This window comes from Flavobacterium sp., from assembly GCF_052437795.1.
GTDB lineage: Bacteria > Bacteroidota > Bacteroidia > Flavobacteriales > Flavobacteriaceae > Flavobacterium.
Map to the genome: position 1 here is coordinate 678,187 of NZ_JBQVPA010000001.1, position 54,338 is coordinate 732,524.

Genomic DNA, 54,338 nt, shown 5'->3' on the forward strand with positions numbered 1-54,338 from the left:
GTAAGTATAGAAAGGATTGCACTTTTCATGTTATGGAATATTTAGCTACTAAAGTATCACATTTGCCTGACGGTAGCAAAACAAAAAAACGCCCCCGTTATCCGGAGGCGTTTTTCAATTCAAACCCGATCATGAAAAATTATTCTTTATCTATGGCACCCAGTACGCGCATCATGAATGCGTTCAGCGCTTCCTTTTTTGTCATGCCTTCCTTTATCATTTTGTTTACCTCCAGCGCGCCATACATATTGGAGATGAGCTCCCCGACCACATCCAGCTCTTCATCCTTCAGCGAAGGCACTTCGGTAAGCGCTTCAAGAACTTCGAGCGTCTCGATGATGTAATCCTGGTCGTTGTCCTCTATGAACTGCGTTAAGTGCTTAATTACTGGTAACTTCATTGACTAAGTCGGTTAAGATTTCTACTTTATTCGTTTGTACCTGGTTTACCAGCTGCCCTTTCCTGAAAACGGCAAAGGTAGGCAGGTTGTCAACTTTGGCAAGCTTCCTCGATTCAGGGAAATTTTCGGCATCGGCGATCACAAACGTGACATTTTCATTCTCCGAAGCCATTTTTTTGAATTTAGGCTTCATGATCCTGCAGTTGCCGCACCAGCCTGCCGAATATTGCACCACTACCACCGGTTCACCGGCAACGATCTCCGCTAAATTATCTCTTTCCAGTTCCTGTAACATCATGGGTAAGGTGTTTAGTTAATAATTAGTTTGAGGCAAGGTATGACGCAACGCCTTTCCTGTCGGCAGTCATGGCGTCTTTTCCTTCTTCCCAGTTAGCCGGGCAAACCTCGCCTTTTGTCTGTACGTGCGTGTAAGCATCGATAAGCCTAAGGTATTCGGCAACATTACGGCCAAGTGGCATATCGTTCACACTTTCGTGGAAGATCTTGCCGGTCTCGTCTACAAGGTAAGTAGCACGGTAAGTAACGTTAGAGCCTGTAAGGATAACCGAGTCAGTCTCTTCGCTGTATTCTGTAGATTCGATATCCAGGATACCAAGTATGTTGGCAAGGTTCCTGTTGGTATCGGCAAGGATAGGGTAGGTAACGCCTTCGATCCCGCCATTGTCTTTTGCAGTGTTAAGCCATGCGAAGTGAACTTCGTTCGTATCACATGAAGCACCTATTACTATAGTATTCCTTTTTTCAAACTCACCAAGGGCGGCCTGGAAAGCGTGAAGCTCCGTTGGGCAAACAAATGTAAAATCTTTAGGATACCAAAACAAAAGTACTTTCTTGTTGTTATTAACTGCTTCTTCGAAAATATTGATGCTCAGGTTATCGCCCATTTCAGACATTGCGTCTACCGAAATATTTGGGAATTTTTTTCCTACTAATGACATATTGCTGTATTATTTAATGATTAATTAATTCTCTATTGCAAATATACTTTAGATAGCTTTTGTTTATAGATAACGCTCATTGTTATTACTTATGGCAGTATAGAAAGATCCTATCTATATTGTAATTAACAAATTTTTAAGAAATAACCAAATTATCAGCAAATTTTTTTTCAATTAAATCCTATATTTGTTTTTATCAATAAAACAGAATGAACTCCAAATGGGATTGAACAGCTTATTTCGCAAGAAGAACGTACAGGATATACTTAACCAGGTAGAAAATAACGAACACGGAAATTCCCTTGGCAGGCACCTTACCGTACGAGACCTTGCTGCATTTGGTATCGCGGCGATCATAGGTGCGGGTATCTTTAGTACAATAGGCAAAGCCAGCGCCGATGGAGGTCCTGCGGTGATATTTCTGTTCCTGTTTACGGCACTTGCCTGCGGTTTTGCCGCTTTTGCATACGCTGAGTTCGCCTCTATGGTGCCGGTATCGGGCAGTGCGTACACTTATTCCTATGTAGCTTTTGGAGAGATAGTAGCCTGGATCATTGGGTGGGCGCTCATAATGGAATATGCCATTGGCAATATTACAGTAGCCATATCCTGGAGCGATTACTTTACAGGGCTCCTCAGTAGCGGGGGCATCAACCTGCCCCAGTGGGTGCAAATGGATTACCTTACGGCATCTAACGGATTTGAACACGCCACAGCCTTAATGCAGGGCGGCAAAACTTTCGAGAACCTTGACAAAGGCCTGCAGGCAGCCTATACCGCATGGACTACCGCACCTACACTGGGTTCGTTCCACTTTGTGGCCGACCTTCCCGCGCTGCTTATCATTATTATCATAACCGCACTTGTTTACAGGGGAATGAAGGAGTCACGCAACGCCAGCAACCTTATGGTGGTGGTTAAATTGTGCATTATATTATTGGTAATTGCGGTCGGTGTATTTTATGTAGATACGGCCAACTGGGACCCGTTCGCGCCAAATGGTGCTGCCGGGGTGCTAAAGGGAGTATCTGCGGTTTTCTTTGCCTATATTGGTTTTGATGCGATATCGACAACTGCCGAGGAGTGTAAAAACCCACAGCGCGACCTGCCGAAAGGGATGATGTATGCCATAGTGATATGTACCATTTTATATGTGATCATCGCACTTGTTCTTACCGGGATGGTACGTTATAACGAGCTGAATGTGGGCGACCCGCTGGCATTCGTGTTCGAAAAGCTTGACCTTAGGTGGATGAGCGGCATCATTGCCGTGAGTGCCGTGGTTGCCATGGCCAGCGTGCTTTTGGTATTCCAGATGGGCCAGCCAAGGATATGGATGAGCATGAGCCGCGACGGACTGTTGCCAAAGCGCTATTCACGCGTACACCCTAAGTTCAAAACACCATCGTATGCTACCGTAGTTACAGGATTTGTAGTGGCCGTTCCTGCCTTGTTCCTGAACCTGACCATGGTAACCGACCTTTGTTCGATAGGTACGCTTTTCGCCTTTGTGCTGGTTTGCGCGGGGGTATTGGTACTGCAAAACCGTAAAGATGTGCCAAGGGGCAAGTTCCGTACACCTTACGTAAATGCTAAATTCATCATGCCGGTAGCGCTTATCGCAGGGATAGTCTTTTCCTTCACGTATAATAAAGAGGCTACTATGTCTTTCCTTAATAACGATAAGCAGATCAATACACCGGCTACGATAGTGACATCGCTGACAAAAGAGCAGGCCGATGCCGTATACAACTCGCTGCTTGCCCGCGATGTAGCCAACGGAACGCAGGACCTTGAGCAGATACTTGGCATGTATGAAAAGAACGAAGTCGATTATAAAAGGCTGGTAGACGAATTGCCTATCGCTGAGGACCTGAAATATGAGAGCGGCTTCCAACTGTTCAAGCACAAGATACCGATGTACATTTTCCTTATCACACTGGTATTACTAACCATTTGGGCTTTCCGCAAAAACCTGTCGCTGATACCGCTGCTGGGCCTTATCTGCTGCCTGTACATGATGGCAGAGCTGAGCGTCTGGAACTGGATCTATTTCTCGGCATGGCTGCTGATAGGGCTTACCATTTATTTTGGCTTTAGCCGAAGGAACAGTAAGCTGAATGGGGTGGAGGTTTAGACGTACGTAATATTGTCAGGCTGTCATTGCGAGGAGGAACGACGAAGCAATCTTTCTACTTCAACCTAACAATTACTAAATACATTTATGAAACCTGGTTTTGTATACATTATGACGAATCAAAATAACACAGTATTGTATGTTGGTGTTACATCTGATTTGCATGAACGTGTTGCCAACCATCGATCCAAAAGATATCCGGATTCTTTTTCGGCAAAATATAACATCAGTAAATTAGTTTATTTTGAAACCTTCATGATGATTGGAGATGCGATTGGAAGGGAAAAACAAATAAAAGCAGGCTCTAGAAAGAAGAAACTGGATTTGATCAAGTCGATGAATCCCGAATGGAATGACCTTACTTATTCGATCAATAGCTGTCTATGATAAGGAAAGATTGCTTCGTCGTTCCTCCTCGCAATGACGGAGACGGGTATTTTTCGTAATTGTTTGATTATTATGTTTTTAATGTTTTTAAAGTCTTTGGAATCACAATGACCCCCAGAATAAGATCTCTCAAGCCTAAAAAACTCATTGGTAAACATCTGACCATGTCGCATGCCCATAACCGTACGTTCGAATTATGGAGCAGCTTCATGCCCCACAGAAAGGAGATCGTGAACGCCATAGGTACCGATCTGTTCTCATTGCAGATCTGTCCCGAAGGCTTTTATGTGAATTTCGATCCTGCAAATGAGTTTGAAAAATGGGCTGCTGTTGAGGTGGCCGGCGTTGATGTAATTCCGGATGGAATGAAATTTCTGGAACTGCCCGAAGGGCTGTATGCTGTTTTTGTTTACAAAGGCTCACCGGAGAATGCAGACTCTTTTTTCAACTATATTTTTTGCCAATGGCTGCCTGCATCGGGGTATGTTTTGGATAACCGTCCGCATTTTGAGCTGTTAGGGGAGAAGTACAGGCATGGCGATCCGGCATCTGAGGAAGAGGTTTGGATACCGATAAAATAGGGTTAAGATAAGTAAGATTAGAAGCTTATATGTACGTCCCGTTTCACTCAACTTTGGACAGGATCGGGTAAGGAAGTACGGGCATAGATCACACAAAAAAATCCCGCCATCTAAACGTGAGATGACGGGACTTAACAAACCAACCAACCAATTATTATAAACCTCATGAAAAGAGATTCATGATGTTATGTTTAATGCAACTTGCGTGCCAAACCGCAAATATATTGTAATTATTTTTATTACAATTTGTTTTTCTGTGAAATTACTTACCTTTTTTGTGATTTGGATGCGTCGAACTTTTTCAGATCTGTCATAGAACGTGTTGTGGCTTGCCAAAAATAATTCACTTTTTATGTAACCTCACTCTTTCCATGATAAGTACAATTACTATGCCCAAAGTATACATAACGAGGTCCATCCAAACGAATGAGGTTCCTATCACGGTTCGGAAAAATGCAGAATCCTGCAAACCAAGCACCTCCACTATTTTAAAGTATTGCAACGTTTCTACCACATAGGAAAAAATGAGCACACCGATCGCGGTGGGAACCACCGTCCATTTAAAAAACGTTCTTACAAAGCAATAAATGAGTATTACCACCAGCATATCGCCAATATAGGGCCTTACGATCTTGTCATGGACATATAATGCTATAAGTACTTCTGTAATGAAAAGCAGGATGGTAAGGATGAAATAATTTCGTTTAAAGGTTAGCATGTTTAACGGTGTTTACAGGGTAACGGCAGGTTACTACAAAAAGTATAGGCGTGTAAAAATAAGAAAAGCCGCTCCTAAAAGCGGCCCTTCGGCAATTGATTTGCAGATCTATCCTTTTGTACCTTCGGCAGGCTTGCGGTAATACCTGTCGTCGTTATCATCATCATAGTGTGTAGTTCCGCCGCCACTGCTATTCCCGTTGCCGTAGCCTCCGCTATAATACGGTTCATAAGTGTAGGCACGGTTGTAGGCGTTAACGTATCCTGTAGCATCTACCAGTTGGCCTGACCTGTTGTATATCAGCCTCAGGTTGCCTATTTGTGCCAGTGCAAAGCTGTTGTAGCTCATATACACGGTACCTATGCGTTTTACACGGCCCCTTGCGTCATAGTTGATAAACACGTTGCCTACCCTGCGTACACGACCGTTGTAGTCGTGCTCTACTTTTACGCCCCTGTTGTTGCCGGGAGCACCGTAGGTACTGTTTTGTCCTCGCCTGTTGCTGCGGTAGTAAGAGTTATCATCACTTGTGGCCGGCTCTGTATTAAAATCGAACTCACCGTCAGGGAAAACCAGGAACTCAATGCCGCGCTCCATGAATATTACGGGTTCGGCTTCGCGATAGTCTATTCCGTAATTTGTGGGCCTGCCAGAAAAAATAGTTATTTCTGACGCCAGGGCCAGGCTACCGCTCATCAGTAATCCGGCAACTAAAAAGGTAATTTTTTTCATGACATTTAAAATTTAATGTGGCGCCTACTCTGTGCTTTTCGGCTTCCGCAGGAACTTTTAATTTGTGTTCCTGTTTAGGATAATCCAAATGCCGTGCCAAAATACGAAAACGATTTAGCTTAAAATTTATCTTACATTTTTGTGCCTGATTTTCAGCGAGATATTGTTTTTATTTTCTACCACGATGGAGCACAAAAATCTTTTCAGTTTCTGAGTTTTAATTGCACTGCTTTGTGGGCTTCGTGTAATTCTTAAGAACCCTGTGGTAAAAAAAACCAGCAGCAAATCAACGCTTATCCTACAAAACCCAACGAATGTTCATTTGTTGATGTAATATTTAACTTCATAATCTATTCTTAAAACCAAATTCATTAAATTCGGCCCAATAACCGATAATACCATAGAATGAACCCATCTGCAGAACATTTGGAACTAATGCAGCGCATCACCGCGCACCTTGAGCCACACCTTAGGGAAGGCCGGACTTACCACCAGGAATTTTATAAGTCGGAATACGGAAGCAGCGGCGGCAGCGTATTCCTCTTGCATGAAGGAAAAAGCTACACCGCGTGGTATGCCGAACAAAATCCCGATGATGCCGTTACCCAGGGATTAAAAGAGATCGATGAGGTGATCGATAATATGAGGGGCGACCTCGATATTAGTGATCTTTACTATGGATTGCCTGCCGATACCAAAATACGTTTTACTTATGTAAAAGGGCAGCCCATGGAGAGGCTTGTGATGGATGTGCCACATCTTTTGGCCGACCTGAAAAGGGAGATCAGGGAAGATGCCGTGCGCTATACTACCGACAACCCGGAGTTCATAAAGGCCGAAGCCATCATCAGATTTGTGCAGCAGGCCGATGAGCTCGGTGTTTATACCGATGAGACCACCGTGCTTTCTACACGTACGAATTCGGGTTCTTCACCTGCCGATACCAATCTTATCAAGTGCCTTTACAAAGCATTGGGCGGCAATGTCGAAAAGCTGTATTATAAGCTGGAAGGAGATGACTTTGTGATCCAGTCTAAACCCGGCTTCCCACAATTTGGCATTGCTGAGTTGGAGCCTGCCAATGAGACCATCGAGCTTACCCCCGAATATAAAAAGCGCCGTGATGCCCAGGATGAGGCCATCCGTATCAGGACTGCCTTTTACAAAACATTAGGTACGGTGCTTCCGGTGCCGATCTACCTTAGCGTAGGCGGTTTCCGCAGCAACAGCTGGCCCGAAGGCAGCCATTACCATACATCCGAAGTGCTGCGTGTTATTTATACCAAAGATTCTACAATTGTTATTACAGACGGTTTGAGCGATGTGTATACGTCCGAGCGTTCTGATGCCAATCTGGAATATAACGGCATAGGCGCGGAAATGTACATCGAATTCGACGGCCACGTGACCTACGATGATATATACGACCATTTTTGCGTGGCGCTGCTCAACAGTGTAACGCAGATCGCCATTGAGCACAGCGACATTAAAGCCCACATCAAAAAGAACGAGCACCTGACCATTGAGTTCAGGCAGGATAATGTAGAGCTATGGTGCGTGAAAGGCATGATGGGTGCGAGCAATGACATCAGCACGTTCTTCAGGCATGGGCAATACGCGCCTGATGATTTTGGAGCGTTCATTAATATGCCGTCCAAAAACGTCCCTGCAAAATTGCAAATGAACCTTGAAGAGATACTGTTGGTAAATGTGAAGCCGTTCTCAAATGAGTGGCTTACTTCGTACAAACTCCGTACAGAAGAAGGGGAAGATGCAATAAAAGAGGTGCGGATCGAAATGATGGCGAAATTTGAAGCATCGGGCGAGGGCAACAGGATACCGCTTACCTATGTTGAGGAAGGTGCTGATAACAAGCTTGCACAACTTTTCCCGATGTCGGATGTAGCGCCAAGGGAGGATGAAATTGACAAGGAATTGATAGAGAGCCTCGCAAAGAATGAAGAACTTAGCAATGAAGCTATTACAGAGATGATCAATGGACATAGTAAATTCCTGGAAGCAGGTGGTGCAAACGGACATTTTGAGCAATTGTACACTGCCAGCCTGCCGCTCAATATTTACTCAACGCGTGCTAAAGCAGGGAAACAGTTCAAACCGGGGATGGTAACATTACCTAAAGGTTTCAGCTTTGGGGCTGACGACCTTCGTGCGTCTGAATTTACGGCCTGCATTGCCGACGGTGTCGATCTTAGCGGTACTGATCTTAAAGGTTCATTATTTACAAATGGATTTTTTCGGGGTGCTAATTTTGAAGGTGCGAACCTTACAAATGTCGATTTTACCGGGGCTGATGTAAGTGGTGCTAATTTCAGGGATGCCAACCTCACCGGTGCCGATTTTGAGATCGTAAACTGTACCGGCGCCGACTTTACCGGTGCTAATACAACGGATGCTACCTTTAAAGGTGCCAATATTACAGATGTAAAATATTAAAGTAACTTTCTGATTTTTTTAACCACATAGGAACATAGTATTTCAGCCGTCTATTTTCAGTTGAAGAAGCATAGTGAAGCGAAGCTTAAGATTGTGTTCCTCTATTACATTCTATAGTAAACGTACAAAAGCTATGCATCTATGTGGTTAAAATTAATCACCATAAGATTTAGATAGACTAGCTATTCTATAAAAAATAAAAATTATAACTTGCCTGTTTAATGGCATAAAACCTAAATACAATGAATTATCTGTACATCGGAGGGGGCGTAGTCGTACTCTTCATTATTTATTCGCTTTTTGCTGCAAAGAACAACCTGAAAAAGGCACCTGAAAAACTTATCGACGCACAGAAGAAATTCGACGCGGGCGAGACTAATGCAGCCCTCAGGGCTTTGGGAGAGGCGTTTGTCATTCCGCTTAACGACCATGTGAACGCTGAGCAAAAAGTACACCTCCTTGCTGTGCTCGACCTGTTGCGTAAAGTACTTGCCGAGATGAACATATCGGGCAGTAAGCTGATCGACCCATTGTATGACAAGCTGAAAAACTCGGTTAACGCTTCAGTGGTGCTGAACGAAGGCAACTACAAGCCGCTTCAGGACTTCTTCGAGGAAACGGATAGCGATGCCAAGTTGGTAAAATACCTTAAGAACTCTGTTTTTGGCGGGGAGATAAGCGTGGAAAATTCGGCATCGTCAGACAGGCCGGCATTCCCCGAAACAAGCAGCAGGACAACAGAATACATCAATAGGGCAGGGAAGCTCATTATGGGGCGCAAGTACCAGGAAGCAATTGATGTGTACAATGATGCACTTAACCAGCAGTGGGACGATACCGACAAAGCCTTCCTGCACGACCAGCTGGGTTCCTGCTACCTGATGAATAAAGACCTTGCTAATGCCGAAGCCAACTATAAAGAGAGCATCGCCATCAAATCCTACTTCCTGAATAACTGGAACTATGCCGACTTCCTTATCTACCACAAACGTAAGGACGATGCCGCTGTTCAGCTGCCTAAGGTAGAGGCGCTTGTAGCATCACCATCGGACAGAAAGGAATTCAACAAGCTGCAGAAAGGTTTTGACGCGCTGAAGTAAAAATATTTCACAGAAAGTGAAAGCCAGTCAGGTATAATGCCTGGCGGGCTTTTAATTTTGAGACAAGCATTGATCTTTTTTTGAAGACCTGAATAACGTCAGCATAAAAATGATTCAGCGAAAGCGTGAACATATTGACAATGTTGGCAAACGGTGGTGCGCCTTCGGACCATGCGAGTCCCAACAGTACCATCAAATTTAGAAGCAGCAAATGGACGAGTAATAATTTGTTTGGTTCCATGCATTTAAAGCCCACTAGCTGCCAAAGGGGAAAATCAGTGATCAATATTTAATGTGTATGAGTGGAATTCCCCCTTTGGGGGTTAGGGGGCTATTTCTATCCAAACCGGAGCATGGTCGCTTGTCTTTTCCCAGCCGCGCACGTGTTTGTCCACGCCTCCCGCTTTCAGCTTACCCTTCAGTTCGTTGCTCAGCAGGAAATGGTCGATCCTAAGGCCGGCATTGCGTCCATACGCATTTCTGAAATAGTCAAAAAAGGTATAGATGACTTCGCCGGGATAAAGGGTGCGTATCGCATCGGTCCATCCCTGAGCCACAAGCTTGTGGAAAGCTGCGCGTGTTTCGGGGCGGAAAAGAGCGTCGTCTGTCCAGCGCTCGGGTTTGTAAACGTCGAGTTCGGTAGGCATTACGTTGAAGTCGCCCATGAGTACTACGGGTATCTTAAATTCCAATAGCTGCTTAGCCCTTGCGGTGAGGCGCTCGAACCATTTGAGCTTATAATCGTATTTAGGCCCCGGCGCGGGATTGCCGTTGGGAAGGTACAGGCAGCAAATGAGGACACCGTTCACCAGTGTTTCAATGTAGCGGCTTTGAACGTCTTCAGGATCTCCCGGCAGGCCGCGGCCCACTTCCTTCATCTCAAGTCCGTTCCGGGCAAGGACCGCTACGCCGTTCCATTGCTTTTGCCCGTGCCATATCGCCTGGTAGCCCGCGGCTTCAATAGCCTCAATAGGGAATTTCTCCTGCGGGGCCTTAAGCTCCTGCAGGCAGGCTACGTCGGGTTTTGCCTCATCCAGCCATTGCAGCAGTACGGGAAGCCTGCCGTTTATGCCATTTACATTATAGGTTGCAAGTTTCATAATGTTAAGGTACGAAGAGTTCTTGATAGCGGTACAGAGGTTAACAGATCTTTTATTCAGGGCTCACACACAACTTAGTTCCCGAGATCAGAACGCCTGAACTTAAGAACGCACCAGCTTTTTAACCAAAACTACCTGCCCTAAATGGTAGTGCGTATGCTCGATAACCCCAAAAAGATTACGGAAATAGATGCCGTATTTCGGATCGGCAAAGTCCTGCCACAGTTTTTCTTCGGGCAATTGCACGATCAATGCCGCAAGGGCTTCTACTTCGCCCCAAAGCCTTTGCTGCAATTCCTGCCAGTCCTCTTCCGATCCCACCGCCGGATGGTCGAAGCTGAACTTATCGTGCGCGTCCAGTGGCCCTCCCTTCATGACTTTCAGTATGGCGGTAATGTAATAGCCCATGTGGTAGGTAAGCGCAAGCATGCTGTTGAAATTGTGTGCTTTGGTTTCCGCCTCGGTATGGGTAACGTCTTTTAGAACGTCCTTTAGGCTAACGGTGCACCAGTTGCCTCCGAAAAATACTTCGCGCAGGTGTTTTGCCAGTTGGTTAGATGGTGTCATGGGATGGATATCGTTTGCCCTTCGAAGATACTAAAAATAGAAGTTATCCCGCCAGCAGCCCCAAAATTATCAGCACGATGACAAGGGCTATGAAAAAATACGCATATTTTCCAGATGGTGGCTCTTCTTCGGTTTGTCGCGGTTGGCGGTCGGAGCTGTGGGTCAGTACCGAGATCTTCTCCCGCATCTGCGCGTCGCCGTGGGCAAGGCGTACCAGCTTGCGGTAAAGTATTGTTTTAGAGGTATCGCTGAGGAAAATGGCAGAGATCAGTATCTCGTCGATGATCATGCTATTGGTACGTACATCAGCCGAAAGCACCAGGAAGTTGAGGTTCTCTGTAGAAAGTACATTATTGATGACATTGAAGAGCGCTTCTTCCTTTACATACCCGCCCGCGTTGAACACCTTATCACGGATGGTCCTGAACGTGATGAGGAACGTGACCGGCGTAACCTGTTTCGATGCATAGTCAAACTCAGGGTTTTCCTTTCGGAAGCGCCTGTCGTCATACGCCTGCCGTTTGGAGGTATCGCCCACAACAAGATAAGCTTCCGATATTTCCTTGAACAATGCTTCCGATGCCTTGTCGCCGCCATTACGGTCGGGGTGGTGGCGCAGGGCCAGCATGCGGTAGGCTTTTTTTATCGCGTCCTGTGTGGATCCGGGCTCCACACCCAGTATTTTGTAATGGTCCTTCATTCAGGGAAATTGTTCGGAACCCTCAAAATAACGGAATATAATTCAGAAGGCAAAATACCAACATTGTGAAATACTCCGGATCATGCTATCGGCAATATATAACTCATAGCCGATCAATTCCTTTTCCCGATCTCGATCACCGAGCTGCCATAGACCCTGATGGTCGATCTGATGAAATCCTCCTCATTAGCCTTGTAAATGTTGTCCACATACTTTTGCGGGTTGCGGTCGATGTACGGGAACCATGTGCTGTGTACCTGTATCATGATGCGGTGGCCTTTTTTAAAGGTGTGGAGGATGTCCTGGAGGGGCACGTTGACCCTGGTTACCTGGTTGGGCACGAACGGTTCGGGCTTTTCAAAACTATTCCTGAAACGCCCGCGGAACACCTCCGAGCGCACCAGCTGCTGGTAGTTGCCCATCACGATATTTTTAGGGTTGCCTTCGTAATTCGGCTCATTGTCAGGGTACACATCGATGAGCTTCACTATGAAGTCGGCATCGGTACCGGTCATCGATACGTCCAGCTTCGCCAGTATCTCACCGGCAAGGGTCATGTCGTCCGTCAGTAGTTCCGACTCAAATGTCAGCACATCCGGACGGCGGGAAGCGTTGCGCTGGTCATCCGACATGAAGTTGCGAGGGGTAAAGGTAAGCCCTTCGATCTGCGAGGTATAGGGCACGGGCTTCGCAGGGTCGCTTAGATATTCGAAAACCGCCTTGCCATTTTGTGGCTTGTTGATGGCGAGCTTACCTTTTTCGCCAAAATAGAGTTGGGTATTCGCCGTGGCTTTCGGTGGCCATACATCAAAGGTTTTCCATTCTTTTTTGCCGGTATCATACAAGTAGGCTTCGGGCAGGTTGGGGTTGGCGCCATCCTTCAGGTAATGCGCGAAGAATTTCCGCTCGATCTCCTTTTGGTAAAAGGTCGAAATGCTGTCGCCAAAATAAATGTGGTTGTGGGTAAGCTTACCTTCTTCGTGTGCCCATCCCCCATGCGACCAGGGGCCCATAACGATAGTGTTCCTGGCTTTCGGGGTCGATCTTTCAATGGCTTTGTAAATGTTCAGCGGACCGTACAGGTCTTCGGCATCAAACCATCCGCCTACGGTCATCACGGCAGGGGTAATGTTCTTCAGGTGGGGGAGGATGCTCCTTTTTTGCCAGAATTCGTCATAGTTGGGATGCTCAACAAATTGCTGCCAAAAGAAGTTATCATAGTGGTACTTTTCTGTAATGTTCTTCAACGGCCCGAGGCGCAGGTAAAAGTCGTAGGCATCGTGCGGTGCGTTGGCAAACATACGCATGAGCGCTCCCTCGAACCAGTCGTCTTTGGTCAACCCAGGCTTTTGGATGCCAAATACAGGGAATGCCGGGGTGTAGCTCTCAAGGTAGGCACCCATGTGGTGGAAATCGTCAAAAAAGAAATCGGATACCGGGGCCTGTGGCGAAACGGCTTTCAGGGCGGGATGCGCATCGGGCAATGCCGCGGCGGAGTAGAAGCCGGGATAGGATATGCCGTAAATGCCCGCCTTGCCGTTGTTGCCTTTTACATTCTTAAGCAGCCAGTCGATGGTGTCGTAGGTATCCGAACTTTCGTCGATGGCCTTCTTGTTCTTTTTATCATTGCCGGGAATGTTAGGCGTCATGTTGTCGAAAACCCCTTCGGACATGTAGCGGCCCCGCACGTCCTGGAATACTAAGATGTACTTGTCCTGGACCAAATAGTTGGACGGATGCCCGTAGGTATTATAATTACCATACCCCGAAGCGTTGTAGCAAGTGCGGTTCATCAGGAACGGGTAGGTCTTCGACTTGTCCTTTGGCACGTATGCAATGGTAAACAGCTTTACGCCATCGCGCATCGGAATGTTGTACTCAAACTTCTCATAGTTTTGGCGCATATAGAGCGAGTCGGCATTTTGGCCTTGCGCGAATGCGGTAAGGGAGAGGAGGAATAGGAGGAGGTGTAGTTTTTTCATGTATATTCCTGTGATTTTGTTGTGTATTATCTTCGGTATTTTTCCATCAAATCTATGCTTGCTTTTTCCATAGAGTCGATGCGTGCCCTGCCATATTTCTTTTCAAATTCTTCTTTAGCAGTTGTTACATAACAATGTCTTCCGAATTCCCCTTCGGCCGGAGCCCCACCAATACAGCTCGTGATGTAGAAATCTATTGTAATGCCCTTCTTTGAAAATGCTTTTTTCAGGTATGCCATTTTACTTTCATTAAAACCCAGCCCGGCACCGTAATGAAATGTATAGATTCCTCTGGCAGCTTCTTCCTTTGCACGCTTTTTTCCGTTAATGCACGCGGTATCGATGAGCTTGTATTTTATCTTATTTTCAGGGTTTTGTGCACACAGCATCTGATATTTTTTGTGATCATAAACCACCAAAGTATCGCTTTCCTTTTCAGCCAATACTTCGTTTTGCTTTTGCTTACAGGAAAGCAGTAGTAATGTTATGATTATGATGGAAATTAATTTCATATTTTTATTTATCTGCCATAGTATTTTTTAGTCAACTCTTCAAATGCTATGCGCATGGAGTCGATTCGAGTCTTGCCATATTTTTTTTCAAATTCAATTTTTGCGGTCTTCATATAGCTGTGATTTCCAAAGTCATCTCCTAAAGGGCCGCCGCCACGACAACTTACATAATAAAAATCGACCCTGATGCCTTTTGCCCCAAAAGCGCTCTTGATATATTTTATGTATCGTTCTGTAGTTCCATGTCCTGCTCCGAAATAGTATGAATACATACCTTTACGGGCATCCATTATCGCGCGCTTTTCTCCATTAATACGTGCAGTGTCTATCAGTTTGACCTTTCCGCCATTAAAATTATCATGACGCATGGTATTATACCTAAGAGTATCATAAACAATGATAGTATCGTTCTGGACATCCCAGATTGTCGCTTCTCTTTTGCACGAAAAGAAAGCTATTAGTGGCAGGAGAAGAATGAAATATTTCAAGCGCTGCATTGCAATAGAAAATAATCAATAATAAATCATCAATTAAAAAACTCCCCAAAATGCCATAATACCCCTGATGGGTCGTGTACAAAGCATTCCTTGCCCCAGTCCATCGTACGGATGGGAACAATGCGTACGGCATCATATTTATCTTCCAGTTTTAGTGCCATCAGTTCATTGTAAAAACGCTGTGTGTCATCCACTTCCATGAAAACCATGGTGTTGTCTACCCATTCCTTTACATAATAGGCCTGCAGGTAAAATGAGAAAGCCCCACTGTGGAATACCGAAAAGTCCTGTGCTATGGCGTTTTCCTCAAATCCGAGGTCACGGTAGAACCGGCGTGAGGTTTCAAAATTCTTCGCCCCTATGAACGGGCGTATAGATCTGGCATTGTGCTTCATTGTATTAACTGATTGTTTTAGGTAAATGTAGGGATAAATAAAGCAGTTTGCTTACGGCCATTTAATTTATACCGGAAATAACCGCAAACAGCAACAACGCTATCAGCATCGCGATGAAAAAATAAACATAATCGGAAATATCCTCATTCTCTTCTTTTTCCTTCACCTTTTCAGAGCGTGGCACAAATTCAAACCCGCTTAATTCCGATGCTTTCCTCCGGAGGCCTTCATCGCCATGGGCCAGTCGTATAAGCTTCCGGTAAATGACCATTCTGGAGGGATCGGGCAGGTAGGCCGAAGTCGCAACGATCTCATCGATGATAAGCCCGTTGGTAAAAATGTCTGCTTCGCCCACCAGGAAGTTGAGGTTATCGGTGGTAAGCACATTGTTGATGGTGTCGAACAGCCATGACTCGCTGATGTAGATGTCGGCATTCACTACTTTTTCCTTTATCGTCCTGAAAATACGCAGGAACTTTGCGGGAGTGACCGTATCAGAGGCAATGTCTTCCTCCATTGGGGTTTCCCTGGGGGTACGCCAATAATCGTACGACCTGCGTGCCGATAAGTCGCTAAGCACTTTATATGATCCCACGATCTCCTTAAATACTTCCTCGCTGTGCACAGTGCCGCCATTCCTGTCCGGATGGTAGCGCAGGGCGAGCAGGCGGTAGGCCTTTTTGATCTCGTCCTGTGTCGATGCGGGGCTGATTCCAAGTATCTGGTAGTGGTCCTTCATGCGGGTGAAATGCCCAAAATGCCCGGGCGGATTATAAAGTAACGTAAAAAATGTAAGAATAATATGTTCTTTGGTAATAACCTGGATACAAATATCAGGCAGGCAACGCTTTACTGGCTTGCCACGATCTTATCCAGCCTTATTTTGATGACCAGCGTAGAGTCGGGCGATACGTTGGGCGGATACCCTTTTCGCTTTACCAGATGCGGCGGCGCGGTAAGCTCGCGTACCTCGCCCACACGCATTCCCCTGAGGCCTTCGTCTACTGCCGCTGTAGCCTGGTTGCCGCCAATGAGCACTTTTACAGGCGATGCAGCATTGTAATTCGAATACAGGACCGTGCCGTTGCGGTAGCTCGTGGTCTCAAAAATGAGGACTTCGTCTCCGGCCTTTGCAGGGGTCCCCGAACCTTTTTCCAGTATTTGGTACTGCAGTCCCGATGCGGTTACGGCCTTATTTGGCGCACAGGAGGCACACAGTGCTATAGCTAAGATGATCAAGGTGTTTTTCATTTGCCTAAATTACAGATCAATTCATTACAATTCCATAGTTTCAAAAAAATGCTTCGTGTTCGCTTCTCCGCTCTTTATCAGTGCCTGCTTTTGCTTTTCAGACATTTTTTTGACCTTCGGTCCTATACCGGCATCTGAGACCGAGATCGTCCTGTCCCAGTCTTCCGGTATCAGTTGGTTGCGGTTGAGGTTTTCCAACGTAAGGATGTAAAACGCCTGCATGTAATCGCTTAGGTCGTCAATGTCAATTTCGGCCAGCTCTTTATCGCAGTTGTCGTTTGCTATCTGTGAGTCAGAGTCGATGCGCACGCCCAGTGTCTTCGGGTTTGGGAGCCTTATTTCTTTTCCTGATGCATCTGTGGCTATGCTGTCGAACAGGAAGATAGGGAAGTTGCCGGTAATGCCGCCATCTACAACAATGTCCAGTCCTTTTTGTTGTTTCAGGTTTTTGTATACCTTGCCATCGCCGTCAATGAAAATCGCCTCAAAATACAGCGGAACCGACATCGATATCCGTACAGCGTCCTTTATTTTCATATTGGGATACGTTTCCGCCGAGAATACTACCAGCTTTTGCCTGTTAAGGCAGGTGCCGGTAACATACAACTGTTTAGAGCCTCTTAGCACAAGCTCTTTGAAAGTGATATCAGAATTGCCTGTTTTGGCTGCGATCAGCTTTTCAAGCCAACGGTTAAAGGCATCGCCACGATACCAGCCAAACCTATGGCAAAGCCTGTATATCCCGCCCGCGAACATCATTTCGCCATCATTTAACTTTTGGAATTTGGTTTCTGAAATGATGCTGTATATCTCATCCGAATTGTACCCAAGCGAAACCATCATTGCAGTTATCGCCCCTGCAGAGGTACCGCCCACTTTTTGGATGCCGCCCATAATGCCACGGCCTTCCAATTCCTTTATCACACCCGAATAGGCAATGCCCCGTATGCCCGCCCCTTCAAACACAAGGTTTTCTATGGATTGGCTTTCGGTTTTTTGGGCGAAAGCGCTGAGGGATAGCAATAGGATGAGCACTATTTTTTTCATGGCTTGATCAATATTAGTTATTTTATAGGTGATTGTCACTTCGAGCGCAGTCGTGAAGCAAAACTAAGGAAATGTCGCATTTCGACTCCGCTCAATATGACATTTGCGTTGTTTTTACAGAACGACCATTATTTACTTACCCATTCCCCCAACAGTTTTTTATTCCCCGTTAAACTCCCGATCATAAAGAATTTGTTCTTTGCCAATGCCGCTGATTCGCCTATCTTCTCTTTGATCACACCTTTTCTCTTAATGTAATTGGAGTGGAAGAACCAGCTACCTTCAGCATCTTTCACAATATAGCCGGTGTGGAAGTCCAGTCCCACGATATACACCGAATTAACCGGCTGCCTGTCCATATACGCTTCAAAACTTTTTATGCCGTTACAGGTTTTTATGTCGGTACACAGCACCTTTATCATGTCGCCTGAAGCCACCTGTGCCAGCTTTACCCGTTGTATATTAAATCCGAGGTCGGCCAGCGTATTGGTCACGAAATACCCGCATGCGATGTCGCCTTTTTGTGGTGTACGTGTCATGCCGTAAAAATCCCAGGGGGTGCCGTTCCAGTAAGCAGGGAGGCTGTCATTGACCAAATGGAAAAAGTACCAGGAAACCTCCTTGTGCGGCTTTCCGGTAAGTTCAGCTTTATGCTTAGTGACCGAGGTTTTAAAGGCTTCGTACGAGTCGGGGTCTTTTATAGCGGCTTGGGCAGGCCGGGCTTTATCCCATTGGCATGCCATGAGGGCAATAGCCACAAGCAGGGCGGGTAGCAGTCGTTTCATAGTCAGGTGGTTTGGTACTACCTATAACTTGTAACAGGTAATTATATTGCATAAAAAAGCCCGTCATTCCTGACAGGCTTTCTAAAGATATTTTTCTTAGTTACGTATGAATTTCTGCGTTACCGCACGGCCATCCTTAGTGAAGCTTAATAAGTATATCCCGCTTCGCAGGCTGCTTACACCAATGCTGTTGCCTTTAGCGGTATTCTGTTCAACTATCCTTCCGTTGAGGTCGGTGATCGTGTAGTCGCCAATGGCTTCGATATTGCTTACGGACAGGTTGTCGGTGGCAGGATTGGGGTACACAGCAATAGATGCGATATCGAACTGCTCATTACCCATGGTACCTGAGGTAAAACGTATAATGCGGTTTTTGGCATTGCCGTCAAAAGTGGTAAAGTTACCGCCCAAAAGCAACTTGCCATCCGTTTGCCTTTCTATCGAATTCACCCAGTTGTCAAAGCCGGTGCCTATGGTAAAGCTGGTGTCAAGTGTAGCATCGGCATTGATCCTCGCGAAATTGCTGCGTCCTACATTACCATACGCATTGAATGAACCGCCAATTATAATTTGCCCGTTATTCTCCACAAAGATGGTCATTACAGTGCTGTTCGCCGCGTTGGCTGTGTTGAAGGCCGCATTCTCAAGCAAGCCGTTAGTGTTAAGGCGTGCGATCCTTTTGGCCGCCGTGCCATTGTAGGCCTGGAACTCTCCCCCGATCAGGATCTTGTTATCCGGCTGCAGCTTAACCGTCCATATTTTAGACAGTGCACCCGAGCCGCCGCTGTTAAAGGTGGTGTCCACGCTTCCATTGGCGTTAAGGCGAACGATGCGGCCTACGGTCACACCACTATATTCCGTAAAATCGCCTACTACGATGATCTTGCCATCGGGCTGCAATGCTACCTCGCGTATGCGTTCGTTAGCGCCCACACCTACTGTAAACGTATTATCAAGCGTGCCGTTCGCGTTGATCCTGCAGATCCTGTTGACCGCCGTACCGTTGTAGCTGGTAAAACGCCCGCCCAATATCATTTTACCGTCGGGCTGTACTACTGCGGTTTCCACATAATCGCTTGGGCCTGTGCCGATGGCGAACGAAGTATCTTTCGTCCCGTTGGCATTAAGGCGAACGATCCTGTTGGAAGCCACGCCGTTGTAAGCGGTAAATCCGCCATGTATCAGGATCTTTCCGTCAGATAGCACTTTGCAGCCCCAAATGCCGGCGTTCGTCCCTGTGCCGGGCGTAAAAGTGTTGTCGAGCGTTCCGTTGCTGTTAAGCCTTACGATGCAGTTTACGGCATTGCCGTTGTAGTTGATGTACTGGCCTGCAACGAGTATTTTCCCATCAGGCTGTAATGTGGCCTTGTTAACGGTAACGCTGCCGAAGCCACTCCAGTTGGTAAATCCGGTGCCCATGTTGAACGTAGTGTCCTCAACGAGTGCCTGCCCGAAAGAGAGGGAAGTGAATAGCAGCAACGCCGCTATCGTAATTTTTTTCATGGTGATTGTGAATAGTTGGTTATAATGGCGAATGTAAGAAAATGTGTGATAGGTAGTATGGAGAATTTAAAAAATTGCGGGAGTAATTTTTTTATGCTGTAGATATTATAAATTTGATTGGTAATCAGATTGTAATTTACGAAAAAAACGAATGTTTTATTGATATCGTGCTTTTAAGCCAAAACAACTTGGAGATCGCGCCAGACTGAAATCTTTTGACTTATGTTTCAACATCCCGGCTTTCCACCTCGTCATCGCTTCCTCAAAAAACGCTTTTACATCTGCCTTTTCACCATCTGCACAGACCTTGAATGTTGTGCCATCCTTTTTGGTGACTTTCAGGTAAGGGCAGTACGTCAGGCCGGGATTGTAAAAGGTATCGATGGCTTTGATGTCGGCGTAATAAGCAAAGGAAGCTTTGCTCCTTGCGGGGTCATGCTTATCGAGCCAATAGCTTGCCAGCCGCTTTTCCGTAAAAAAATTTCCCGCTTCGTCATCTGACTCCGAATAGAACCGGATAATGGTTTCGCCTTTATCCAGCAGGCCAATTTCTTCGATTCGTTTTATTTCTTTATCGGGTATGGTGGAGCCAGGGGTGATATGGTTGCAGGAGAGGAATATTAGGGAGAGGAGGATGAGTTTTTTCATATTGATTGACGACGCGAGCTTCCAGCTCGTGCTGTACGGATTGGTTTATAGTTGCCTATGAGCTTGACATAGCGCTAGCGGGACGCTGGCACTAGTAGAGGAAATACTTATATCACAATTTTGATTGTTTGAAAGGTTGACTTCTTATTCATAGCCAATTCTTTTACGTATTATTGCATAATTAAATTCTTTACGGATGACGACAAAGGAAGTGTGGACACATGCTAGAAATTCAGTTTGCCAAATAATACATCGTGACATTAATAATAAGGTCATTTCAGTTGGAACGGGGTTTAAAATTAAAAATTATATTATTACTAATAATCATGTTTACAATCCTTTACAATCGCATGCGATTTTGATTCAATTTAAAGATGATGATGGAAAAACAATTAAAATTGAAAAGCAATATTCTAAAGAGGAATTCATTTCAACTTTAGAATATGGCATGCCACAAGATTCTTGGGATTTCGCACTTCTAAAAGACAATTATTTTGAGGAAATTGATTGTCTAGAATTATCAACAGATAGTGATTTTGAAATTGGCGGTGATTGTTGCTTTCTTGGATACCCTTTAAGTTCAAACTTTTTATCAATCCATAATGCAATTATATCTGCATGTTACACTAATGTAAGAAATAACGTAAGGTATATTCAACTTGATGCAAGTGTAAATAGAGGTAATTCTGGTGGTCCGTTATTGGAAAAAGAAACGGGAAAGGTAATAGGAATCATAACTCTAAAAAATACTGGTTTTTCAGAAAAATACAAAGAACTTAAACAGAGCTATTCTAATAATATCAAACAAATTGAGCAAGCTCAAAAAACAGTTAGTATGAACTTGGGAGGTATTGATACATTAGAAACTTTTAAAATAATTCAAAGACAAATGGACGCTTTTGGTAATGAACTCGAACGCTCTTCAAATGTAGGGATTGCTTATGCTTTTCAATTAGATGAAATTCTCAAGCACATTTAGAGTTATATAAGAACCCCCGCTAACTATCGGGAGCAAAGCCGCAGTTTACAACTTCCCCCTCAAATACTCCCCCGTAACACTTTTACTATTCTTCGCAACCTCCTCCGGTGTGCCGAACGCCACTAAATGCCCGCCGTTCTCACCGCCTTCGGGGCCAATGTCGATGATATAGTCGGCGCACTTGATGAGGTCGAGATTGTGCTCGATCACGATGATGGAATGCCCTTTGTCGAGCAACGCTTCAAAGGAGGCCAGCAGCTTGCGGATATCGTGGAAATGCAGCCCTGTGGTAGGTTCGTCGAAAACGAAAAGCACCTTATCCTTTGTCGCGCCTTTTACGAGGAACGATGCCAGCTTGATACGCTGTGCCTCACCGCCCGAAAGGGTAGAGGAGGACTGCCCCAGCTGCACATACCCCAGTCCGACATCCTGCAGCGGCTGGAGCTTGGTCATGATCTTCGACTGCTTGTGCTCACTGAAGAATGCCACGGCATCGTCTACGGTCATGGTCAGCACATCGTCGATGTTCTTGCCTTCGTAGGTAATTTCGAGGACTTCTTTTTTAAAGCGCTTGCCGTTGCAGGCTTCGCATTCCAGGTGCACATCGGCCATGAACTGCATTTCGATAGTCACTTCGCCTTCACCCTTGCAGGTATCGCAGCGCCCACCGTCGACGTTAAACGAGAAGTGCTTGCTCTGGTAGCCACGGTTTTGCGATAATTTTTGCTTCGAGAACAGGTCACGGATATCGTCATACGCCTTGATGTACGTCACCGGATTGGAACGCGAACTGCGCCCTATCGGATTCTGGTCCACGTACTCAATATGTTTTATATGGCTATAGCTGCCGCGCAATTCGGTGAACTGCCCGGCCTTTTCGCCCACGCCTTCCAGTTTCTTCTGAAGGGCCGGGAATAATATTTTTTTCACGAGCGTACTCTTGCCGCTCCCAGAAACCCCCGTGATCACGGTAAGGCAGTCCAACGGAAATGTCACGTCGATGTTTTGCAGGTTATTCTCCCGCGCGCCAACTACGTCAATATGGTTCTTGAACTTGCGGCGTTTTTTTGGCACCGAAATTTCCATGTCACCGTTAAGGTATTTTGCGGTAAGCGAATCGGATCTCAGGATTTCCTCATACGTCCCCTGTGCAACAAGCTCACCACCCAGCGAACCCGCTTCGGGGCCGATGTCAATGATCATGTCAGCGGCCTTCATGATGTCCTCGTCGTGCTCCACCACGATAACGGTATTGCCCAAATTGCGCAGGCCTTCGAGTACGGTAATAAGCCGTTCGGTATCTTTAGGATGGAGGCCGATGCTCGGTTCGTCAAGGATGTACATCGACCCTACCAGGCTGCTGCCCAGCGATGTCGCCAGGTTAATGCGTTGCGACTCCCCACCCGATAGCGTATTCGAACGGCGGTTCAGCGTAAGGTAGCTGAGGCCGACCTCCTGCAAAAAGCTCAGGCGGCTGTTGATCTCGACCAAAAGGCGTTTGGCCACTGTGGTATCGTATTCGTTGAGTTCCAGCCCGCTGAAAAACTCAGCGAGGTTCTTTATTGGCAGGTCTACGAGGTCACTAATAGTACGACCGCCTATCTTGATATAATTGGCTTCCGGCCTCAGGCGCTTGCCTTTACAGTCGGGGCATTTGGTCTTGCCACGGTAGCGCGACAGCATCACGCGGTTCTGTATCTTGTAGTTCTTTTCTTCCAGTTCAGTAAAGAAATCATTGAGCCCGGTAAAGTACTTATTGCCGTTCCAAACCAACTGCCTGTCGCTTTCCGATAACTGGAAATACGGCTTGTGTACAGGAAAATCGAACTTGTGGCCGTTATTCACCAACTGGTCGCGGTACCAGCCCATGCTCTCGCCGCGCCACGGGAAAATGGCATTCTCGTAAATGGACAGCGCGGTATTGGGCACTACCAATTCCTCATCGATGCCAATGATGCTGCCGTAACCTTCGCAGGCAGGGCAGGCACCGTAGGGATTGTTGAAGCTGAACAGGTGTACGTTCGGTTCCGGGAATGTGAGTCCGTCAAGCTCAAAATTATTACTGAAAACAAGGCGGTTGCCTGTAGTGACATCCTGCAGGTATGCTTCACCCTTACCTTCGTAAAAAGCGGTCTGTACGGCGTCGGCAAGTCGGTTGTAAAATTCCTCCTCGTCCTTTACCACGATACGGTCGACCACTAAAAGGACTTCCTTATTGGCGAGGTCGGCGCCGGCAAGTTCGTCCAGGCGCAGGGTCTCGTTATCAACCAAAACACGGGCAAAACCCTGTTGCAGGAGTACGCCCAATTTTTCCTCGATGGTGCGGCCTTTTTCGGTATGTACCGGGGCAAGCAGCAGCCAGCGGCTATCGGGCTCAAAAGTCTTAACTTCGTTGGTTATGTCGGTAACGGTATGCTTTCGCACCTCGCGCCCTGAAACGGGAGAATAGGTGCGCCCCACGCGGGCAAAAAGCAGCTTAAGGTAGTCGTATATTTCGGTACTGGTACCCACGGTCGAACGGGCATTTGTGGTGTTGACCTTCTGCTCAATGGCGATGGCGGGGGCAATGCCCTTTATGTACTCCACCTTGGGCTTGTCGAGGCGGCCGAGGAACTGGCGCGCATAGGAAGAAAGGCTCTCCACGTAGCGGCGCTGGCCTTCGGCGTAAAGCGTATCAAAGGCGAGGCTCGACTTCCCGGAGCCAGAAAGCCCGGTAACCACCACCAGCTTGTTGCGCGGAATGGCTACATCCAGGTTCTTGAGGTTGTGCAGTTGCGCGCCTTTTATGAGTATGTTCTTCTTTGGCTCTAATGTCGAAAGATCGGTCTTTATCATGGCAAAAATTGAATGGGTAAAGATACGGGTTTTGGGGGAGATTTTTGTTAAGGGAATGAGAAGGAGAATTGTTATATTTGGATAAATGAAAAACTTATGACGGTAGAGAAATTTGAGGAAATATTAGATCGCTCAGAATCTGAAATATTAGATTTTAAGAAAGCAAATTATGACTTTTCGAATGATAATGATAGAAGTAAGACAATAGATTTTGTTAAAGATATTGTCTGTTTTGCTAATACAGTTAGAACTGAAACGGCATATATAATACTTGGCGTCAAAGAACAGAATGGAATTAAAACATTATTTGGAATTGAAAATGTTGTCGATGAGGCTATCTTGCAAGAAAAAGTTAAAGATAAAGTTTTTCCAATACCTAAATTTTCGTTTTCAACAATAAAATATCAGGGCAAGATTTTTGGAATTATAAGCATACCAATATCTAAATATGAAACTCCTATAACCCCTACCAAAAAATTGAAAGGTTTAGAGCCAGGTAAATATTACACAAGACGAGGCACGAGTAATTCGGAAGCCAATGGTCACGAATGTGTTAGTATCTATAATTGGTTTAGTTCTATACCTTCCATAGCAAAAAATACGTATTTAATTGAAGAAGTAAATAATCTGATGAAAAAAATTTCAGAACCTCAATTAAAATTATCATTATGTCTTTCAGAATCATTAACTCTTGCAAAGAAATATGATTTAGAAAATCTTAAGACATTTTGTTTTAATGAACTTTCAGGTTATGGTTTTATGTCTGGAATAATTGATAATAGTTCTGAAGTTAAATTTAGAATAAGTACAGTTGCAGTTACGTATCTTGATTTTCAATTTCGACAATATTCAACTTGGGATTCAAGAATGGTTTTTAATGAATTAAAAAACCATAAAGATGTTTTCGAAGTTAAAATGTTTTTCCCAGATTCAATATATAAAATTGAGGAGATAATTCAAGAATTGTCAATAAAGCCTACCTTATGTTCTTTTAAATCTACAGCACGAAAATTTTTAGGGGATTCTAAAGAAAATGATTACGAGGTAACTGTTTATGCAGACAAGGACGTTTATGATGGAATATATAGCAGTATAAAACAAAGATTGATTGATAACCTTATTAATATTGTATGATTACCCCCGCCTGCAGCACCTCACCACCACCATCCCCGGAAAGTTCCTCGCTATTCTTCGTGAATCTTATTAATTTGTAAAAAATGCACAAAGAATCCCGATCCATAACCACCGCCCCGCTCACCTCACACGACATCCAGCTGCTCAAAGACAGCTACAGCTTCATGATGCGAAGGTTTGTCAAGGTGGCGCTGTATATGCTTGGGGCGATGGCAATAGTATATTTGTTGCCTATCCTTTTTGGCGATGATAAGTTTAATCCCTATACCCTGAAAGTTTTTTTGCTATTCTTTGTGTTGCTGCCATTTATCATTTACGCGGGCGTATTCGTTTATTTCGCGCCGTATAAATTGTGGCTCGACATCAGGCGTAACGAGAAGAAGGTAGGCATAGTGCAGGTCAAAAAAGTAGAAGGACTGGATGCGCAGGCACGAAGGGACCTTTTCGGGATGTTCGACTTTGAGGTGACTTTTGAAAAGGAACCATTTGGCATTAAGCCGGTAATATTCGGAAGCACAATCCAGCCCGATTTGCTTAATTACAAAAAGTTTAGGGTAGAAATTGCGCCGCTTTCCAAAAAAGAACTGAAGTTTGAACCGGTAAAATAATTGTATGTACAACCTTACTCTTGAAATAGGATCCAACAAACAATTACTTGACATCATCGGGAATAGCCCCGATTATTTTTTGTTACACAAACATATGCCCCAGCCCGCACTTCGGTGGGAAAAGGCCGATATACATATCAACGGACTGGTTTTAGACAACGTAGATATCAGATGCCTTCAATTTGACGTGAAGACCAATTTTCAAGAGTTGAACCGGATTATCAGGCATAGCATCTACAACATTTCCATATACCAGTTTGAAAAGCCCATTGCCGATACGCTTGTGATAGAATACCTTCCGGAAAATGCTAAAGAGCATATACTAAGAAAAAACGGGCTGAAGCACATATTCAGCTTGGAATATGAGTTTCTGACTGTTAGCAGTTTTGACGAAAGCTTTATAGATAATATTCGAATGCATCATGTGTATTCCAAAAGCATAATAGAAAAGAAATGACCACACCACCCTTTCTAAAAACCAACGATAAAGTCGGGATCATCAGCACTGCCAAGCGCACCGAGCCCCACGAAATAGAACAGGGTATAGCCACCCTGAAAAGATGGGGAGTTGAGCCTGTAATTGGCCGGAATGCATTCAACGAATACGGGTTCCTTGCGGGCACCGATGCCGAAAGGTTATCCGACCTTCAACAGATGCTGGACGATGAAACCATCAAAGCGATCTTTTTTATCAAGGGCGGCTACGGTACACTGCGCATCATCGACGGCATCGACTGGACGAAATTCAGGGAGGACCCTAAGTGGCTGGTGGGGTACAGCGACATAACGCTGCTGCATTGCCATGTGCATAATTTCGGGATCGAAAGCCTGCATGCGGTGATGCTTCAGGCGTATCCGAAAAGCACTCCCGAATCGACACTAACCATCCGCACGGCACTTTTCGGCGAAAGCCTGCATTATGAAATACCGGCACATCCGCAAAACCGATATACCGGAGAAGTTATTGAAGGCACACTTGTTGGTGGCAATTTATCCATGCTGTATGCGATAGTAGGTTCGGAGTCCGATATCGAAATGGACGGCAAGATCCTTTTCATTGAGGATATTGATGAATACTTATACCACTACGACCGGATGCTGGTGTCGCTGAAACGCGCCGGTAAGTTCAAAGGGCTTAAGGCGGTCATAGTAGGGCAAATGGTGGATATAAAGGAATCGACACTGCCGTGGGGTAAAAATGACTTTGAGATCACGCTGGAGCACTTCGACTGCCCTGTGATCTTTGATATTCCTGCCGGGCACGTTCCCGACAACAGGGCATTGATCATGGGAAGGGACATCCGTATATCAGGAAGAGGAACCATCAAAACATACTTTTTATAATGGATGAGCTGCTGACCGATAAGCAATACGTCCTCGAGCGCTTTGCCGGAAAAGGCGGGTGGACCTATGTTCTATTGCCCGAAATACAGGCTGACAAAGATGCCCCATTTGGCATCGTAAAAGTAAAAGGCACAATAGATGGCTACCAGATAAACAACTACAGCCTGATGCCCTACGGCAAAGGCGCGCTCATAATGGCCGTAAAAGCAGAGATACGAAAGAAAATAGGCAAGGAGGAAGGTGATCGCGTTCACGTAGTTTTGTACCGCGACAACTCAGTTTTTGAGATACCTGAAAATTTCAGATCAAGGCTTGAAGAATATCCCGGACTGTTCTCTGCATTCAGCAAACACCGCAGTTGGGAGCAGAAAATGTGCATTAACTGGATATATTCGGCAAAAAGGCCTGAAACTGTGAACGAAAGGATACTTAAAACGATCGGCAGGCTGCAAAGACGTGAAAAAATAGTTTAAGTATTAATAATCATATATTTACAAAAATTTAATGTATTTCAAAATGTTCAGTAATATGGGAGGGTTTACTATATGATTAGTGATCTTATTGTATTTTATATGTTAAAATTTCAATGTTCTGTTGTTTTTTATAATTTTATTATATTATATTTGGCTTATAATTAATTCAAAATTAACAAGCCTATACACGAAAAATACTTTTTAGGAACGTAAGTTCAAGATTACCAAAATCAATCAAAAACGCTAAAAAGTAAGTGCTATGGCTAATGTTGCAATCCCAGACGCTGTTCTTGTTAGTAATTATGTTGGTGGAGACGAAAACGCTCTTGCCATACTAATCAACAGGCACCAATCGAAAATTTACGGTTTTATCTACTCAAAAGTATCCGACAGGGACATCTCTGATGATATCTTCCAGGACACTTTCATCAAAGTGATAAAAACGCTAAGGTCCAACTCCTACAACGAAGAAGGTAAGTTCCTGCCATGGGTAATGCGCATTTCGCACAACCTTATCGTAGACCATTTCCGCAGGAACAAGAAAATGCCGATGTATCGTGAAACTGAAGAATTTTCCATTTTCTCTATAATGACGGATAACAGCCCGAACATTGAGAACAGGATCATTACCGAACAAGTGGAGAGCGACCTGCAGAGGCTTATTGAGGAACTTCCCGATGACCAAAAGGAAGTACTGCAAATGCGCATCTACCAGGACCTTTCTTTTAAGGAAATAGCCGACCTTACGGGGGTTAGCATCAACACCGCACTTGGCAGGATGCGATACGCCCTGATGAACTTAAGGAAGGTCATCGATAAAAATAAAATTATTTTGACCAATTAGGCAATATAATGAAGCTGCTTTGCGTTGTATAGAAAAATAAACGATCTATATGGCAAAAATCTACTCTGAAGAAAAATTAGCAGCTCCAACAATGTTACCTAAAAAAGAGACAGTCGACTTTATACTTAACTACTCCAAAGCACTTAAAATAGTTAAGACAGTTAACGGAACGTACGAGAATATTGCTAATTAATTCGAAAAACCTCCCGCAGTAATTTACGGGAGGTTTTTTTATGCTTTGTTTTTTGGGCGTGCCGCTCCACTGCGTTGCGCGTCAGGCTCTCGGCTCTATCTGCTCCGTTGCACTGCGCAGGATGCCGCCTCTATCCTTCACGCGATCTACGATCGGGGCCACTTTATGACGCGGTATTGTTCGTCATTGCTAGCGCAGTTTACGGAGCGCGGCAATCTTTCCTTAGGTACTGTTGTCGAAGTGGAAAGATTGCTTCGTCATTCTTCCTCGCAATGACGGAATCAACAGGATTCTCGTTTATCTCACCTTCTTTTTTCCATACTCCTCCAGCACTTCTTTCCGTCCGATAGTTGCTGTAATGATATCCTTTTTTAGGTCCCAGCCGCGTGCGGGGGAGTACTGCCTTCCGTACCAAATGATCTGTAGGTGCAGGTCATTCCACTTGTCTTCGGGAAAAAGTTTTTTAGCATCCTTTTCGGTCTGCACTACGTTCTTTCCATCACTCAGTCCCCAACGGTACATCAGCCTGTGAATGTGGGTATCTACCGGAAAAGCCGGTACGCCAAATGCCTGGCTCATTACCACGCTGGCCGTTTTATGGCCTACAGCAGGCAGTTCTTCAAGGGCCTCAAAACTTTGCGGTACCTTGCCCCCGTGCTTATCAATGAGTATCTGCGACAGTCCGTGAATGCCTTTAGCTTTAGCAGGGGAGAGGCCTACAGGTTTAATGATTTCGCGTATCTCATCTATCGATAGCTTTACCATATCATAAGGATTGTCGGCCTTTGCGAAAAGCAGCGGTGTGATCAGGTTCACGCGAACATCGGTACTTTGCGCGCTCATGAGTACGGCGATCAGTAGTGTATACGGATCTTTATGGTCAAGCGGGATGGGGATCTCCGGATATATTTCTGCTAATGTATCGATCACGAACCTGGCTTTTTGTGATTTGGTCATTTTAAAGTAGCTTTGTAGTACAAATATACACTTATGACACCACTAAAAAAAGGAGACAAGGCGCCCGTATTTTCGGGTATTGACCAGGACGGGAATACCCATAAACTATCCGACTACCAAGGCAAAAAGCTGGTAGTTTTCTTTTACCCCGGCGCCAGCACGCCTACCTGCACCGTGGAAGCCTGCAATCTCCGTGATAACTTTGAACGTTTTAAAGCCCTTAACTATGAGCTCCTTGGCGTAAGTGCCGATAGCCAAAAGAAGCAGGGCAATTTCCGTACTAAGTACAGCCTGCCATTCCCACTGATCGCCGATACCGACAAGTCGGTCATCAATGCCTTTGGAGTGTGGGGTCCCAAAAAGTTCATGGGGAGGCTGTTCGACGGCATCAACCGCACCACGTTTGTGATAGATGAAAATGGTATCATCGATGAAGTAATTACCGATGTAAAGAGCAAAATGCACGCGGAGCAACTATTGAAGTAAGCTATTTATTGATCACTTGATCATCACTTGGCGCAGCTTTAGGCAATGAATACATATCCATAAAATATACCCATTTATAGGTATGTTCCGCCTTTTTCCCCTTAGCTATTTTTGCAATGAAGTTAATGCCGAATTCCTCTATTTTGTAAATGCCAACTAAAAAAGTGAACCATGCTTACAGACGTGTATTCTGAGCTTAGGAAAATATGGGCCAGGATAAATACTGATGAAAATGTAACCGACCTTAATTTTGATATAAGGCTACATAAAAAACTCCTTGATATTTTCCAGGTGGGCAATTACTATTATATGGTGAATAATGTCCGGCAGTCGCGCCTGGAACTTGTGAGCCCCGAAATAGAACAGGTGCTGGGCTACCCTACGGGCAGTTTTGACCTGGCCTTGTTCAGTGATCTCGTGCATCCGGCCGATATGCCTTATTTCCTGAATTTTGAAGCTGCGGTCGAACGTTTTTTTGCCTCCGTATCAGGCGAGCAGCTTTTCAGGTATAAGGTGCAGTATGACCACCGCATACGCCATGCCAACGGGCATTATATAAGGATACTCAACCAATACATTATCATTCAGCACGATGCCAAAAATGTGCGCACCTTTGTCGTGCAGACCGACATTTCGCATATAAAGCAAGACCTTAAGCCGGTACTGTCGTTCATTGGTATCGATGGGGAACCGTCTTATATGGATGTAGATGTACAGGATATATTCAGGATAAACGGCCCTGTGCTTACCGGAAGGGAAAGGGATGTGCTCAGGGAACTCGCCAATGGGCACAACAGCCTCGAAGTAAGCAGGATATTAAGTATAAGTAAGCATACCGTCGATTCGCACCGCAAGAACATGCTCAGGAAAACCAACGCAGGTTCTACAGGAGAAATGATCCGTATGGCTTATGACAAGGGTTGGATATGACCTCTGTACAGATGCTGGACGATAAGAAGAGAGTATTGGCTGGATACCTTTGAAATGAAGCGCGGAAAATCTACATGGGACTTCTCATCGGCGGTGTCGGATATGGTCCGGATAACCGTAAAAGGGATGCTGTGCTCGTAGCATACCTGTGCCACTGCCGCGCCTTCCATTTCTACGCAAAGTACGGTTGGCAGCGCCGCGTTCAGTTGTTTTTTTTGGGCTTCAGCGGCGAAGAACTGGTCGCCGCTGGCAATGTCGCCAATATGGAGGTTGGGTGTATTGATGCCGAATTCCGCCAAAACATTTTCCCCGATGCTTTCCTGCAATATTCCATTAGTGAACAGAGGAGCTATGGTCTCTTTCAGTATACCGATCGTTTCTTCAGGGACTTCAAGATAGGTCATTCCCAATAGCGGTATCTCAAACCGCCCCATCAATGGCCTGGCATCAAGGTCGTGCTGTATAAGTCTTTTAGCCAATACCACATCACCTATCTTCAGGGTAGAGTCTATGGCGCCTGCAACACCGGTAAAGATTAGTTCGGTGATATTGAAAATGTGGATAAGCGTTGCTGCTGTAGCCGATGCCGCAACCTTTCCCCAACGGGAAAAAACAACTACAGTATTAATACCGTTTATCGTACCCGATGTGTAGGCCCGCATACCGATGACGGTACGCTTTGGTTTATCCATTAATGATATGACACCATCGATCTCCTCGGGCATGGCGCCCATAATGCCTATTGTAGGGTTGGTCATTAGTTATTCAATGTACGCAACAGCCTCACCAACTTTATATTTAAGCTTTTTTAAGCCTTCACCGGAAGAAGTCAATTCTACACTTCCGTCAATGGTAAAATCGAATGGGCCGGTAGCGATGAGTTCTTTAGTGGCCTGGTCAAAAATTATTTCGCTTGCACCTGAAATTTCGATGATAGCATCTTTATACGATGCATCTTCGGTCAGGGTAAGTACCCTGCATTCGTTGTCGATCGTCATCACATCTTTACAACTAAATACAGGATCGCCCGCTGGCTTTTGATCCTGGGCATAAGCGCCAAACGATACGATCGCAACAATAGCTAATAACATCTTTTTCATCTTAATTGGTTTTAGTTCACTAAGATAACGTAAATATCTGACAGAAATTGCTTACTCCTGTTGGGCGACCAGTTTTTTGGGGTCGTACCCAAAAAGATGGTTTTCCTTGATAACATCGGCAATACCTGCAGGCAGCATGGCTTCCCATCCTGTTTTTCCTTTGCTTATCATTTTAAGCACTTCGCGCGAGAAGATGTCCAGGTGCTCTTGGTTCACGTCACTTATGTCGACCACCTTGCCGTTGAATTTAAAGAACTTGTAGAGTTCTTTCATACGTGGGTGCACTTTCAGGTTTTCGGAGTCGATCACATTGCCTTCTTCATCCTTCATAGGGTAGAGGAACACTTTCAGGTCACGGTAAAACAATTTACCAAAGGCTTCTAATATACCCCCGCTGAGGTGGCGGTAGTACTTCTCGTCGAATATGTCTACAAGATTGCTCACGCCCATGGCAAGTCCCATACGGGCTTTGGTATAGGCAGAGAAGTATTCTACCACTTTGTAATATTCCTGGAAATTGGATATCATAACCGTTTGCCCCAGGGAGCAAAGCAGTTCGGCACGGTCCATGAAGTCACGTTCGTCAATTTCGCCTTCCGATCTGAGGTTGGAGAGCGTTATCTCAAAAACCACAAGGGCTTTGTCTTTATCTACTTTATTCTCTTCAAGGAACATTTTGTATGACTTCTCATACATGTCCATGTTTACCTTGGTCACAGGGCGGAAACTTCCGCGCAATGCCAAAATATTCTTTTTATACAATACGGCAGCTGGCAGTACATTGTGGCCGCTCGGGTCGAACATCACCGCGTCGGTCATGCCGTTCTTTACCAATTGCAGGCTCATGAGCCTGTTGTCTACATCGGCAAAGCGGGGCCCCGAGAAGTTGATGGTATCTATCTCAAGCTGGTCCTTGTCGAGGTGGTCGTACAGGTAACGCAGCAGTTTTTTTGGTTCGTTATATTTGTAAAAAGCACCGTATATAAGGTTTACACCCAGTATGCCCAGGGTTTCCTGCTGCAGGCGCGCGTCGGTCTCCTTAAAGCGGATGTGCAGGATGATCTCGTTATAATCTTCATCAGGTTCTACCTGGTATTTTAAGCCTACCCATCCGTGCCCCTTGAATTGCTTGGCAAAATCGATGGTGGCAACTGTATTGGCATAGCTGAAAAATAATTTATTGGGATGTTTGTCACGGCTAAGGCGCTGCTCGATGATGCGAACCTCGTGGCCAAGCATTTTTTTGAGGCGGCTTTCGGTAACATAACGCCCGTCATCCTCAACACCATATATCGCATCGCTGAAATCCTTATCGTAGGCCGACATCGCCTTTGCTATGGTCCCGGATGACCCGCCCGACCTGAAGAAGTGGCGAACGGTTTCCTGGCCGGCGCCGATCTCAGAGAATGTACCGTAAATGTTTTCATTAAGGTTGATCCGTAATGCCTTATCTTTTACAGAGGGCACGTGCTCAATGATCCTGTCGCCTTTTAGGGTAATATCCGATTCTGTTAATTTCATAGCGGGGTTCGATATGTTGCAAAGTTAGCAAAACAAAGAGGCTTTTTAAAACAAATAGTATTATTTTTGTAAAAAATTACCTCTTTTGAAAGTACGGTTTTTAGGTACGGGAACCTCCCAGGGCATCCCGGTAATAGGGTGTAGCGAGCCTGTTTGCCACAGCTCCGATCCGCGGGACAAACGCCTGCGTGTATCGGTATGGGTGCATTGGGGCGGACATTCGTATGTGATCGACTGCGGCCCCGATTTCCGGCAGCAGATGCTTACTTCGCAATGCCAAAAGGTGGACGGTATCCTGTATACCCATGAGCATGCCGACCATACTGCCGGGCTTGACGATATACGGCCTTTTTTTTTCAGGCAAGGCGATATCCCCATCTATGCTCACGAAAGGGTACTAAAAAACCTGCGGAAGCGTTTTGATTATGTATTTGCCGAAGAGGACAGATACCCCGGCGCGCCATCGGTCACGGTGAACGAGGTGGTTAGCGGGCAGCCGTTCCCATTGGGCGACATGATGGCTGAGCCAATAAGCATAAAGCACGGTGAGCTTGATGTGTTCGGCTACAGGATCGGCGACTTTGCCTATATTACCGATATAAAATACATCGCACCCGAAGAAGCCGAAAAGCTGAAAGGCCTTAAAGTTTTGGTGGTAAGCGCACTAAGGCACGAGCCGCACGACACACACTATACCCTTGAAGAGGCGTTACGGCTTATCGCTGTTTTGAAGCCGGAAAGGGCCTATCTTACACACATCAGCCACCACATGGGCTTTCATGCCGAAGTGCAGGAAACCCTGCCGCCCAACGTATTTTTAGCTTACGATAACTTAGAGATAACCTTGTAACATACCATGAAAAAGAACCTTTTTTTATACCTGTTCATTTTTGCATTGCTCATCAATGTCTTTACCTACATGTACTTTTCGAACAAGCAAAAGTTCGGGGATGACAGGATCGCTAAACTTGAAGCTTCGCGCAAGTCGCTAAAAGACAGTATTGAAGCGGAAAAGGAAAAGGTTGTTGATGCCAATTATTTTACCCTGGCGACAAATGATTATGCCCTCGACTATTTTGCCGAAAGCATGGACGTTACCTCGCTTGAGAAAAAGATACAGGACGGCATACTGGACCAGAACTCTAACCCTAAAGGCAACCCGCTTGTTGGGTATGACGCGCTTAACGGCAGCAACTTCCTGATAAACAAAGTGCAGGTGCTCAACCACAGGTGGATCGTTGCCGACTTTAGCAATGGTACGGCCTGGGGCGAAGTGCTTATAAAGTATTTTGTGAACCCCGACGGTACTTTTGAGTATAAGACCATGGAAACGCTGTTGCATACCGGTACGGTTAAGTAGTTTTCAGTCGCAGTTAACAATAACTACTTAGAGATGGGGATTAAAAATCGTATTTCTTTTCCATGGAGTAGCGCAGCAATTCGCTCTTGCCATGCAGGCTCAGCTTTTTCAGGATGTTCTTGCGGTGTGTATCTACCGTGGTCTTGCCAATAAAGAGCAAGTCGGCGATCTCCTGAGATGTTCTGCCTTCGCCAATGAGTTTTACGATCTCATGCTCCCTTTTACTCAGCGGCACATCGCTGTTATCTTTTTTTGCTGTGTGGCTGTTTTTGAGCGAACTGTCAAAAAAAGTATCCCCGGCAGCTACGGTGCGTATCGCGGCAAGTACAGTTTTTAGCGAAGAGTTTTTCAGGATGTAGCCCGATGCACCTGCTTCTTCCATCTGCGATATGGCCTCATCCTGTTCGAACATGCTAAAGGCGATCACCTTTATGGCGGGAAATTCCTTTTTTATAAGCCGCGTGGCGGTTATCCCGTCCATCTTGGGCATCCTTATGTCGGTAAGTACAACATCCGGCCTTTTAAGGCGCACTATCTCCAGCAGCCTTTCACCGTCGTTCGCCTCACCGGTCACGCGAATGCCGTCTTCATATTCAAGGAATAATTTAATGCCGTCTATGAGCGACTGGTGGTCTTCTGCGATCGCTATCGTTATCATAATGGTAAGTCTATTATTATGGTTGCTCCGTTGCCGGGTGTAGAATCAATAGTGAACTGCCCGCCCATCTGGCGTATCTTTTTACGTATGGAATCCAGTCCCATACCGTCGGCACTGCTGCTTTCTTCGGTAGTAAAACCTATCCCGTTATCCTCGATCATCAGGTTGATGTTGTCATCATGGTCGGTAAGGTGAATAGTGGCCTCTGTAGCCTGCGAATGTTTTACGATGTTGGTGGCAAGTTCCTGCACCATCCTGAAAACGGCTATTTCCAGTGAGTTTTCCATGCGGTCTTCAAAACCAAAGGCCGCCACATGGATAGTAAGCTTGCCGGGCACCGATATTTTTTCGGCCAGTTTTTTTATAGCCGGTATCAGCCCCTCGTTGGCAAAGACCCCTGCATTCTTGGCATGGGCCATACCGCGTACTTTTTGATAGGCTTCTTCGATCAGCTCATCGGTTTTGTCGTAAAGGCGGTTCTCTTCATCCCTGAGCTCATTTTTCCGTATCCTCAGGTTCTCAAAATTTATCTTTAACGTGGCCAGCATGCTCCCCAGGTTATCGTGCAGGTCGTTGGCAATGCGCTGCCTTTCTTTGTCCTGTCCTTCCAACATCATGTCAATGCTTTGCAGTTCATAGTTCTTCAGGGCTTTTTCAAGCTTTTGCTGTTCAATAAGCTTTTCCTGGCGTGATATCTTTTCGCGGCGGCGTGCATTTTTAACAATGAGCCATCCTATGGTAATGCCTGCGAGCAACAGCCCTGTAAACGTATACAGCAAAATAGTCTTTGTTTTGTTCTTATCCTTTAACTTTATGTTCTCCAGTTCTTTTTCCTTGGTACGGTATTTTACCTGGATGTCATTTATGGCAACGTTCTGTGCTTCGGTCTTTGCACTATCCGAAAATCGCTTGTTGAGCAGCAGGTAATTGTAGGCATTGGCATGATCGCCGGCGGCTTCATAGTTCTTGTAAAGGAACTCGTAAATGAACTGCTTCGTTTTTAAAACATTGTCCTTTATGGGTACGGCATCGGCTTTTTTCAAAAAGGTGATCGCGTTATTATAATCTTCCAGGTAATAAAATGCCGCGGCCTGGTTCACGTAGTTGTAGCATATCTGTGTGGTATTCTTCCTGTTCGCTTTTTGGCTTGTAAGATAGTCGAGGTTCTTTCTCAGGTGATACAAAGCCGAATCCGGTTTGTTAAGGTCATTGATGTACAACGTCGCGAGGTTCATGTCCATCATTGCCCTCAATTCGGGGTTAGGGGCGATCTTCAGGTAGTGCTTTGCGGCTTTAAAATATCCCAACGACTTTTCGGGATCTCCTGATGCTGTTTCAAAAGCTCCCATGCGCGAATAGAATTCCGCAAGTTCCTTCGGGTCGCTGCTCTTTTTATAATAGGCGGCATATTCGTCAATATATCTTTTGTAGTCGTTAATGTTCTTTTCCTGTGCCTTTAGCAGGTAGGCCAGGTCATAGTTGATCTCCATTGCTCTTTTGATGCTGTCTGCGCTGAGGTACAGTTTTTTAGAGGCAAGGTATTCTGCATAGGCAAGCTCTTCCTGGTTATTGCCCTCGTAGCATTGTGCGAGCAGCAAATGATAGTATGCCTTGTCGGGTGTTGAAAAGTTCCCGGTCCTGATCTTGCTCAGTGATGATCCTGCCTTTTGGTACTCACCTTCGGCAATATTCTCTGCTATGGCCCGCAAACTGGCCGAATGCTGAGGGTAGGCGCTGCCGGTGAACAATAAAGCTACCGCCAGCGCTACTAATAAATTTATGATCAGGTTCCTTGTTCTCACAGTTTTGATATGATCGTCATACCTGCTTTTCTTGGTTTCACTATCGGGTTATCCCAGTCTTCTGTATCCATCACATTTTTGTTTGACCAGGTCGCAGAGAACGGCCCGATAAGCTTGACTTCGTTATACTTGGTCCTTACTTTCTTTTGCATGTCATCTACAATGGCCTGATCAAAAGGTTCGTGAAAAATGAATATTAGTGCGTCGGCAGCGTTCCAGTTAAATCCGGGCGAATCAGCATGGACGGTTTTTGGTGTTGAAGGCGTAATTATGGGTACAGCCACATCTGCGTCGGTGCCGTTCCAGGATAATGGATCGTCATCTCCGCTGTCACGTTTCATGTGTATGAGCAGGGCGTTCGTCACTGTGCCATTGCCGTCTTTGTGCGTAATGTCGTGGACCTCATGGAATGTGTATGTGTCATTTTTAAGGGCCGGCAGGTGCGCTCCGAGCTCTATCATCGAAGTTGTGAATTTTCCGGTCACGGTGTAGGTAAGGTCATTAGTTGGCATAAGTATTTGGATTAAGTGGTTACATAAGCAAATTTCAGGAATTTAAGGTAAAAAAAAATCCCCATTACTGGGGATTTATGAGGTATAATTATTAAGAAAATTTTAAGAATTGTCTTTGACATAGTATTTTATGAAGAACAGCACCCCGATGAACGCAATAAAAGCTACGAGCACCCAATAGCTGCCCTTATAATACTTTTTATGCAATGCAAGGTCCTTTCGGTATACATAGATCATAGTGATCACGAATGCGACTAAAAAACATGCGGCAAAAATCCACTGGCCTGTTGTAAACATGTTGAGATCTTTTTGCAAAGCTAAGGCTTTACCACATCATTTCTGATTAATTTGGCAATATAAATTTAGTAGTACAATGAAAAAACAACTCGACTCCGTAAAGCTGTTCCATAGTTCATTTGGCCTTGGCATCAGCGAAATGCCCAAAGCCAGCCTGGGAGAGGCCGTGAACATGCTGCGCTATAACCTTATGAAGGAAGAGAATGAAGAATATCTTGAAGCAGTACAGAACAATGACATTGTAGAGATCGCTGACGCGCTGGGCGATATGCTTTATATTTTGTGCGGTACCATTATCGAGCATGGCCTGCAGTATAAGATAGAGGAGGTTTTCGATGAGATACAGCGCAGTAATATGAGTAAGCTGGGCGCGAACGGACTGCCAATATACCGTGAGGATGGCAAAGTGATGAAAGGGCCTGATTACTTTAAGCCCGATCTCACGAAGGTACTGGAATATTAGTGTTGGTCTAACGGTTTACAGTTCATGTATCCTTCAACTGTAAACCGTTAACTGTAAACTAGATCTTCACCGTCCAGCCAAAAGTATCTTCACCCAGCTTGTACTGGATGTTGGTGAGCTTTTCTTTAAGTTCTGATGCGAATGAATTTTCCATCTTTGGCAGTTCATGGTACTTATCCTGATAGCAGAAACCTACTATCGGATTGATCACTGCCGCTGTACCTGCACCGAATATTTCTTTCAGGGACCCGTTACCCGCGGCTTCCATAAGTTCGGAAACAAGGACAGACCGCACTTCGACCTTAATGTTCTCTCTTGCTGCAAGGTCAATTATGCTCTTACGGGTAACACCATCCAGTATCCTTTCGCTGGTTGGCGCTGTATATAACGTGTCGTTTATCCGGAAGAAAACGTTCATGGTACCTGCTTCCTCAAGTTTAGTATGCGTGGCATCATCCGTCCAGATGATCTGCTGGTAGCCCATGTCGTTAGCCAGCCTGGTGGGGTAGAACTGTGCCGAATAATTACCGGCCGCCTTTGCCGCACCAATGCCTCCATTGGCCGCACGGCTGTAATGCTCGGCGATGATCACTTTCACTTCGCCCGAATAGTAAGAGCGGGCAGGGGAGAGAATGATCATGAAACGGTATTGTGTAGACGGCGCCGCTATAACGCCAGGTCCGATCGCGATCATGAACGGCCTTATATATAAGGAGTTGCCTCTGCCTTTTTTAACCCATTCCTTTTCAAGGCCGATGAGCGTTTTCATACCCCCGATGAAGATCTCCTCAGGAACGGATGGCATGGCAAGCCTTTCGGCTGACTTATTAAAACGGTCATGGTTCTGGTCAGGGCGGAAAAGCCATATATCATCGTGCTCATCCTTATAAGCTTTCATACCTTCAAAAATGGCCTGACCGTAGTGGAAAACCTTCGCAGAAGGGTCTATCAGGAATGGTTCGTACGGCTTGATCACAGGTGTCTCCCATTTTCCGTTCCTGAAATCGCACATGAGCATATGGTCGGTAAAAGTATTGCCAAAAGAAAGGTTGTCAAAATCAACAGCGCCAATATGGCTGGAAGGGGCCCTGTTTATGATAATATCAGTAGAGTTTTCGCCCATTATATGTCGGATTGTTTAGGTTAGTCGTGTTTAACAAATTTAGTAAAAAAACATAGCACGGGCAGTTTTCGTAAAAATAATAGCATTTAAAAAAATTAATATGCTGAATAAAAGAAGAATAAGCAAAATTGTGACCTGTATGGGTTGCAGGGTTGAACTTTTACCATAAATTTGCCATTGCATAAATTCCAATCGATAATGAAAAAAACCATCGTTATGGCTGCCGCGCTGATAGCATTCGCAGCCTGCCAAAAAAATAAGGAGACCGAAATAAAGACCGGATCAACTGTAATTGAAACGGGTAAGGATACCGTTCATGTTGATACCGATACCATCTCTGAAGTTAAAACGGAAGATGCTCCGGAAACTCCCGCTGCACCCACAGCAGATAAGGCCGATCCTGTAAAGAAGATCGAGGTTGTTGAACCGGCAAAACCCGTAAAGGTTGATTATGCTGCTTTTGGCGCTAAAATATCTGCCGATAAGGCTTTGACCAAAGAACAGATGATCGCGAAATATAAAAACCTGAAGCCGGGCGATACGGTTGCGGTTAAATTCAAGTCGAAAATTAAGGATGTATGCCAAAAGAAAGGCTGCTGGATGGCAATGGAGCTGCCGAACGGCAAGGAATCTTTTGTGAAATTCAAGGATTATGCCTTTTTCGTGCCACTTAATGCTGCCGACTCTGACGCCATTATAAGCGGAAAGGCTTTTGTAAGTGAAACTTCTGTGACCCAATTAAGGCATTATGCCAAGGATGGCGGGCAGTCTGAAGCCGAGATCGCAAAGATCACTGAGCCTAAGGTAGAGTACAAATTCATGGCCGACGGCGTGCTTATCAGTAAATAATGGGGAAGGCATCGTTACTTTTGGCCGCGTGCCTGCTGATACTCGCTTCATGCAAAAAAGAAACCGAGGCACAACCCGTAAAAACGACGGAAGTACCGGCTGAAAAAGCTCCTGCGAAAAAGGAAAAGGAGTTTGAAATGTACGAGATGTCCGAAATGGCCAGCCTCATGGAGCAGATGTATGCCGAGAACATGCAGCTGAAGGATCGCATTGTGAAAGGAGATACCCTTGGCAATTTTCCAAAGAAATTCCTTAAGATACATGCTTCGGCAATGACCGATGAAAGTGAGAACGACGCTTTTTTCAAAGCCCAGGCCGCGATCTTCATCAAAGCCCAGGGACTTATTTATAAAGACCAGCTGAATGCCAAAAAGCATTTTAATGATGCGGTATCTGCCTGTGTAAAATGCCATGAGCAAAAATGTGAAGGCCCTATACCGAGGATAAAAAAGCTTTACATTAAATAACTGTTTAAATTCGTTTTAACCACATAGATACATAGGTTTTATAGCCGAATGAATTTTAAGGGGACATATTCACACATAGTGAAGCAAAGCTTCAGCCTTTGTGGGACTATTTAAACTTATGGCCCGGATATGTAGCTATTTTCCTATGTGGTTAAATTAATAAGATAATAATTGGAACGCCAGATCATAACTACGGACGACGGGTCGGTAACCATATACCTTCCCGAAATGAAGGAAACCTACCATTCAAAATTCGGGGCGATACAGGAGGCGAACCATGTATTCATACAAAACGGACTGGCGCTCACTGAAGGCCGGCCTGTTGCTATTTTGGAGATAGGCTTTGGCACAGGCCTGAATGCCTTCATCACTTTCCTTGAAGCGGCCAAAAGTGGCCAGCAGGTCGATTATACCGGTGTCGAAGCCTATCCGGTAGGCCCTGCCGAGGCCGCACTGCTGAATTATGTAGGCGAACTGAAGGCTGATAGATATTCGGGGGTATTTACGCAGTTGCATGCCTCAGAATGGGAGGAAAAAGTGGTGCTCACTGCTAATTTTTCGTTAACAAAACGGCAGCAGTTCTTTAATGACATCACAGATACGGAGTGTTTCGATCTCATTTATTTCGATGCTTTCGGCTACCCTTCGCAACCGGAGCTATGGAGTGTGGAGATCTTTCAAAAAATGTACAACGCACTTAGAAAAGACGGGATATTAGTGACTTATGCATGCAGGACAGTGATTAAAAAAGCCATGCAGGAGGCGGGATTTGTGACCGAAAAGCTACCCGGCCCACCCGGGAAGCGCGAAATACTTCGTGCAATAAAGCTTTAAATAATTGTTAAATCCTTAACAAATTTTCAAGCTATAACGTTTCAATAAAATGGTATTTTTACTTGCGTGTCGTTTTTTTTGATATATTTGCATATTCGTTCTTATCACCTTATAACTATAAACTTTAAAACGATCATGCCCAGACCTATGTTTAGCTATACAAAGAAAGTCTTGGAGAGCGTAAGTTTTGACCCCAAGCTATTTTGTAAAGAAGTTGAAAAGGCAATAAAGATCTTGCTGCCTTATGAGATTGAACAACTGGTAGACTGGCTACATAATTTTACGACTGAAAAGCCTGAGTTGAAAGCTTGTCTGATCTACGTTCAACAATAAAAACTAAAGGAGCCCGACACGGCTCTTTTTTTATTTACCGGATAGGTATTTTCGCATCATTATGTCAGTTTGTTCGTCGCTGCCCATTTTAAAAATATGTTTGTCAAAAGCAGAAAATCCGTTCTTTTCGTAAAAGCGTATTGCCCGTGGATTTTTCTCCCAAACCCCAAGCCATATAAAAGTTTTCTTTTGGTCGTATGCGATCTCCAGTGCTTTTTCATAAAGCTGCTGCCCGGCTTTTTTACCGAAATACGCGCTTCGCACATAAATACGCTCGATCTCAAGTGAATCATCACGCTTTACTTCAGTTTGGGCATTCCCTGAATTTACTTTCAGGTATCCCGCGGGATAACCGCCATCCCATAGGATGTAAAACCCGGAACCGGGATCACCTAATTCTTCTTTTATCTTTTCCGGGCTAAAGTTTTTATCAAGGTATTCCTGCATGTCATGTGGGGAATTGCTGTCAGCAAACGTTTCAAAAAAAGTTTCCCTGCCAATTTTTTCCAGCACATCAAGGTCCTTGTCGGAAGCTTGGGAAATTATAAGTTCGTTCATTGTTATTTCTTATGCAACGGGCTGGTAATGTCTACATTCTGGAAGGTAATAGCACCTTTTATCACTCCTGCTATCGTGCTGCGCAACGCTTCGATAATGTGCAGTTTCAGCTCCTTTTTAGAATAGATAAGGCTCACTTCGCGCGATGGCCTAGGGTCTTTAAAATGGCGCAATTTTTTGATCGATCTGTCATTCATGTCCAGCGTGTTGAGGTAGGGAAGGAGTGTCATGCCCAATCCTTCATCGGCCAGCTTTATCATGGTCTCAAAGCTTCCGCTCTCGATCTGGAACTTGCTGTCGTGTGGCATCACCGATGTTTTACAGATGTTGAGCACGTTATTGGTAAAGCAGTGCCCATCCTGCAGTAGCAGTATGTTATCAAGGTTCTCTTCCAGGTCCTCAACACCAAAATCCTTCTTTTGGTAGGCAGCATAGTTTTCCGGCACATAAGCTACAAAGGGTTCGTAGTACAACACGATCTCCTTTATGCTTTCCTCCTCCAGCGGTGTCGCGGCAATGGCGGCATCAAGCTGGCCGTTCTTGAGCATGCGGATGATCTCTTCCGTAGTGCGTTCCTCTACAATAAGGTTGACCTTCGGGTATTTATTGATGAAATTGCTCATGAACATTGGCAGCAGCGTAGGCATTACCGTTGGTATGATACCGATCTTGAATTCACCGCCAATATAGCCTTTTTGCTGGTCTACTATATCTTTTATCCTGCCCGATTCGCTCACGATGTTCTTGGCCTGGGATACGATCTTCTGACCCACTTCGGTTAGCTGGATCGGCTTTTTACCCCTGTCGAAGATCTGTACATCAAGCTCTTCCTCAAGCTTTTGTATCTGCATGCTCAGCGTAGGCTGGGTGACAAAGCATTTTTCGGCGGCCAGGGTAAAATTCTTATGTTCGGCAACTGCCAGGACATAGTATAGCTGTGTGATCGTCATAAATAGATATTTATGATAAAATTATAAAAATGATTGATATTAACTATCAATTTTATGGTTAAATTTACTCTACTTTTATAGATGTAAAAACTTACAAATAGCTAATTATCATGAAAACCAAACAGAAACAGGAAGATACGAATATTCTGGGACTGCCCGTAAAAGAAGCTGAAGTTATCGCTGCAGAACTGAATATCCTATTGTCGAACTTCCAGGTGTATTACCAAAACCTCAGGGGCATTCACTGGAATATCCGCGGCAAGCGCTTTTTTGACCTCCATGTAAAATTTGAGGAGCTGTATAACGATGCGCAGCTGAAAATAGACATGGTCGCAGAAAGAGTGCTCACGCTTGGCTTTACCCCGCTGCATACCTTTGAAGACTACATAGCCAACAACAGGCTTGAGGTGGGCAAGAACATTTCAAAAGATACCGAAGCCGTACACCTGATCATGGCATCATTGGCCGACCTGCTTAAGATAGAGAGGGTTATCCTTGGCGAAACTGAAAAGATCAGTGATGAAGGTACCAACTCAATGATGAGCGATTTTATCAAGGAGCAGGAAAAGACCATGTGGATGATGAAGGCGTGGAGCGAGGAGGAAATATAATATTATTTGTAACAGTTATAAATTATAAATAAAAATCCCTATCTTCGCCGCAATGAAAGTGTTCGTGAACATAGTACTTTTCTTATTTGTTTCATTTCTCGCCACGCCAACCATTGTGAGCATGGTCGAGGATGATGCTGATGTATCTATGGTTTACAGCCTTACTGAAGAAGAGATACAAAAAGAGATCAAGGAAGTAAAAGCAGCGCCGCATACAGAGTTCGGTGTTGCTTTTATTCCCCAGATCAGGACATCCTCACTTATAAAGTCGGCAAATCTCGAAAGGCATGATAACATAGCCGGTGAGATATGCTCGCCCCCTCCCGAATTGATATAATACAGATCGTAAAGCCAGTGTGGCAGCTATCAGGCAGTGGATCGCCCGATGGTATCATTGTATTATATATTTAAATTCGGTATGACAAAAAAAACAAATGTTTTTGGCAGCCTCAAGGCCGATGTCCCTTCGGGCCTCGTGGTTTTCCTGGTGGCTTTGCCATTGTGCCTGGGTATAGCCCTGGCTTCGGGCGCGCCGCCGCTTTCAGGCATTATTGCCGGTGTGATAGGAGGTATCATCATCGGCTCGCTCAGCAATTCGCACATTAGTGTATCCGGCCCTGCTGCCGGGCTTATTTCCATAGTACTCACCGCAGTAGCCACGCTCGGCTCATTCGAGGCATTCCTGCTGGCAGTATGCCTTGCAGGTGCCATACAGCTTATCCTTGGCTTTATAAAGGCAGGGAGCATTTCCAATTATTTTCCCAGTAATGTTATCGAGGGTATGCTTGCTGGTATAGGGTTGATCATCATTATCAACCAGCTTGAGCATGCCGTAGGGTATGATAAAGGCAACGAAGGCGACGAATCGCTGCTCAGGCACGACGGCGGGAACTTTTTTTCGGACATCCCAGAGCTTATCAGCCGCTTTGAAGGCGGTGCCGTGATCATCTCGCTCGTTTCGCTGGCAATACTCATTATGTGGGATAAGGTCCCTGCTCTAAAAAGGCTTAAGGTATTACCGGGAGCATTGGTGGCCGTTGCAGCAGGCATAGTTATTAACCAGGTATTCATTTCCACAGGAAGCCATCTGGCACTTGAGTCCACACACCTGGTGACGTTGCCAGTGGCCACTTCATTTGGCGACATACAAAGCTTTATGGTAATGCCCGACTTTTCGGCGATCTCCAACCCCCAAGTATGGGTAGTGGCCGGTACCATTGCTGTCGTTGCTTCCATCGAAACATTATTGTGTATTGAAGCATCTGACAGGATGGACGTGCAAAAACGCTATACCGATACCAATAACGAATTGAGGGCGCAGGGTATAGGCAACATCCTTAGCGGACTGGTAGGCGGGCTTCCCATTACATCGGTAGTGGTGCGCTCATCGGCGAATGCCAATGCCGGTGCAAAAACTAAAATGTCGGCTATAATACATGGTTCATTGCTGCTGATATGCGTTTTGGCAATACCTGTCGTACTGAATAAGATACCGTTGGCTACGCTCGCCGCGGTGCTGCTCTTGGTAGGGTACAAGCTTGCAAATCCCGCGAAGCTGAAGCATTTTTGGGACAAAGGCAAGTACCAGTTCATACCGTTCATTGCAACGCTGGTGGCTGTTGTGGCGACCGACCTGCTGAAAGGTGTTGCATTGGGTATGGTGATTAGTATTATATTCGTACTGCGGGGCAACCTGAAAAGGGCGTACAACTTCAGGAAAGAGGAATATAAGGACGGCGACATTATCCATATCGACCTGGCCCAGGAAGTATCGTTCCTGAACAAGGCCGCCATAAAGTCGACGCTGAATGACCTGCCCGAAAACTCCGAAGTAGTTATCGACGCGTCTGACACAGAATACATTGCCCACGATGTGCTCGACCTGATACAGGAATTCAGGGATATTAAAGCGATGGAGATGAATATCAAAGTAAAGCTGGTAGGCTTCAAGGATGCCTATGAGCTAGAGAACACAGATGCAAGCAATGTATTTGTGGAACATAAAATAAAAGAATAACAAAACATAAATCAATTCCCATTTGGGACTAAACATAAAAACAGTTTTATTATGAAAATGAATGATGATTTTTATAAGAAGATATTAGACAACAACAGGATATGGTCTGAAACCAAGCTGGCTAAGGACCCTGAATATTTCAATAATTTATCAAAAGGCCAGTCACCGCCACTATTGTGGATCGGTTGTTCGGACAGCCGCGTACCTGCAAACGAGGTTATTGGCGCGCAGCCGGGCGAGGTTTTCGTGCACAGGAACATTGCCAACATGGTGGTGCATACCGACATGAACATGCTCAGCGTACTGGATTATGCTGTGAACGTACTAAAAGTGAAGCACGTTATCGTGTGCGGCCACTATGGCTGTGGTGGTGTTAAGGCAGCTATGGGCAATGACTCTATAGGCCTTATTGACAACTGGATCAGGCACATTAAGGATGTGTACAGGCACCACAAGCAATACCTTGACTCTATTATCGATGAGCACGACAGGTTCAATGCTTTTGTGGAGCTGAACGTAAAGGAGCAGGTACTGGACCTCGCGAAGACCTCGATCGTACAAAATGCCTGGAGGAATGGCCAGGAGCTATGCCTGCATGGGTGGGTATACGGCCTGGATACTGGTATCGTAAAAGACCTTGAAGTGAACTATTGTGACAATACGGAACTTGAAAAGGTAAGCCGCTTAGAGTTTTAACATTTTTATATTGCTAAATGGCCGCCTTTCCCTGGGCGGCCATTTTTTTTGCCCTTTAGTTTGTGAATAGGGATAGTATTTCCAGCAGGATCTCTGCGATCCAAAATATCCCGTACCCATCATAGTCTTTCTTTGTCTTACTCATTTTCCTCAAGATTTTCATTAAACATAGCGGGAAGCAGCTGCGGTATGAATTTTATCAGCAAAGGCAGCAACAGGCTTCCGCCCGGCAAAAGGAAAATGGTAAGCGATGGTACGGTCTTGCAGATCTCCAAGAGTTGTTTTTTTATTTTCTTCTTCTCCTTTGCATCCAGGTTGCGGTGGGTGGAATGGGTAAGTAGCAGCACCAGTTCGCCATTGTTGGAAAGCTCTTTTGCGAAACGCGCTTTGTTACGCTTGATCAGCAGCTTTACATTATTTGCCGCATGGTCATAAAAGTGCTTAACAGGGTTGGAATAATTAAAGTAGGGAATGTTCTTTTTATTTTTCCTGATGAAAACATCGAACGAGGCGATGCTTTCGGCGGCAATTTCATCGTCCAGCCCAAGCTCGGCCGCCAGTCGGTACAGGAAGTCCACTTCGCTTTGTTCGGCGGCACCATCGGTCCATATCGCCATACCTGCCATATCGAGGAGGTAATTCTTTTCCGACTTGGAATGAAAATAATTGAGTTCCAGCTTGCTGAGGTCATCGTCCTTTATAGCCGAAAATTTTGTGTAGCGCACCGATGATCCGAAGAGCTTGATAAGCAGGTCATCAAATTCGGTAGTCTTATTTTTGCTCTTCAGTGCCAGCGATACAATGCTTAAAACCGCTTCTTCGAGTTTCCTCAAATATTCATTCGGTATTTCCTTATTGAGAAGGTATTGGCGAAAAGCCAATACATCCATAACAAGCAGTGCATTGGTGAGTATATGTGAAAAGCTACGGCTGAACACATTGTCGTTGGTCTTAATGCGCTCTTCCAGTATCTCTTCAAGCTGCTGGCTGCGCGGCGAAGTCGGCAACACCTTTTTGAGCAGGCTGAAACCTTCGGGTGTCATTTGCTTATAAAAGGCGATGGCCCTGCTGATGAAGGCCTTCGGATCCGTCTCGTTGGTGATCAGTATATGTACGTCATACAGCGTATTGAGCAGGGCGGCCTTGGTGGTCTCCTCGGTGGTCCAGCCCTTGGTTTCATTTTTATCAAGGTTGTTAAAGGAGACCACATGCCCGTAAATGAACCCTGTGTCGCGTACTGCCCTGTAAAATTCGTGCGAATTTTGGGCTATGGGCTGCCTGTGCGCAAGCTGCCCCAGGAACTTATCTATCCAGCCACTGGCAGAAGGGTTGATCATCGTTTGGGTTAATTACCCACAAAGCTATGCATTTTTTTGGGTTTAGGACAAGAGTTGAATTATTCGTATAATTGAATGATAGATGTGCAGGCAAGATTAAATTATTAGATGATCGATACAACAGTTCAATGTCCAATTAGTATTTCGCTAACACTTATTGTGATAACACTAACATCTATAAGAATTTATATGCTTTACCTTAGCTAAATAACAAATTTAAACAGACTTATCATGAAAAAGACCTCATTTTTTAGTAAAGCGCTTTTAGGTGCAGCAGTTGTAACAATGTCGATAGGAGCCGTATCCTGTAAGGATGAGAACAAGGCCGAAGACCCTAAAGAAGTAGCCGAAGAGGAGAACGAAGCAAAGTTTGACGATGTAAATGACGATAAGGAAGAAGATTCTGATTATCTGGTGGCGGCTGCCGAAACAGACATGAAGGAAATAGAGCTGGGCAAGCTGGCACAGCAAAAAAGCACCAATGCCGATGTTCAGGCACTTGGCAAAATGATGGTAGAGCAGCATACCAAAGCCCTTGCGGACCTAAAAGCTGCCGCTGCCAAGAAAAACATTTCGATCCCTGCGGCCCTAACCGATAAAGGACAGGATGCCTACAAGGACCTGAATGACAAGACCGGACATGATTTCGATAAAGCCTATGCCGACAAAATGGTTGACGGCCATGAGAAAATGATCAAGAAAATGGAAAAAGCATCTGAAAAAGCTGCCGATGCCGACATCAGGATGTGGGCTGCCAATATGCTGCCAACATTAAGGACACACCTTGAGCATGCTAAAATGACCAAGGAAAAGGTAGATGCTGTAAAGTAACGGTAGTTTATTTAAATGGAAACTCCGGAGTTAGCGCTCCGGAGTTTTTATTTTATTTCGGTTTTTATTTATCCGATGAAGGTTTCTTTTTAATGAGCTGGATCAGGGCAAACACCAAAGCCGCTACTAATAAAAGATGGATCAGCGCACTGGTAATGTACCATACAAAATGCCCCAATACCCAAAAGATAAGGAACAGTACCGCTACTATGTAAAGGAGGTTCTTCATTTAAAGGCTAAGTATAAAACTGTCTTTGCTAAGGCCATCGGTAATGTACTGCCAGTTGATGTGTACCACATCGCTCAGGATCTTCTTCAGCATGTTGAAGTCGTTAGGCTTTTTGATATACACGTTGGCTCCGGTCACAAAGGTATCTTCAATATCCTGCTCTGAGGATGAAGTGGAATAGATGGCTACCGATATCTTTTTCAGCCTTTCATCATCACGAATTTCCTTTAAACACTCAAGGCCCGACTTTCGGGGCATGTTAAGGTCAAGGAAAATGATATCCGGCAGGGGGTTATCTTCTTTATTTAAGTAATCCATCAGCTGTTCGCCATCGTTAAAGGCGGTATACTGGTAATTTATTTTGACTTCTTCAAAAGCTTCCCTGAAAAATAAGCGGTCATCTTCATCATCATCAGCAAGCATTATGTGTAGGGAGTTCGTCTGCATTTATCTCTTTCTTCTAAATTGATTCGGCGTAGCGCTTCTGCTTCATTATCTTTTGGAAAGCAGTTGGCGTTACACCTGTTATGTTTTTGAATTGCTGCGAAAGATAGGCAACGCTGCTGTAGTTCATCATGAACGATATTTCCGTTAAGGATAAATTCTCCGTCATCAGCAACTGCTTCACCCGCTCAATTTTGTGCAAAATAATGAAATTTTCTATAGATATGAAAGTCACTTCCGAAAATACCTGCGATAGCGTCCTGTAGCTTTCACCCAGCTTTTCCGAAAGATAGGTGGATATCTTTAAGGATTGCACACCTTTACCGGCATAAAGCATTTCTATTATGGCATTCTTTATCTTTTGTACCAGTATGCTTTTTTGGTTGTCTACGATCTCAATGCCGAAGTTCTTTAGCGAATCTACGAACATGTCATAGGTATCCATCGGTATGTTCTCCTTAAATTTCACATAACCCGGCTCAGTAACCCTGCAGTCGATATCAAATTTATCGAGCTGCTGCTGCAGGAGCACTTTACACATTTTATCGATGTTGTACTTTATGTAAAGGTCCATTCTTTGTGTTTTATATTCGTTAGTAAAAATAGGAAAATATCCCTAAAATACAGAATACCCTACAAAAAATGTAGAATTGTAGGGAAAGCGCTATGTTGTGAAGGAAATTTTCATGCCATGAACGCTATATAGGGCCTCCAAACCCTAAAAATTCATTAATTATGCTATTTGTGTATGGCTAAATCCCTAATTTTATAAATATAGATCTGACCAATGACATTACAAGATCCTCCCGATGGCGGCATGCTTTATGCCGAGACCAACTTGCACAATGCTTTTCCCGAACCGCTCAATGCCGTTACTTCCTGCTTTTTTCTTGCCATTGCGATATACTGGACGTTTAAATTACGCGGACAATGGAGGCAGCACCTTTTTTTAACCTGTGCTTTGCTGCTGCTGTATATAGGAGGCGTCGGGGGCACCATATACCATGGCCTTCGCCAATGGGGCTTTTTCATCATGATGGACTGGCTGCCTATAATGCTGCTATGCGTTCTTGCGGGCGTATATTTTTTAAGCAGGCTTACGCGATGGTATTTTGCTGTTGCATTTGTTGCCCTGTATATTGCGTTCCAATTCTTTGCGAGGCGGCAGATGATGGGGTCGGGTAACATGCAGCTGTTCATCAACATTAATTATGCGGTGCTTGCAGGAATGGTATTGTTGCCCGTACTGGGATACCTTATAAGCACCCGGTTCAAAGATGGCAGATGGGTAGGTTTTGCCCTTGGCGCATTTATCCTGGCGCTCACATTCCGCGTTGCTGATGGCTGGGGCTGGATGGAGTGGGGTACGCATTTCCTATGGCATACCTTTGGTGCGGTGGCTGCCTTTTGCATGTTCCAATACATTTTCCTCATTAACGGGAAACAGGCTGTGCCCCAATAAAAGATCCGTTTCCCTGGGGTGCAGTGGGAAACGGATCAAAGCATTAGTTGGGTATTCTATTTGTTTAGCCAAAAAGATAACGGCATCATTACCGATGCAGATACAAAAATGGGAATTAAAGTTACAGATAAAATTTTAATATTTGGCTTATTCCTATCAAATTTATTCCCAACCATAACATCTTACAGTACCAACTCTTCAAAAAGCTTTGTTGTCTTATATTCAGGGTCGTCACAAAGGCCCGGGTGTGGGCGCGATGTTTGTATGACCGAGCTCCTGATGGCTGTGAGCCACCGGAAGCGTTCGGCAGTTTCCATCTGTGCTATCGGGCCGGCATCCTTAGCGCCACGGGCTATGCGTTCGAACGACATCAGGTTCAGGCTTATCTGCGCAATGTCGAGTTCAGGGTGCATGGCATGCAGTTTTTTTTCATTTATGGTATATAAAGCCTTTATGAACCTTGCCCTTTTGCAAAATACTATAATGCCCACATTTACGAATTCTTCACGTTCTACCCTCGGGACTACCCGTATCACGGCATACTCATATAAGTGCTTGTCTTGCATTTTGTGCCTGGTTTACGAAGGTTTGAGAATTATTTAAACGGGTCGTCAGGAATTGGAAATATACGTCGCGCACTTGTTCAGGTGTCTGGTCTAAGCCTTCCCATTGCAGCCATGTGTCTGGCAGTAAGTTTACAATGGCACGTATCTTTTCTTGTGTCAGCAGGGCTTTATATTCCGTGTCCACCTCTTCCAGCAGCGATGCCTGTGGCAGTAGTACGTGGTCTTTAATTAATGCGAAAGGGCTCCTGGCATGGCCTTCGGGATCATCGAAGGAATGATGGAAGTACAGGCTGGCGCCGTGGTCAATAAGCCACAGTTCCCTGTGCCATATAAGCATATTGGTATTGCGGAAGGTTCGGTCTACATTGGTAATATAGGCATCCAGCCAAACGATCTGAGAGGCCATCTTAGCTTCAACGGTCGTTACTACCGGATCAAAGTTTATCGCGCCTGAGAGGTAATGCATTGCGAGGTTGAGCCCACGGCTTGCCTGTAGCAGGTCCTGTATCTCCTCATCGGCTTCGGTGCGGCCAAAAGCTTCATCCAGGTCGGCGAAAACCAGCTCCGGAACCGGAAGCCCCAACGCACGGGCGATCTCTCCGCCTATAAGTTCGGCAATAAGCGCTTTTGTGCCATGGCCAGCGCCCCTGAATTTCAGGACGTAATTAAAGGAATCGTCAGCTTCGGCAATGGCGGGCAGTGAGCCCCCTTCGCGAAGCGGGGTAACATAGCGCGTCACATTCACGGCGCGCAACTGTGGTATATCGGCCATATAAAAGATTTATAAGGTAAAAGTAAGCATTTCCGTTTTGTCAATTGTTTTGGATAGCCAATTCCGGGATGGCTGAGGTCATTTTAAAACCGTACCTTTTACATCCGAGGCATTAATGCATCCGAAATATCGTGAGTCTGCCGAATTGTCCCGGTTATCGCCAAGTACGAATAGTTTGCCATCAGGTATGGTATATGGCCCTAAGTAGTCCTTGTTCCAGTCCTTTCCATACTGTTCTTTTATCATCTTTTCTGCTTCATTTTCATTCATAAGCCACCTTATGGACGATGGGACTTTTGCCTTCGCAATATGATCTTCGAGGAATACCAGGTATTGTCCACCAGGAACTGGCCTCACATCATCAGGAGTAGCCAGACCCTCTGAAGCAAGGGCTCGCGCATCGGCCTCATTAAGAATATAGGCATGTTTAAGGTGGAGGGCCTGGTCAAAGTCCTTCCCGTTTATGAGAACCGTACCTTTTTTAATTTCCACAATGTCACCTGCCATGCCTATCAGCCGATGGGTATATACCATGCTGTCCTTTCGATATACGATAAGATCGCCCGCTTCAGGGGCTTTTAAGCTTGAGGCAAAAAAGCGTGAGCCCTGCTTAAGCCCCGGTTCATTTCCGGTGGTGGGGGTAGTGTACATTTTAAATATGCCTGTAACATTGCAGATGATCCATCCGAATGTAAGGAGCAGCAATAATGCCCCGAATACTATAAGCCCTTTTCTCATAATGTTATTTATCGGTATACAGCCTAAAGCTCATATAGATCTCGCTACCTGTATTTTCAGCCCAGACATCATATCCATGTTCACTTTTCCCGAAAATGCCATATACATACTTATCACCTTTGTTGCTCATGTTTTTTCGGGAATAATTGTTGCTTTCTATAAATTCCAGCTCAAATTCGCATTCACCCGTCCAACGGAAGTACAGCCTGGAAAATGTACCATCGGCAAACACTTCCTGCCAATATCCTTTATCTATGGTCACTGTTGTTTTGGTGCCATCACTTTCAAGGTAATAAAAGTTTTTTACCGCCGAAATTTCCCTACAGACTTTCTTCTTCAGCTTATGGTGTGGTTTTTCGGACAGTCTTTTCCAATCGCCTTTCTCCACAAATTCGGCGTTTAATATTTCTACAAAAGTTTCGCAGTTTTTCTGCAGGCGAAAAAATACTTTATCATAGATGGCTATGAATTTTTCTTCAGAATCGACTTTGTGCTTATTAAGAAAGCCAGGATAGTGCTTGATAAAAGCATTATCGATACGTGTAGAGTCAGCTCCCTTCTCCTCATTAA

At 45.1% G+C, this 54,338-nt stretch carries 65 protein-coding genes (2 of these 65 only partly in view); 26 read left to right on the forward strand and 39 right to left on the reverse strand.

Annotated features, from left to right (window positions below; genetic code table 11):
• The 4 genes from ACT6R0_RS03170 to ACT6R0_RS03185 all read right to left on the reverse strand — a co-directional run.
• Positions 1-29: the start of a prolyl oligopeptidase family serine peptidase gene (locus tag ACT6R0_RS03170; RefSeq protein ID WP_444651226.1), read on the reverse strand. Its footprint begins 796 nt before the window's first position; 29 of the gene's 825 nt are visible here — the first part of the coding sequence; the start codon lies at positions 27-29; its stop codon lies off the left edge, out of view.
• A gap of 110 nt (positions 30-139) precedes the next feature.
• Positions 140-400 carry a DUF6952 family protein gene (locus ACT6R0_RS03175; RefSeq protein WP_265174915.1) on the reverse strand — a complete coding sequence of 87 codons (261 nt, stop codon included), beginning with the start codon at positions 398-400 and terminating at the stop codon, positions 140-142.
• Entirely contained in the window at positions 381-695 is a 315-nt protein-coding gene (locus ACT6R0_RS03180) for a thioredoxin family protein (RefSeq protein WP_444652311.1), read from the reverse strand. Before ACT6R0_RS03180 ends, ACT6R0_RS03175 begins: the two co-directional genes overlap by 20 nt.
• 25 nt (positions 696-720) lie before the next feature.
• Positions 721-1,359 carry a peroxiredoxin gene (locus ACT6R0_RS03185; protein WP_444651228.1) on the reverse strand — a complete coding sequence of 213 codons (639 nt, stop codon included), beginning with the start codon at positions 1,357-1,359 and terminating at the stop codon, positions 721-723.
• Positions 1,360-1,579: 220 nt separating this feature from the next.
• On the opposite strand from ACT6R0_RS03185, the gene ACT6R0_RS03190 reads away from it, so the two are divergent.
• The 3 genes from ACT6R0_RS03190 to ACT6R0_RS03200 all read left to right on the forward strand — a co-directional run bounded on the left by ACT6R0_RS03190 (position 1,580) and on the right by ACT6R0_RS03200 (position 4,464).
• The gene (locus ACT6R0_RS03190) at positions 1,580-3,496 is read left to right on the forward strand and encodes an amino acid permease (protein WP_444651229.1); all 1,917 of its coding nucleotides are present in this window, start codon (positions 1,580-1,582) and stop codon (positions 3,494-3,496) included.
• 87 nt (positions 3,497-3,583) lie between these two features.
• Positions 3,584-3,883 carry a GIY-YIG nuclease family protein gene (locus ACT6R0_RS03195; RefSeq protein WP_444651230.1) on the forward strand — a complete coding sequence of 100 codons (300 nt, stop codon included), beginning with the start codon at positions 3,584-3,586 and terminating at the stop codon, positions 3,881-3,883.
• Positions 3,884-3,990: 107 nt separating this feature from the next.
• Positions 3,991-4,464 carry a GyrI-like domain-containing protein gene (locus ACT6R0_RS03200; protein WP_444651231.1) on the forward strand — a complete coding sequence of 158 codons (474 nt, stop codon included), beginning with the start codon at positions 3,991-3,993 and terminating at the stop codon, positions 4,462-4,464.
• A 343-nt stretch (positions 4,465-4,807) separates the two neighbouring features.
• On the opposite strand, the gene ACT6R0_RS03205 is transcribed toward ACT6R0_RS03200, so the two are convergent.
• A complete protein-coding gene (locus ACT6R0_RS03205) occupies positions 4,808-5,182 on the reverse strand; it encodes a ribosomal maturation YjgA family protein (protein ID WP_444651233.1) in 375 nt (124 codons plus the stop codon).
• A 108-nt stretch (positions 5,183-5,290) separates the two neighbouring features.
• On the reverse strand, positions 5,291-5,914 hold the full coding sequence (locus ACT6R0_RS03210; protein WP_444651235.1) for a hypothetical protein: 624 nt from the start codon (positions 5,912-5,914) through the stop codon (positions 5,291-5,293).
• A gap of 405 nt (positions 5,915-6,319) precedes the next feature.
• On the opposite strand from ACT6R0_RS03210, the gene ACT6R0_RS03215 reads away from it, so the two are divergent.
• Both ACT6R0_RS03215 and ACT6R0_RS03220 read left to right on the forward strand, forming a co-directional pair.
• Complete coding sequence (locus ACT6R0_RS03215; RefSeq protein WP_444651236.1) at positions 6,320-8,368, forward strand: pentapeptide repeat-containing protein; 2,049 nt, start codon at positions 6,320-6,322, stop codon at positions 8,366-8,368.
• A 242-nt stretch (positions 8,369-8,610) separates the two neighbouring features.
• Entirely contained in the window at positions 8,611-9,468 is an 858-nt protein-coding gene (locus tag ACT6R0_RS03220; protein ID WP_444651238.1) for a hypothetical protein, read from the forward strand.
• 323 nt (positions 9,469-9,791) lie between these two features.
• Here ACT6R0_RS03220 and xth read toward each other — a convergent pair whose 3' ends face one another.
• From xth to ACT6R0_RS03285, 13 genes are all read right to left on the reverse strand, one after another.
• A complete protein-coding gene (xth, locus tag ACT6R0_RS03225) occupies positions 9,792-10,568 on the reverse strand; it encodes an exodeoxyribonuclease III (RefSeq protein WP_444651240.1) in 777 nt (258 codons plus the stop codon).
• Positions 10,569-10,670: 102 nt separating this feature from the next.
• On the reverse strand, positions 10,671-11,135 hold the full coding sequence (locus tag ACT6R0_RS03230; protein WP_444651241.1) for a DUF1572 domain-containing protein: 465 nt from the start codon (positions 11,133-11,135) through the stop codon (positions 10,671-10,673).
• A 43-nt stretch (positions 11,136-11,178) separates the two neighbouring features.
• The gene (locus tag ACT6R0_RS03235; protein ID WP_444651243.1) at positions 11,179-11,835 is read right to left on the reverse strand and encodes a J domain-containing protein; all 657 of its coding nucleotides are present in this window, start codon (positions 11,833-11,835) and stop codon (positions 11,179-11,181) included.
• 113 nt (positions 11,836-11,948) lie between these two features.
• Complete coding sequence (locus ACT6R0_RS03240; RefSeq protein ID WP_444651245.1) at positions 11,949-13,817, reverse strand: CocE/NonD family hydrolase; 1,869 nt, start codon at positions 13,815-13,817, stop codon at positions 11,949-11,951.
• Positions 13,818-13,843: 26 nt separating this feature from the next.
• Entirely contained in the window at positions 13,844-14,329 is a 486-nt protein-coding gene (locus ACT6R0_RS03245; RefSeq protein ID WP_444651247.1) for a hypothetical protein, read from the reverse strand.
• A gap of 8 nt (positions 14,330-14,337) precedes the next feature.
• Positions 14,338-14,826 carry a hypothetical protein gene (locus tag ACT6R0_RS03250; protein WP_444651249.1) on the reverse strand — a complete coding sequence of 163 codons (489 nt, stop codon included), beginning with the start codon at positions 14,824-14,826 and terminating at the stop codon, positions 14,338-14,340.
• A gap of 29 nt (positions 14,827-14,855) precedes the next feature.
• Positions 14,856-15,221: a glyoxalase gene (locus ACT6R0_RS03255; RefSeq protein ID WP_444651251.1), complete on the reverse strand. Its 366-nt coding sequence runs from the start codon at positions 15,219-15,221 to the stop codon at positions 14,856-14,858.
• A 61-nt stretch (positions 15,222-15,282) separates the two neighbouring features.
• Positions 15,283-15,960, reverse strand: a complete 678-nt coding sequence (locus tag ACT6R0_RS03260; RefSeq protein ID WP_444651253.1) for a J domain-containing protein — start codon at positions 15,958-15,960, stop codon at positions 15,283-15,285.
• A gap of 110 nt (positions 15,961-16,070) precedes the next feature.
• Entirely contained in the window at positions 16,071-16,472 is a 402-nt protein-coding gene (locus tag ACT6R0_RS03265) for an FKBP-type peptidyl-prolyl cis-trans isomerase (protein ID WP_444651254.1), read from the reverse strand.
• 24 nt (positions 16,473-16,496) lie between these two features.
• Entirely contained in the window at positions 16,497-17,519 is a 1,023-nt protein-coding gene (locus tag ACT6R0_RS03270) for a patatin-like phospholipase family protein (RefSeq protein ID WP_444651256.1), read from the reverse strand.
• Positions 17,520-17,647: 128 nt separating this feature from the next.
• Positions 17,648-18,304 (reverse strand): hypothetical protein, encoded by a 657-nt coding sequence (locus ACT6R0_RS03275; RefSeq protein ID WP_444651258.1) that lies wholly within the window; start codon positions 18,302-18,304, stop codon positions 17,648-17,650.
• 96 nt (positions 18,305-18,400) lie between these two features.
• On the reverse strand, positions 18,401-19,807 hold the full coding sequence (locus tag ACT6R0_RS03280; RefSeq protein WP_444651260.1) for a T9SS type A sorting domain-containing protein: 1,407 nt from the start codon (positions 19,805-19,807) through the stop codon (positions 18,401-18,403).
• A gap of 156 nt (positions 19,808-19,963) precedes the next feature.
• A complete protein-coding gene (locus tag ACT6R0_RS03285; RefSeq protein ID WP_444651262.1) occupies positions 19,964-20,455 on the reverse strand; it encodes a hypothetical protein in 492 nt (163 codons plus the stop codon).
• A gap of 196 nt (positions 20,456-20,651) precedes the next feature.
• Here ACT6R0_RS03285 and ACT6R0_RS03290 point away from each other — a divergent pair, with 196 nt between their 5' ends.
• Positions 20,652-21,434, forward strand: a complete 783-nt coding sequence (locus tag ACT6R0_RS03290; protein WP_444651264.1) for a S1 family peptidase — start codon at positions 20,652-20,654, stop codon at positions 21,432-21,434.
• A 45-nt stretch (positions 21,435-21,479) separates the two neighbouring features.
• Here the strand turns inward: ACT6R0_RS03290 and uvrA are convergent, their stop codons facing one another.
• Complete coding sequence (gene uvrA, locus ACT6R0_RS03295; protein WP_444651266.1) at positions 21,480-24,269, reverse strand: excinuclease ABC subunit UvrA; 2,790 nt, start codon at positions 24,267-24,269, stop codon at positions 21,480-21,482.
• Positions 24,270-24,365: 96 nt separating this feature from the next.
• Between uvrA and ACT6R0_RS03300 the strand changes: the two genes are divergently transcribed.
• From ACT6R0_RS03300 to ACT6R0_RS03325, 6 genes are all read left to right on the forward strand, one after another.
• On the forward strand, positions 24,366-25,403 hold the full coding sequence (locus ACT6R0_RS03300) for an AlbA family DNA-binding domain-containing protein (RefSeq protein ID WP_444651268.1): 1,038 nt from the start codon (positions 24,366-24,368) through the stop codon (positions 25,401-25,403).
• An 83-nt stretch (positions 25,404-25,486) separates the two neighbouring features.
• The gene (locus ACT6R0_RS03305; protein WP_444651270.1) at positions 25,487-26,011 is read left to right on the forward strand and encodes a hypothetical protein; all 525 of its coding nucleotides are present in this window, start codon (positions 25,487-25,489) and stop codon (positions 26,009-26,011) included.
• Between the two features lie 4 nt (positions 26,012-26,015).
• Entirely contained in the window at positions 26,016-26,468 is a 453-nt protein-coding gene (locus ACT6R0_RS03310; RefSeq protein WP_444651272.1) for a hypothetical protein, read from the forward strand.
• On the forward strand, positions 26,465-27,355 hold the full coding sequence (locus ACT6R0_RS03315) for a S66 peptidase family protein (protein WP_444651274.1): 891 nt from the start codon (positions 26,465-26,467) through the stop codon (positions 27,353-27,355). Before ACT6R0_RS03310 ends, ACT6R0_RS03315 begins: the two co-directional genes overlap by 4 nt.
• Positions 27,355-27,828 (forward strand): DUF1905 domain-containing protein, encoded by a 474-nt coding sequence (locus ACT6R0_RS03320; protein ID WP_444651276.1) that lies wholly within the window; start codon positions 27,355-27,357, stop codon positions 27,826-27,828. Before ACT6R0_RS03315 ends, ACT6R0_RS03320 begins: the two co-directional genes overlap by 1 nt.
• 259 nt (positions 27,829-28,087) lie before the next feature.
• On the forward strand, positions 28,088-28,672 hold the full coding sequence (locus ACT6R0_RS03325) for an RNA polymerase sigma factor (protein ID WP_444651278.1): 585 nt from the start codon (positions 28,088-28,090) through the stop codon (positions 28,670-28,672).
• Positions 28,673-29,162: 490 nt separating this feature from the next.
• On the opposite strand, the gene ACT6R0_RS03330 is transcribed toward ACT6R0_RS03325, so the two are convergent.
• Complete coding sequence (locus tag ACT6R0_RS03330) at positions 29,163-29,822, reverse strand: endonuclease III domain-containing protein (RefSeq protein ID WP_444651279.1); 660 nt, start codon at positions 29,820-29,822, stop codon at positions 29,163-29,165.
• 33 nt (positions 29,823-29,855) lie between these two features.
• Here ACT6R0_RS03330 and bcp point away from each other — a divergent pair, with 33 nt between their 5' ends.
• Together bcp and ACT6R0_RS03340 are read left to right on the forward strand one after the other, a co-directional pair.
• Positions 29,856-30,308 (forward strand): thioredoxin-dependent thiol peroxidase, encoded by a 453-nt coding sequence (bcp, locus tag ACT6R0_RS03335; RefSeq protein ID WP_444651281.1) that lies wholly within the window; start codon positions 29,856-29,858, stop codon positions 30,306-30,308.
• A gap of 171 nt (positions 30,309-30,479) precedes the next feature.
• Positions 30,480-31,238 carry a LuxR C-terminal-related transcriptional regulator gene (locus ACT6R0_RS03340; RefSeq protein WP_444651283.1) on the forward strand — a complete coding sequence of 253 codons (759 nt, stop codon included), beginning with the start codon at positions 30,480-30,482 and terminating at the stop codon, positions 31,236-31,238.
• Here the strand turns inward: ACT6R0_RS03340 and ACT6R0_RS03345 are convergent.
• Genes ACT6R0_RS03345 through ACT6R0_RS03355 form a run of 3 tightly spaced genes read right to left on the reverse strand, consistent with a single transcriptional unit; the run spans position 31,217 to position 33,859 of the window.
• Positions 31,217-31,996, reverse strand: a complete 780-nt coding sequence (locus tag ACT6R0_RS03345) for a 5'-methylthioadenosine/adenosylhomocysteine nucleosidase (protein ID WP_444651285.1) — start codon at positions 31,994-31,996, stop codon at positions 31,217-31,219. The genes ACT6R0_RS03340 and ACT6R0_RS03345 overlap by 22 nt on opposite strands.
• A 3-nt stretch (positions 31,997-31,999) precedes the next feature.
• A complete protein-coding gene (locus ACT6R0_RS03350; RefSeq protein WP_444651287.1) occupies positions 32,000-32,338 on the reverse strand; it encodes a hypothetical protein in 339 nt (112 codons plus the stop codon).
• A gap of 51 nt (positions 32,339-32,389) precedes the next feature.
• Positions 32,390-33,859 (reverse strand): TonB-dependent receptor, encoded by a 1,470-nt coding sequence (locus ACT6R0_RS03355; protein ID WP_444651289.1) that lies wholly within the window; start codon positions 33,857-33,859, stop codon positions 32,390-32,392.
• An 85-nt stretch (positions 33,860-33,944) separates the two neighbouring features.
• Between ACT6R0_RS03355 and ACT6R0_RS03360 the strand changes: the two genes are divergently transcribed.
• The gene (locus ACT6R0_RS03360; RefSeq protein WP_444651291.1) at positions 33,945-34,709 is read left to right on the forward strand and encodes an MBL fold metallo-hydrolase; all 765 of its coding nucleotides are present in this window, start codon (positions 33,945-33,947) and stop codon (positions 34,707-34,709) included.
• 6 nt (positions 34,710-34,715) lie between these two features.
• The gene (locus ACT6R0_RS03365; protein ID WP_444651292.1) at positions 34,716-35,219 is read left to right on the forward strand and encodes a hypothetical protein; all 504 of its coding nucleotides are present in this window, start codon (positions 34,716-34,718) and stop codon (positions 35,217-35,219) included.
• A 40-nt stretch (positions 35,220-35,259) separates the two neighbouring features.
• Here the strand turns inward: ACT6R0_RS03365 and ACT6R0_RS03370 are convergent, their stop codons facing one another.
• From ACT6R0_RS03370 to ACT6R0_RS03385, 4 genes are all read right to left on the reverse strand, one after another.
• Entirely contained in the window at positions 35,260-35,877 is a 618-nt protein-coding gene (locus ACT6R0_RS03370; RefSeq protein WP_444651294.1) for a response regulator, read from the reverse strand.
• A complete protein-coding gene (locus ACT6R0_RS03375; protein ID WP_444651296.1) occupies positions 35,874-37,679 on the reverse strand; it encodes a sensor histidine kinase in 1,806 nt (601 codons plus the stop codon). Before ACT6R0_RS03375 ends, ACT6R0_RS03370 begins: the two co-directional genes overlap by 4 nt.
• On the reverse strand, positions 37,676-38,191 hold the full coding sequence (locus tag ACT6R0_RS03380; RefSeq protein WP_444651298.1) for a hypothetical protein: 516 nt from the start codon (positions 38,189-38,191) through the stop codon (positions 37,676-37,678). Before ACT6R0_RS03380 ends, ACT6R0_RS03375 begins: the two co-directional genes overlap by 4 nt.
• A gap of 102 nt (positions 38,192-38,293) precedes the next feature.
• Positions 38,294-38,488, reverse strand: a complete 195-nt coding sequence (locus ACT6R0_RS03385) for a hypothetical protein (protein ID WP_444651299.1) — start codon at positions 38,486-38,488, stop codon at positions 38,294-38,296.
• Between the two features lie 76 nt (positions 38,489-38,564).
• On the opposite strand from ACT6R0_RS03385, the gene ACT6R0_RS03390 reads away from it, so the two are divergent.
• Entirely contained in the window at positions 38,565-38,951 is a 387-nt protein-coding gene (locus ACT6R0_RS03390) for a hypothetical protein (RefSeq protein ID WP_444651301.1), read from the forward strand.
• A gap of 58 nt (positions 38,952-39,009) precedes the next feature.
• Here ACT6R0_RS03390 and ACT6R0_RS03395 read toward each other — a convergent pair whose 3' ends face one another.
• On the reverse strand, positions 39,010-40,074 hold the full coding sequence (locus ACT6R0_RS03395) for a branched-chain amino acid aminotransferase (protein ID WP_444651302.1): 1,065 nt from the start codon (positions 40,072-40,074) through the stop codon (positions 39,010-39,012).
• A 198-nt stretch (positions 40,075-40,272) separates the two neighbouring features.
• Between ACT6R0_RS03395 and ACT6R0_RS03400 the strand changes: the two genes are divergently transcribed.
• The 3 genes from ACT6R0_RS03400 (at position 40,273) to mnmD (ending at position 42,224) form a co-directional block, all read left to right on the forward strand.
• Positions 40,273-40,923 carry a DUF4920 domain-containing protein gene (locus ACT6R0_RS03400; RefSeq protein ID WP_444651304.1) on the forward strand — a complete coding sequence of 217 codons (651 nt, stop codon included), beginning with the start codon at positions 40,273-40,275 and terminating at the stop codon, positions 40,921-40,923.
• Positions 40,923-41,390, forward strand: a complete 468-nt coding sequence (locus tag ACT6R0_RS03405; RefSeq protein ID WP_444651306.1) for a hypothetical protein — start codon at positions 40,923-40,925, stop codon at positions 41,388-41,390. Before ACT6R0_RS03400 ends, ACT6R0_RS03405 begins: the two co-directional genes overlap by 1 nt.
• Before the next feature lie 171 nt (positions 41,391-41,561).
• Positions 41,562-42,224, forward strand: a complete 663-nt coding sequence (mnmD, locus tag ACT6R0_RS03410; protein WP_444651307.1) for a tRNA (5-methylaminomethyl-2-thiouridine)(34)-methyltransferase MnmD — start codon at positions 41,562-41,564, stop codon at positions 42,222-42,224.
• Between the two features lie 363 nt (positions 42,225-42,587).
• On the opposite strand, the gene ACT6R0_RS03415 is transcribed toward mnmD, so the two are convergent.
• On the reverse strand, positions 42,588-43,115 hold the full coding sequence (locus ACT6R0_RS03415) for a GNAT family N-acetyltransferase (RefSeq protein ID WP_444651309.1): 528 nt from the start codon (positions 43,113-43,115) through the stop codon (positions 42,588-42,590).
• A 2-nt stretch (positions 43,116-43,117) separates the two neighbouring features.
• Positions 43,118-44,065: a LysR substrate-binding domain-containing protein gene (locus ACT6R0_RS03420; protein WP_444651311.1), complete on the reverse strand. Its 948-nt coding sequence runs from the start codon at positions 44,063-44,065 to the stop codon at positions 43,118-43,120.
• A gap of 110 nt (positions 44,066-44,175) precedes the next feature.
• On the opposite strand from ACT6R0_RS03420, the gene ACT6R0_RS03425 reads away from it, so the two are divergent.
• The 4 genes from ACT6R0_RS03425 to can all read left to right on the forward strand — a co-directional run bounded on the left by ACT6R0_RS03425 (position 44,176) and on the right by can (position 47,389).
• The gene (locus tag ACT6R0_RS03425; protein WP_444651313.1) at positions 44,176-44,676 is read left to right on the forward strand and encodes a Dps family protein; all 501 of its coding nucleotides are present in this window, start codon (positions 44,176-44,178) and stop codon (positions 44,674-44,676) included.
• A 52-nt stretch (positions 44,677-44,728) separates the two neighbouring features.
• On the forward strand, positions 44,729-45,013 hold the full coding sequence (locus ACT6R0_RS03430; protein WP_444658617.1) for a hypothetical protein: 285 nt from the start codon (positions 44,729-44,731) through the stop codon (positions 45,011-45,013).
• 81 nt (positions 45,014-45,094) lie between these two features.
• Positions 45,095-46,693 carry a SulP family inorganic anion transporter gene (locus ACT6R0_RS03435; protein WP_444651317.1) on the forward strand — a complete coding sequence of 533 codons (1,599 nt, stop codon included), beginning with the start codon at positions 45,095-45,097 and terminating at the stop codon, positions 46,691-46,693.
• A 57-nt stretch (positions 46,694-46,750) separates the two neighbouring features.
• On the forward strand, positions 46,751-47,389 hold the full coding sequence (can, locus tag ACT6R0_RS03440; RefSeq protein ID WP_444652312.1) for a carbonate dehydratase: 639 nt from the start codon (positions 46,751-46,753) through the stop codon (positions 47,387-47,389).
• A gap of 137 nt (positions 47,390-47,526) precedes the next feature.
• Here can and ACT6R0_RS03445 read toward each other — a convergent pair whose 3' ends face one another.
• A complete protein-coding gene (locus tag ACT6R0_RS03445; RefSeq protein ID WP_444651319.1) occupies positions 47,527-48,726 on the reverse strand; it encodes an LETM1-related biofilm-associated protein in 1,200 nt (399 codons plus the stop codon).
• A gap of 231 nt (positions 48,727-48,957) precedes the next feature.
• Here ACT6R0_RS03445 and ACT6R0_RS03450 point away from each other — a divergent pair, with 231 nt between their 5' ends.
• Complete coding sequence (locus ACT6R0_RS03450) at positions 48,958-49,557, forward strand: DUF4142 domain-containing protein (protein ID WP_444651321.1); 600 nt, start codon at positions 48,958-48,960, stop codon at positions 49,555-49,557.
• A 64-nt stretch (positions 49,558-49,621) separates the two neighbouring features.
• Here the strand turns inward: ACT6R0_RS03450 and ACT6R0_RS03455 are convergent, their stop codons facing one another.
• The 3 genes from ACT6R0_RS03455 to ACT6R0_RS03465 are packed head-to-tail and all read right to left on the reverse strand — an operon-like array spanning position 49,622 to position 50,804.
• A complete protein-coding gene (locus ACT6R0_RS03455; RefSeq protein WP_444651323.1) occupies positions 49,622-49,786 on the reverse strand; it encodes a lmo0937 family membrane protein in 165 nt (54 codons plus the stop codon).
• The gene (locus ACT6R0_RS03460; protein WP_444651325.1) at positions 49,787-50,233 is read right to left on the reverse strand and encodes a response regulator; all 447 of its coding nucleotides are present in this window, start codon (positions 50,231-50,233) and stop codon (positions 49,787-49,789) included.
• A 13-nt stretch (positions 50,234-50,246) separates the two neighbouring features.
• Positions 50,247-50,804, reverse strand: a complete 558-nt coding sequence (locus ACT6R0_RS03465) for a helix-turn-helix domain-containing protein (RefSeq protein ID WP_444651327.1) — start codon at positions 50,802-50,804, stop codon at positions 50,247-50,249.
• A gap of 213 nt (positions 50,805-51,017) precedes the next feature.
• Between ACT6R0_RS03465 and ACT6R0_RS03470 the strand changes: the two genes are divergently transcribed.
• The gene (locus tag ACT6R0_RS03470; RefSeq protein WP_444651328.1) at positions 51,018-51,692 is read left to right on the forward strand and encodes a hypothetical protein; all 675 of its coding nucleotides are present in this window, start codon (positions 51,018-51,020) and stop codon (positions 51,690-51,692) included.
• A gap of 182 nt (positions 51,693-51,874) precedes the next feature.
• Here ACT6R0_RS03470 and ACT6R0_RS03475 read toward each other — a convergent pair whose 3' ends face one another.
• The 4 genes from ACT6R0_RS03475 to ACT6R0_RS03490 form a co-directional block, all read right to left on the reverse strand.
• Positions 51,875-52,258, reverse strand: coding sequence for a DUF3037 domain-containing protein (locus ACT6R0_RS03475; RefSeq protein ID WP_444651329.1), 384 nt, complete (start codon positions 52,256-52,258; stop codon positions 51,875-51,877).
• Positions 52,236-53,030 (reverse strand): HipA family kinase, encoded by a 795-nt coding sequence (locus ACT6R0_RS03480; protein ID WP_444651331.1) that lies wholly within the window; start codon positions 53,028-53,030, stop codon positions 52,236-52,238. The genes ACT6R0_RS03475 and ACT6R0_RS03480 overlap by 23 nt, the downstream gene beginning before the upstream one ends.
• A 78-nt stretch (positions 53,031-53,108) precedes the next feature.
• Complete coding sequence (gene lepB / locus ACT6R0_RS03485; RefSeq protein WP_444651333.1) at positions 53,109-53,768, reverse strand: signal peptidase I; 660 nt, start codon at positions 53,766-53,768, stop codon at positions 53,109-53,111.
• Positions 53,769-53,772: 4 nt separating this feature from the next.
• A protein-coding gene (locus ACT6R0_RS03490) for a hypothetical protein (RefSeq protein ID WP_444651335.1) crosses the window boundary here: on the reverse strand, positions 53,773-54,338 show its 3' portion. The gene runs 103 nt beyond the window's last position; the window shows 566 of its 669 coding nt (coding positions 104-669); the start codon falls outside the window, past its right edge — the gene reads right to left on this strand; it ends in the stop codon at positions 53,773-53,775.

What these genes read in the sequence shown, in the direction of transcription:
- ACT6R0_RS03425 (WP_444651313.1), top strand. Translation starts at nt 44,176, where the DNA reads ATGAAAACCAAACAGAAACAGGAAGATACGAATATTCTGGGACTGCCC.
- ACT6R0_RS03235 (WP_444651243.1), bottom strand. Translation starts at nt 11,835, where the DNA reads ATGAAGGACCATTACAAAATACTGGGTGTGGAGCCCGGATCCACACAG.
- lepB (WP_444651333.1), bottom strand. Translation starts at nt 53,768, where the DNA reads ATGAGAAAAGGGCTTATAGTATTCGGGGCATTATTGCTGCTCCTTACA.
- ACT6R0_RS03480 (WP_444651331.1), bottom strand. Translation starts at nt 53,030, where the DNA reads ATGGCCGATATACCACAGTTGCGCGCCGTGAATGTGACGCGCTATGTT.
- bcp (WP_444651281.1), top strand. Translation starts at nt 29,856, where the DNA reads ATGACACCACTAAAAAAAGGAGACAAGGCGCCCGTATTTTCGGGTATT.
- ACT6R0_RS03445 (WP_444651319.1), bottom strand. Translation starts at nt 48,726, where the DNA reads ATGATCAACCCTTCTGCCAGTGGCTGGATAGATAAGTTCCTGGGGCAG.
- ACT6R0_RS03320 (WP_444651276.1), top strand. Translation starts at nt 27,355, where the DNA reads ATGGATGAGCTGCTGACCGATAAGCAATACGTCCTCGAGCGCTTTGCC.
- ACT6R0_RS03210 (WP_444651235.1), bottom strand. Translation starts at nt 5,914, where the DNA reads ATGAAAAAAATTACCTTTTTAGTTGCCGGATTACTGATGAGCGGTAGC.
- ACT6R0_RS03200 (WP_444651231.1), top strand. Translation starts at nt 3,991, where the DNA reads ATGACCCCCAGAATAAGATCTCTCAAGCCTAAAAAACTCATTGGTAAA.
- ACT6R0_RS03245 (WP_444651247.1), bottom strand. Translation starts at nt 14,329, where the DNA reads ATGAAATTAATTTCCATCATAATCATAACATTACTACTGCTTTCCTGT.
- ACT6R0_RS03310 (WP_444651272.1), top strand. Translation starts at nt 26,016, where the DNA reads ATGTACAACCTTACTCTTGAAATAGGATCCAACAAACAATTACTTGAC.
- ACT6R0_RS03255 (WP_444651251.1), bottom strand. Translation starts at nt 15,221, where the DNA reads ATGAAGCACAATGCCAGATCTATACGCCCGTTCATAGGGGCGAAGAAT.
- ACT6R0_RS03305 (WP_444651270.1), top strand. Translation starts at nt 25,487, where the DNA reads ATGCACAAAGAATCCCGATCCATAACCACCGCCCCGCTCACCTCACAC.
- ACT6R0_RS03185 (WP_444651228.1), bottom strand. Translation starts at nt 1,359, where the DNA reads ATGTCATTAGTAGGAAAAAAATTCCCAAATATTTCGGTAGACGCAATG.
- ACT6R0_RS03405 (WP_444651306.1), top strand. Translation starts at nt 40,923, where the DNA reads ATGGGGAAGGCATCGTTACTTTTGGCCGCGTGCCTGCTGATACTCGCT.
- ACT6R0_RS03300 (WP_444651268.1), top strand. Translation starts at nt 24,366, where the DNA reads ATGACGGTAGAGAAATTTGAGGAAATATTAGATCGCTCAGAATCTGAA.
- ACT6R0_RS03315 (WP_444651274.1), top strand. Translation starts at nt 26,465, where the DNA reads ATGACCACACCACCCTTTCTAAAAACCAACGATAAAGTCGGGATCATC.
- ACT6R0_RS03385 (WP_444651299.1), bottom strand. Translation starts at nt 38,488, where the DNA reads ATGTTTACAACAGGCCAGTGGATTTTTGCCGCATGTTTTTTAGTCGCA.
- ACT6R0_RS03275 (WP_444651258.1), bottom strand. Translation starts at nt 18,304, where the DNA reads ATGAAACGACTGCTACCCGCCCTGCTTGTGGCTATTGCCCTCATGGCA.
- can (WP_444652312.1), top strand. Translation starts at nt 46,751, where the DNA reads ATGAATGATGATTTTTATAAGAAGATATTAGACAACAACAGGATATGG.
- ACT6R0_RS03340 (WP_444651283.1), top strand. Translation starts at nt 30,480, where the DNA reads ATGCTTACAGACGTGTATTCTGAGCTTAGGAAAATATGGGCCAGGATA.
- ACT6R0_RS03430 (WP_444658617.1), top strand. Translation starts at nt 44,729, where the DNA reads ATGAAAGTGTTCGTGAACATAGTACTTTTCTTATTTGTTTCATTTCTC.
- ACT6R0_RS03395 (WP_444651302.1), bottom strand. Translation starts at nt 40,074, where the DNA reads ATGGGCGAAAACTCTACTGATATTATCATAAACAGGGCCCCTTCCAGC.
- ACT6R0_RS03240 (WP_444651245.1), bottom strand. Translation starts at nt 13,817, where the DNA reads ATGAAAAAACTACACCTCCTCCTATTCCTCCTCTCCCTTACCGCATTC.
- ACT6R0_RS03175 (WP_265174915.1), bottom strand. Translation starts at nt 400, where the DNA reads ATGAAGTTACCAGTAATTAAGCACTTAACGCAGTTCATAGAGGACAAC.
- ACT6R0_RS03285 (WP_444651262.1), bottom strand. Translation starts at nt 20,455, where the DNA reads ATGAAAAAACTCATCCTCCTCTCCCTAATATTCCTCTCCTGCAACCAT.
- ACT6R0_RS03435 (WP_444651317.1), top strand. Translation starts at nt 45,095, where the DNA reads ATGACAAAAAAAACAAATGTTTTTGGCAGCCTCAAGGCCGATGTCCCT.
- ACT6R0_RS03325 (WP_444651278.1), top strand. Translation starts at nt 28,088, where the DNA reads ATGGCTAATGTTGCAATCCCAGACGCTGTTCTTGTTAGTAATTATGTT.
- ACT6R0_RS03260 (WP_444651253.1), bottom strand. Translation starts at nt 15,960, where the DNA reads ATGAAGGACCACTACCAGATACTTGGAATCAGCCCCGCATCGACACAG.
- ACT6R0_RS03455 (WP_444651323.1), bottom strand. Translation starts at nt 49,786, where the DNA reads ATGAAGAACCTCCTTTACATAGTAGCGGTACTGTTCCTTATCTTTTGG.
- ACT6R0_RS03265 (WP_444651254.1), bottom strand. Translation starts at nt 16,472, where the DNA reads ATGAAAAACACCTTGATCATCTTAGCTATAGCACTGTGTGCCTCCTGT.
- ACT6R0_RS03250 (WP_444651249.1), bottom strand. Translation starts at nt 14,826, where the DNA reads ATGCAGCGCTTGAAATATTTCATTCTTCTCCTGCCACTAATAGCTTTC.
- ACT6R0_RS03460 (WP_444651325.1), bottom strand. Translation starts at nt 50,233, where the DNA reads ATGCAGACGAACTCCCTACACATAATGCTTGCTGATGATGATGAAGAT.
- ACT6R0_RS03450 (WP_444651321.1), top strand. Translation starts at nt 48,958, where the DNA reads ATGAAAAAGACCTCATTTTTTAGTAAAGCGCTTTTAGGTGCAGCAGTT.
- ACT6R0_RS03180 (WP_444652311.1), bottom strand. Translation starts at nt 695, where the DNA reads ATGTTACAGGAACTGGAAAGAGATAATTTAGCGGAGATCGTTGCCGGT.
- ACT6R0_RS03270 (WP_444651256.1), bottom strand. Translation starts at nt 17,519, where the DNA reads ATGAAAAAAATAGTGCTCATCCTATTGCTATCCCTCAGCGCTTTCGCC.
- ACT6R0_RS03470 (WP_444651328.1), top strand. Translation starts at nt 51,018, where the DNA reads ATGACATTACAAGATCCTCCCGATGGCGGCATGCTTTATGCCGAGACC.
- ACT6R0_RS03355 (WP_444651289.1), bottom strand. Translation starts at nt 33,859, where the DNA reads ATGAAATTAACAGAATCGGATATTACCCTAAAAGGCGACAGGATCATT.
- ACT6R0_RS03380 (WP_444651298.1), bottom strand. Translation starts at nt 38,191, where the DNA reads ATGCCAACTAATGACCTTACCTACACCGTGACCGGAAAATTCACAACT.
- ACT6R0_RS03365 (WP_444651292.1), top strand. Translation starts at nt 34,716, where the DNA reads ATGAAAAAGAACCTTTTTTTATACCTGTTCATTTTTGCATTGCTCATC.
- ACT6R0_RS03420 (WP_444651311.1), bottom strand. Translation starts at nt 44,065, where the DNA reads ATGACGATCACACAGCTATACTATGTCCTGGCAGTTGCCGAACATAAG.
- ACT6R0_RS03190 (WP_444651229.1), top strand. Translation starts at nt 1,580, where the DNA reads ATGGGATTGAACAGCTTATTTCGCAAGAAGAACGTACAGGATATACTT.
- ACT6R0_RS03370 (WP_444651294.1), bottom strand. Translation starts at nt 35,877, where the DNA reads ATGATAACGATAGCGATCGCAGAAGACCACCAGTCGCTCATAGACGGC.
- ACT6R0_RS03350 (WP_444651287.1), bottom strand. Translation starts at nt 32,338, where the DNA reads ATGAAAAAGATGTTATTAGCTATTGTTGCGATCGTATCGTTTGGCGCT.
- uvrA (WP_444651266.1), bottom strand. Translation starts at nt 24,269, where the DNA reads ATGATAAAGACCGATCTTTCGACATTAGAGCCAAAGAAGAACATACTC.
- ACT6R0_RS03195 (WP_444651230.1), top strand. Translation starts at nt 3,584, where the DNA reads ATGAAACCTGGTTTTGTATACATTATGACGAATCAAAATAACACAGTA.
- ACT6R0_RS03475 (WP_444651329.1), bottom strand. Translation starts at nt 52,258, where the DNA reads ATGCAAGACAAGCACTTATATGAGTATGCCGTGATACGGGTAGTCCCG.
- ACT6R0_RS03400 (WP_444651304.1), top strand. Translation starts at nt 40,273, where the DNA reads ATGAAAAAAACCATCGTTATGGCTGCCGCGCTGATAGCATTCGCAGCC.
- ACT6R0_RS03230 (WP_444651241.1), bottom strand. Translation starts at nt 11,135, where the DNA reads ATGACACCATCTAACCAACTGGCAAAACACCTGCGCGAAGTATTTTTC.
- ACT6R0_RS03220 (WP_444651238.1), top strand. Translation starts at nt 8,611, where the DNA reads ATGAATTATCTGTACATCGGAGGGGGCGTAGTCGTACTCTTCATTATT.
- ACT6R0_RS03290 (WP_444651264.1), top strand. Translation starts at nt 20,652, where the DNA reads ATGACGACAAAGGAAGTGTGGACACATGCTAGAAATTCAGTTTGCCAA.
- ACT6R0_RS03215 (WP_444651236.1), top strand. Translation starts at nt 6,320, where the DNA reads ATGAACCCATCTGCAGAACATTTGGAACTAATGCAGCGCATCACCGCG.
- ACT6R0_RS03390 (WP_444651301.1), top strand. Translation starts at nt 38,565, where the DNA reads ATGAAAAAACAACTCGACTCCGTAAAGCTGTTCCATAGTTCATTTGGC.
- ACT6R0_RS03280 (WP_444651260.1), bottom strand. Translation starts at nt 19,807, where the DNA reads ATGAAAAAAATTACGATAGCGGCGTTGCTGCTATTCACTTCCCTCTCT.
- ACT6R0_RS03465 (WP_444651327.1), bottom strand. Translation starts at nt 50,804, where the DNA reads ATGGACCTTTACATAAAGTACAACATCGATAAAATGTGTAAAGTGCTC.
- ACT6R0_RS03345 (WP_444651285.1), bottom strand. Translation starts at nt 31,996, where the DNA reads ATGACCAACCCTACAATAGGCATTATGGGCGCCATGCCCGAGGAGATC.
- xth (WP_444651240.1), bottom strand. Translation starts at nt 10,568, where the DNA reads ATGAAACTTGCAACCTATAATGTAAATGGCATAAACGGCAGGCTTCCC.
- ACT6R0_RS03205 (WP_444651233.1), bottom strand. Translation starts at nt 5,182, where the DNA reads ATGCTAACCTTTAAACGAAATTATTTCATCCTTACCATCCTGCTTTTC.
- ACT6R0_RS03415 (WP_444651309.1), bottom strand. Translation starts at nt 43,115, where the DNA reads ATGAACGAACTTATAATTTCCCAAGCTTCCGACAAGGACCTTGATGTG.
- ACT6R0_RS03330 (WP_444651279.1), bottom strand. Translation starts at nt 29,822, where the DNA reads ATGACCAAATCACAAAAAGCCAGGTTCGTGATCGATACATTAGCAGAA.